Below are 55,309 nucleotides of genomic sequence, written 5' to 3'. Positions count from 1 at the left end.
AGAACGGATAAAAAGCGACCGTTGCGCCACGCGGTTGAAATCCGCAACAAAAGCTTTGAAGACCCTGCATTTATTCAATTGCTACGAAAATATAAGGTGGCGCTGGTGATTGCGGATACGGCAGGCAAATGGCCGTATAAGGAAGATATCACCGCAGACTTTACTTACTTGCGCCTGCATGGGGATGCAGAGCTCTATAGCAGTGGCTACAGTGATCAGGCGCTGGATGGTTGGGCTGCACGCATCACGGCATGGAGCAAAGGTGGGCAACCGCAAGATCCACAGCTGATTTCGCATCAGGCGCCTGCTCTCCGTAAATCGCGCGATGTGTACTGCTATTTTGATAACGATATTAAGGTGAAAGCCCCTTTTGATGCACGCAAACTGTTAAGGCGGCTTCATCTGGAGACCGGCCTGGCGGAACTCGATTGGTCGCACGCCGATGCACCGGGTGAGATAAATCCGAGCAAGGCTAGTGGCCAGAAGAAAAAGTAGCATGTACCAACACGGTTGGAATGAAAGTGTCGTTTGGTAACTATTCAGGAAAAGCTCATGCAATAGGATTGCGGGTTATGTTCGTTTAAGAACCGCGCAAAGTCATCGACGGAGAGCGGTTTGGAGAACAGGTATCCTTGCAGCATATCGGCACCTAATTCGCGGCATAGCCTGGCTTGCTCCAGAGTTTCTATCCCCTCAACAATCACTTCCAGATCCAGGCTCTTTGCCATGGCAATCAATGCTTTCAATATGCGGCTGTCGGCTTCGCTTCCAGGCACGTTTTGGACGAAGGATCGATCCACTTTTAAAATAGAGGCGGGCAACCATTTCAGATAGGACATAGACGAGTAGCCGATGCCAAAATCATCCAGCGCAATCGTGATACCTAATGTTTTCAGTTGATTCAGCAATAGGGAGGTCTTGTCAAAATCCGATACCAGCACACTTTCAGTGACCTCTATGGTGAGGCAGGCACCAGGCAGGCCTGTGCTTTCCAGGTCGCGTTGAATGTCATGGCACATACTCTCTTGTTGTAGCAGTTGCTCACTGGCATTGACCGCCAACACAAAATGCTCGTTGATCAGATGGTCCTTGTGCCACTGGGCCACCTGCCTGCATGCCAACTCCCTGTTTTGGGTATCGATGGCAGCCATAAAGCCAAGCTCTTCCACCACCTCAATAAAAGCAATAGGCGGTAACAGACCTCTCGTCGGATGGTTCCAGCGGATGAGCATTTCTGCGCCGCATATCTCCAGGGTTTGGGCATGGATGACTGGTTGGTAATATTGCACCAGCTGGTTTTGTAAGCGTTGCGAGCGTAATTCGGCTTCCATCATGAAGCGGTGCAAAATCTGGTCTTGCAGGTCTTCGCTAAAAAAATGAAAACCATTACGTCCCTGGCGCTTGACTTGATACATGGCGAGATCGGCATGTTTTAGCATGTCTTCGGCATTGAGCGCACAACGTGGATAGGTTGAAATGCCGATACTGCAGGTAATAAAGTGCTCGTTATTGTTGAGTGTAATCGGTTCGCGCACGCTTTCGAGGACACGTTGTGCTAGTGCACCCACTGAGGTTTGGGTGTCCACGTCTTGCACGACAATGGCAAACTCATCCCCACCCAAGCGGCAGACGACATCCCCATCTCTGACCACTTGTAGCAAGCGTTGCGCGATCTGCTGCAATAATTGGTCACCTGAGTCGTGACCCAGGCTGTCATTGATCAGTTTGAAGTTATCGATATCCAGATAGATCAAGCCTAATTGAGAGTTGAGTCGCTGTGCCCGTAGAATGGCGCTTTGCAAATGCTCTTCAAAAAAATAGCGATTAGATAACCCGGTCATAGGGTCATTCTCGGCCAGGTATTTGAGACGTTTGTGTGTGTCGATCAGTTTGCTGTTGAGCGCATGGCGTGCCTGGGCGTGGAGCAGTGCTTTGGTCAAGTGGCGTTCAGAGAGTTCTTTTTTCAGTAAAAAATCCTGGGCGCCGGCAAAGATACAGTTTCGCTCAATGATTTCGTTGTCCTCCATACCGGTGAGGATAACGACCGCGGCCTGTTTCTCTGCGTGCTGGGTCAGTTGATTGAGCACATCCAGGCATTCCATATCCGGCAGGCGGTAATCCAGCAGCACAATATCAAAGGTATTCTCATCAAACAGCTTCAGCGCCTTCACTGCCGTATTGGCTTGCACGATGTCTTTGACCAGGCTTGGATTTTTCAGGACCCGGATGACGGCCATCCTGTCCAGTTCGTCATCATCAACGAGTAGCAATCGCATCTTTTACTCCTTTGTGATTGGTAGTTCTACCAGGCGCCAGTAATGCTCAATTAAACCAACCACCTCCAGAAAGTCCCTGTCCATGTGCTGTTTGAACACATAGCCCGCGACATGTTGACGGTAGGCCGCGACCAGATCCTCATCTGACTTGGAGGTCGTCAACACAAACACGACGGCATATGTCAGTAAAGGATCTGTGCGCAAACTCTCCAGAAACTCCAGGCCATTCATGCGCGGCATATTCAGGTCGAGCAGGATGATATAGGGGGAAGACACCTTGCCTGCGCGTAGCAGTTCCAATGCTTCACGCCCATCCCTGGCCCGTATCACCGTATTTAGCAGGCGTAATTTGCGCAATGCACGTTCCAGTGCAATGGCATCAATGTCATCATCATCCACAATGAATAAAGTGGTTTCCCTATAGTTTTGCTTCTGCAGGATTTGCACGGATCAGCCTTTCTTCAATATTGATTGGCCAGGTAAAACGGATGGTCGTCCCACGTATACCATCAGAAACAATGCTAGTCGTGCCGCCATAGGCTTCCACAATTTTTTTCACCAGCGCCAGCCCCATGCCACTGCCCTCAACTTCATCGCGCGGACGCAAGGTTTGGAACATCAGGTATACCCGTTCCTGGTACTCGGGTGAAATGCCAGGGCCATCGTCGGTGACACTAAACTCATGGTAAGTTTTACTGGCAGCCCGCCAATCCAAACGAATACGGCCTTGAGGACGGTCATGGTGCTTGATCGCATTAGTAAACAGGTTGCGCAGGACCTGCTCCAGCGGGGTGGCAAGCGTGGTCAGGGTGGGCAGGTCGGCGGCCACTTCAAGCGTGAAGCCTTCAGGCGGTGCTTGCATCTCGAAGATGTTCTGTGCCCATTTGCCAAGCTCTACCTGGCTCACGCTGCCTTCCAACCGTCCGGCGCGTGAATAGGCCAACAAGTCATCCAATAGACGCTCCATACGGCGCAGACGGCCCCGTAACAGGCTCATATGTTGGGGAATCGCGTCGGTTTGCCCGTTGGTCAGGTCTTCTTCTATCCAGTGTGAGATCTGGAAGATGCCGCGTAATGGCGATTTCAGGTCGCGGCCAGTTCCCATGGCGCGCGGACTGAGGTCTGAAAAAAAAGAAGCACGGTGACCGGGGTGCTGGTGGCGGAAGCGTTCTGGCAGCAAAATATCAATCAGTTGCCCTAACAGTTCGGCCCGGGAGTAGCCGAAAATCCGTTCTGCTTGGGTATTCACCATCTCGATGATCCCCTTCTTATTGACCATCACCATAGCATTCGGGGCGGCCTCTACCACTTGGCGAAAGCGCTCTTCCATGCGCTTGCGTGCGGAAATATCGGTAATCGCCGAGAGCACTTTAACGCCATCATCGGTTTCAATCGGGTTGAGGCCCACTTCCACCGGGAACTCGCTGCCATCCTTGCGGCGGCCATACAGGTCGCGGCCAGTCCCCATGGCGCGCGGACTGAGATCGGAGAAAAAAGAGGCTCGGTGATGCGGATGCTGGTGACGGAAGCGTTCAGGAAGCAGGATGTCGATCAGCTGGCCTAATAGCTCTACACGTGAGTAACCAAAAATGAGTTCGGTCTGGGTGTTCACCATTTCGATGACGCCGGCTTTATTGACCATCACCATTGCAGTGGGCGCGGCTTCTACAACCTGGCGGAAAGGCAGGTTGGCACGTTCGATATCCCCAATTTCCTCACTCATGATGACAGTCCCCTTTTGGTTCCCGCAAAAAATCTGTCTGGCGAATGCTTTGTTGCTATTTTTTTAGGCTTGGATGTGGCATGGCGTGCTGCATGTATTCCCAGCACTGGCATGGTGTTCTTTTTTGAAGGATAAGTCATCATAACAAACGGCCACTGGCTGGGCAATCTGCCATTAAATAGCCTTGTTTAATAGCAGATTTCTCTCGCTAGGGAATGCCGATGATCTTAAGGTATTCTTCAAGCGTGAGTGTCAGCGTCTGCAAGGACTCATTGACTTCATCCAGATGCTGGTTGGTATTCAAGTGCAGCTTTTCCAGCAATGCCTGGTGTTTTTCCAGTGCCTGGCGATGCGCCTGCAAGGTTGCTATTTTCAGGTCTTCGTTCATGACGACTCCTTTCTAACTTTACTGTCAATCTACCGCATAGAAGATAGTACATGTGCGTCCGTTATCAGAACCTTGAATGGTGAGATTCATGATATGCCATTAAGTTTACTCCTTGCCAGCCTTACCATGGTCTTGATCCGATGGCTGAATAAAGTGAATCTTTCCTATTGTCTGTCTTCAGCCCTTTGCCTAGGCTTGCAACAGATGATCACCACTAGTGAGAAGATGCATGAAATACGGGATGGTTGTAGCGGGACTGGTTTTGCTCATCACCTTGCAGTCCGTTGCCGGACAAGTTGTGGATGAGCGTGCGCGTGAACAGCTTTCCGCTGATCAGGTGAATACTTTGAGCTCGACAGAGCAACAGACTACTGAAGATCGGAAAGGCAGTCTGCCTGAGTCGCAGTACCAGGAACAGACCGGGCCCAATACCATGGATTTATCTTCTGATTTTTCGATGTAATGCAGTCATGATGGCATAGCCATATACAATGGCTGCATGTCAGCCATGCTCATCCAACAGTTTTTACCTCATTACCCAGCGCATTTGCGTGACCAGATCGCTTCCTTGCACGCAAAGGGGCAGCTCGGGCGCTACCTGCAACAGCGCTATCCAGAGGAACATAAGGTACAGAGCGACAAGGCATTGTATGACTTTTGCATGGAGCTCAAAAACCGCTACCTGAAAAATGCGCCCATGCTGGACAAGGTGTATTTTGATAACCGGCTGACCATAGAAAAACAGACGCTAGGCTTGAATACAGCCATCTCGCGTGTACAGGGTGGCAAACTCAAGGCCAAGAAAGAAATCCGTATTTCTGCATTTTTCAAGACAGCCCCGCTGGCATTTTTGCAGATGATTGTGGTGCATGAGCTGGCACATCTCAAGGAGCGCGATCACGACAAGGCGTTTTACCAATTGTGTTTGCATATGGAGCCCAACTATATGCAATATGAATTTGATTGCCGGGTCTATCTGCTATGGCTGGCCACAGGTAAGCTCAATGCTGAAAGTGTGCGCTAACTCTTTAGTTCTTTTTACGGTTTTTGTACTTGCAGCCAGACAGCAGCGATTCTCTCGGCTTCATAATAGGCTTCGTTCATCAGTTCTTCACTAAAAATATCGGGATCAATTTCGATATAGCTGTAAGTGGCGCTCGCGCTTTTAATTTTGGGGCTAATGGCATTGATAAACGGGTCCTTCCCAGCTAGCATGGCGACGCCCGTATACAGCATTAACGTCCCACCGGGGGCCAGTCGGGTCAGTGCGGTATCCACAATATCGAGCGAAAGTTGTGCCCCTAACGCTCCGTTGCCATGTCGATAAGCGCGTTCCAGCGGGTCAACCAGGTAAGGCGGATTGGCAACGATGAGGTCAAAATGGCCGTCGATATCATTGAGCAGGTTACTGTACTGGAAGCGGACATTGCTGACCCCGTTGGCCTCGGCGTTGCTGGCTGCGATTGTCAGCGCGTTTTCGTTGATATCCACGCCCCACACTTCCGTTTCAGGCAGCATGCTGGCCAGTAGAATGGCAGCTGTTCCAGGCCCGGTGCCGATATCGACACAGCGCTTAATCGGCTTGTGCAGATCTGGCAATGCCTGATCTATCGCGCGTATAAACCGGTAAGTGTCCGGTCCCAGAAAAACAGCATCACTGGCGTCAGTAGGAAACGGCGAGTGTGCAAACAGGGTATTGTTGAGGCTGGACACGCGTATGAGTGATTGCCAGCCCTGGGCAAGTGGCCGCACGATGCCAGCCGCCTGCATCAGCTCAAATAATTCTGCATCAGGTGTGCTGGCTGCAAATGGGCGATTCCAGCCAAAAATATCCTGCAAGGAACGTGCCCAGCGATTCTCTGGCCGCTGATTAACCAGCCGATGCGTGGTCGGTGTGACGGTCACAAAATGATAATCGCGGGCCTGTAATGCATGCAGCACTTTCACCAGGGGTGCATTTATTTGTGGCTGGATCGGTGTCTTTACAGAGTTTTTCATGGAAATAACCTCTTGAAGAAAGGCGGCTTTTAGCTTAGCAGAACCTTGGTTTTTCTCTTATAAGCGTATTCCTACAATGCGCTCATGGATTGTCTGATAGGGATTTTGATCACATCTGCGTAACGTATCTGCTTTCTACTTGCAATTACACCTGCAGGCTAATCTTTGGAGGCAGAAGAAATGTCGGTCATCAGCAATGAAGTCGGAAAACGGGAAAGAACGGTCAATGACTGGTCGGCAAGGGATATGTATTTTTCACTGCTTTCGCCCTCCGGCTTCAGCAAGGGCAGGGCAGATAGTGCTGGTTTCCTCACAGCGCATCTCAAGGAAACCAGCCAGCACCTTAACAATATGCCAGCACATCCGGAACAGCTTGAAGCCTGGCTGGATGAGCACACTCAAGTGGTTGGCCGACAGTTCCAGGACTACCTGGCGGTTCGTCAAGAAGGTGGGCGGCGTTGGTACTTCAGTAGCAAGGCACATGCTTTATATTTTTTGAGAGCGGTCGCCCCGACAAAAATGGTAGATGGTGCCTGGCTTTATGGCATTACCCGGCACTGGCATGATGCGCGATTTGCCTCCTTGCTTAAAATTTATCTCGAAGAGTTAGGGAATGGCATGGAGGCGATGAACCATGTCGTCCTCTACCGCAAACTGCTTAAAGTCAATGAATGTGAAGACTCGAAAAACCTGGACGACAAGTTTTTCACGCAAGGTGCGCTACAACTGGCCTTGGCCGCCAATACTGAAACGCATGTGCCTGAAGTTATCGGTTTCAATCTTGGTTACGAGCAATTGCCCCTGCATTTGCTGATCACGGCTTATGAGCTCAAAGAGCTGAATATTGACCCTTATTACTTTACCTTGCACACCACCATTGATAATGCTCATAGCGGGCATGCACGTGCAGCAATCGAAGCGGTGTCTGAGGCCATGCCCACCTTCGGTTCTGCCCGCCGCTATATGGAACGCATCATGGCTGGCGTGAAATTGAATGACGCCGGGCTGGGCACGCTGGATATCATTAATCATTTTGACTTGCACGGTGAAGTGATACGTGTGCTACAAAACAAGGCGGATATCGGCCGATACATGCATTCCAACCGCTGTGTGATTGAGGGCAAAACCATGAACGAGTGGTTGGCAGACCCGGATCAGGTGGCCAAATTGCTGTATATCATGCAGAAAACAGGTTGGATCAAACGACACCAGGATCCGGAACAAAGCCGTTTCTGGCAAGTGATTGCTGCCGAAAAAGCGCCGATGTTCGGCGTGTTTACGGCTTATGAACGGCAGGTGATTTATGACTGGATCGCTGGCGATGTGTTGGAGATTCTGCCCAGAGTGGCCCGGTTAGGCCCTCCATGGCGGATGGCTGAACATCCCATGGCACAGCGGGAGAAACAATGCGGAAACGTCTATGATTTGCGTTCCGGGCTGCGCCTGGCGGAGCTTGATCTCCCGGATGACGATATTAACCAAGAGCAATTATCGCTGGAGCGTTACCTGCACGGGTTAGGCCCAAAACGGATGGAGTTCCTGATTGACTGGTTATCACCTGCCAAGCACCATACCGCTCTCGGCCTATGTGCAACCCGTTACTTCAAAGCCTATATGGATGCGCCCTATTCGCAATACAGTCGAACATAAGTTGGCGATAAACTGCAGTTAATCTTTACGTTGGACCAAACAAATCATCCAGCGGGTTTTTGCCGGAGGGTGCCTTGTTTGAGACACGGTTCACAGTGAATTCGTCTTCAATATTGTCACGGTAATAACTCCACTGTGCACTGGCATTCTTTAAGCTGCGCCATAGGCTTTCGCCCACGTTAAGGTGCTCCAGTGTACGGCCATCTTCAAGCTCCACTCTCAGTATGCGTTTGCTCGCATCATAGCCTATCGCACGTAATTTGCCGGAATGGATGCGGATCATGTCCATCACAGACGCCTAACCACAGCAACCTGTTTTTGTCTTGCAACCACACGATTTTCCGCCGCTCGTGAGGCCTTGTTTCTGCCAGGCTTGCAAAAATGCTTCTTTGGACATAGGTTGAATGTTGAGCGATTGCTGTAATTCGCTATTCACCACTTCTGTCTGATAATGCTCAAAGTGCGCCAGGTACTTTGCATAGGCGCGATCTGCACCACGCAGTTTCTGCCATTGTGACCATAACCATTTCTTGAGTAAAAACACGGCAATTGCCTCCGCCAAAAACAGTAGGACCATCGTTTGCACTATTGTATCCTGAAGTGTTGGTGAAATGATTGATCACTGCATGCTTCGAGAGAAGGCATCTGAGAAATGCACCATGCTGATCGATTATCTGATCTATACATTCTGTCTTTTGTTGATCCATAGAATGGGCACTGCCGTGAGGGTCTTGCTGTCCACATTTTTTGTGGATAACTTTTGGATTGTGTTGTGGGTGAGTGCTGTAAGTATATGATTCAATGCTGTAAATGGCGGTTGATTAAAATCTGTACGCTCAAATTATTTGCTGAAAATGCTTGCTGACAGCTGTTTTTTGTGTATTGCCAGCTGCCAAGAGCCGGCGTAGCATTAAGCGCATCAGTGTCGCCAATATGGGGAGCGTATGATGAAAAGACTGTTTTATATCGATTATCCGCAAGAGCATTTTGAGGGCCAGGCACACCGTTACCGTTGTGCTTTTTGCAAACAGGAAACGACCAAAATCAATGGCCGTCTGGAAGGGCACCTGCCGACGTGTGATTATCGGGTAGCGCTGGAAAAGGCTGGTTTTGAATGTAACCGTAATTCATCTGTTCCACATGAAGACAGGGCAGATGAAGTGGATTAACTTTCCACCTCCTTCAGCTGCCGAACAAACATAAAAAGATAGAAAACGTATGGTCCACTTTACGCCTTTAGAGTCGCTAGTCGGCGGTTTGCTGATCGGCTTTTCAACCTTATTGATGATACGCTGGCTGGGCAAGATTTCTGGCATCAGCGGCATTGTCGGCCAGCTTTGGTCGGCGCCTGCGAATGACCGTGCATGGCGGTTCGCTTTTGTGGTCGGCTTACTGGTCTCCCCATTGGTATATGCACTGTTTGCGCCATTGCCTGCGGTGCAGATTGTGGCCAGCACCCCCTGGTTAGTGCTGGCTGGTGTGCTGGTGGGCTTTGGTAGCCGCCTGGGCAGTGGTTGTACCAGCGGGCATGGGGTATGTGGACTGTCGCGTTTATCATTACGTTCGCTGGTGGCAACCCTGACCTTTATGGCGACAGCGATGCTCGTAGTGTGGCTGGTTCGACATGTATTTTTGATAGGGTAGGCGCAAAAAATGATTGTATTGATCGCGTTATTAGCGGGCATCATTTTTGGTTTGGGGTTGATTGTGGGTGGCATGACCAACCCGGCTAAAGTGCTGGCTTTTCTGGATATTATGGGAGATTGGGATCCCTCACTGGCATTTGTCATGCTGGGGGCTATTGCCGTCGGCTTTTTTGCCTTCAGGGCCGCCGCCAGAAAACCTGTAAGTCTGTTGGGAGTGCCGGTGCAATTGCCGGGAACCCGCCTGATTGACCGTAAGTTATTATTGGGTGCCGTGCTGTTTGGCGCCGGCTGGGGAATAGCCGGTTTCTGCCCTGGTCCTGCAGTCACCTCGGTCTTCACTGGAGGCGTCGCTGTCTGGCTATTTGTCGCCAGCATGCTGGCAGGGATGGCCCTACATACGCTGGGAGTACGTCGCGGCTGGTTGTGACAGCATTATTCTTTTTGCCATAATTTACGGTAACGCCACAGCGTGGTGCGGCCAATCCCGAGCTGCTTGGCTGCTTGCGTCAGGTTGCCCTGGCAGTCAGCCACCGCCTGCAAGATGGCTGCTTCTGACGGCGTCTGGCGTCCAGATTTTGCGGGTTCCGTGACCGCCGTCTGATGAGGAGCTGGCTGTGTTTGTAATTCTGGCGGCAAGTCTCCCACGTCTAATTGTTTGCCATCCGACATCACCAGTGCGTAATTCAACACATTGCGTAGTTCGCGCACATTGCCCGGCCAGTCGTAGGCCAGCAGTTGCTGCATCGCGGCTGCGGTCACCACAGGTAATTGTTCCCCGGTAAATTGCTGTTTCAGGAAGTGACGCAGTATCAGCGGAATATCCTGTTTACGGGCCTGTAAGCTGGGTAAGAAAATCGGCACCACACGCAAACGGAACAGCAGGTCCTGGCGGAAGCGCCCGGCCTTGACCTCTTCACGCAAGGCTTTATGGGTGGCGGCCACGATGCGGACATTGGCCTGCATGGGTTGCGTTCCACCCACTGGCAGATATTCACCGGTTTCGAGTACGCGCAAGAGTTTGGCCTGTAACTCATACGGTAACTCGGCAATTTCATCCAAAAACAGCGTGCCCCCCTCAGCGCGCCGAAACAAGCCTTGGTGATCGCGAATGGCGCCGGTGAAAGCGCCTTTGACATGCCCGAACAATTCACTTTCCAGCATGCCCGCATTGAGGGTCGCGCAGTTGATGGCGACAAAGGGTGCGCGGTGACGCGGACTCTCGCCATGAATGGCGCGTGCCACCAATTCTTTGCCGGTGCCGGAGTCGCCACGGATCAAAACAGGAATGTCCGTCGCCGCCACGCGCCGTATCATGTCAAAGATTTTATGCATTTCCGGTGCGTGACTGATCAAACCATACTTTTCCCCCAGCGATGATTGTTCCACTGATTTTGCCTGGTCGGGCTGTTGCGGAAGCAGAATTTCCAGGCCGCCAGCAAATGCGTCGCCCTCTTGCTCGTAGGCCATGGCATATTTCAACACTGCCTGCCGGGTGCCATCCACCCGATGCAACAACAATGGTACGCCTTCTACCTTGCCGGATTCGGTCAAGCCGCAGCTACGCATACATTGCTCACAACGGTTAGCGGTCAGGCAGTTTTCGCCCAGCAGTGATTGCTGTTTGAAGCCGAGCAACTTCTCTGCGCCTGGACTCCAGTAGCTGATGCGCTTGTGTGCGTCTACGGTAAACACGGCAGCGTCCGGCATGATCAAGGAGATCATGCGGGCCAGGGATTCACCTTGGGCACGGGAGAGGCCTGCATGGTGACTGAAAAAATCAGGAGTCGTCTGTTCCATTATAGGCATTGAAACGTTCCACTGTGGTATCGGTGTTCCATTGAAACACTATTTTCGGGGTAATGCAAGCAAAAAAGAGTATAACTATCTGATTTTAATAGAGTTATATTCTTAATGAAACATTGGCACTCCTTTTGCTCAAGACAAGTGTCGTTTTAAGGAGAGCCATCATGATATTTGAGCAGTTTTTTGAGCCCGATAGCAGTACTTTTACTTATCTTCTCGGTTGCGAGCACACCAGGCAGGCGGTGCTGATTGACACTGTGGAGTGCGATGTTGAGAAGTATGTGGCTGCCTTGCAAAAGCATGACCTCACCCTCGTTTATACGCTGGAGACCCACGTGCATGCCGATCATGTCACGGCGGCGGACACCTTGCGTAAACGGCTGGGTAGCAAAAGTGTGGTGCACCGTGATGCAGGTGCCATGTGTGGTGATTTGCTGGTGACTGATGGCATTCATGTGCAGGTGGGTAGCATAGACATTGAGGTGCGTTACACCCCAGGGCATACCAATGGCTGTGTCAGCTACTACGTGGGCGACCGTATTTTTACCGGCGATGCTTTGTTGATCGGGGGCTGTGGCCGTACTGACTTTCAGCAAGGCAATGCGGGGCAGTTGTATGACAGCATACACAAGCAGATTTTCAGTTTGCCGGATGAGACCTTGATTTACCCCGGTCACGATTACAACGGCAACACTGTCTCTACGGTCGGTCAGGAAAAGCTTGAAAACAAGCGCTTGGGTGGCCAGAAGTCGCGTCAGGAGTTTGTGGAAATCATGGCGAATTTAAAGCTGGCGTATCCAAAACAGATTGATGTTGCCCTGCCAGCCAACCAGGCGTGCGGCAATATTGCGGTCAAGCAATCTGCCTGATGAAACTGGCCCAGTATTTTCCGGTTCTGCGTTGGGGGCGGGATTATAAACCGCAACAAGCATTGCATGATTTGACCGCGGCTGTGATCGTCACCTTGATGCTGGTGCCGCAAGCCCTGGCGTACGCCATTCTTGCCGGTTTGCCGCCTCAGGTGGGGCTGTATGCCAGCATGTTGCCCCTGGCCGTGTATGCCCTGATGGGTACCAGTCCCACCCTGGCAGTGGGGCCCGTGGCAGTGGCCGCGTTGATGACCGCCAGTGCCATTGCCCCTTACTCGGCCATAGACCCGGCCCTTGGCATACAGGCTGCCATCATCCTCGCCTGCCTGTCAGGCATATTTCTGGGGCTGACAGGTTTTTTGCGGCTGGGCTTCCTGGCCAACTTCCTGTCGCATCCCGTGATTGCCGGTTTTATCAGTGCCGCCAGCCTGCTGATTGCCAGCAGCCAGCTCCCAGCATTGCTAGGCATCAAGGGAAGTGGTGACAATATGCTCAGTCTCTGGCAGGGCATTCTTCAGCATGCCAGCCGAGCCCATCTGCCTACAGCCATCCTTTCCGGCCTGACTATCCTGATACTGGTGGTAAGCAGGCAATATGGCGTTCGCCTGTTACAGGCCATGGGGTTAATGCCTTTTTGGGCGCAGGCAATGTGCCGCTCCGTGCCAGCCATGCTGGTGATTGTTGGCATCCTTGCCGTGCAAGGGGCGTGTACATGCATGCAAGGGGTGGCAACGGTAGGTGACATTCCGGCAGGCTTGCCTGCACTGACATTACCTGCAGGGGCATACACCATGTGGCAATCATTGCTGATGCCTGCCATCTTTATTTCCATTGTCGGCTATGTTGAATCCATTTCCGTGGCACAGAGCCTGGCCATGAAACGGCGTGAGCGTATAGATCCAGACCAGGAGCTGATCGCCCTGGGCGCGGCAAATCTGGCGGCCAGTTTCACGGCCGGTCAACCAGTCACTGGTGGTGTTTCGCGCTCGGTCGTCAATCGGGATGCGGGTGCCGAAACCCCAGCCGCCGGCCTGTTCACTGCGCTAGGCATGCTACTCGCCACCGTGTTTCTAGCTGGGTGGCTGAGTCAGCTGCCACGCTTTATTCTGGCCGCTACCATCATTGTGGCTGTCATGAGCTTGTTCGACTGGCGGATGTTTGCCGATAGCTGGCGCCGCAACCGAAGTGACTTTATTGCTTTACTCATGACATTCACCATCACGCTGCTGGTGGATGTGGAGCACGGCATCAGTGCGGGCGTGTTGATCTCGATTGCCATGCATGTATACCGTAGCAGTCGTCCACATATTGCCGTGGTGGGGCAGGTGCCCGGCACCGAACATTTCAGAAACGTTACTCGGCATGCGGTCAAAGTCTGCCCCGATGTAGTGACCTTGCGCGTGGACCAGAGTTTGTATTTTGCCAATGCGCGCTATCTCGAACAAAAAGTGTTGGAAGTCGTGGCAGACAACCCGTCCGTGAAGCATGTGATCCTCATGTGCTCAGCGGTCAATGAGGTGGATGGCAGTGCACTCGAAGTGCTGGAAGCCATCAATCAACATTTATCTGCCCTCAAAATTGGCTTTCATTTGTCCGAGGTCAAAGGGCCGGTGATGGATATGTTGCAACATTCCACACTGAGGCAGCAGCTCAATGGCAAGATTTATCTCAGCCAGTATCAGGCCTATGCAGCGCTGGCCTGTCATTAAGAAGAATATTTTGATCAACAGCAAGGAGGCAGTGATGGCAGATAACATCAATCAGTTCGAGCGATATTTAAGAGTGATCGTTGGGGGAGGCTTGTTGCTATGGACGCTGTTTTTTGAGGGGGCAGCCTGGGGCTGGCTGGGTGTTGTGCCTTTAGCGACCGGGCTAATTGGCTGGTGCCCAGTGTACTCCCTGTTTCGCAAGTAGCGCATCCGTTAATTTTTTTCCCACAACCAGCCCTGTTTGTTGCATGGGCGCCGGACTCCACCACACCCATGTGCTGCAAAATGATGACCTAAGGCCGGAGTGAAGATTTTAGAATCAATACCGACGCTTTGCCAAACCCATAAGAGGTTGTGATCAGGCTGGCAAACAGGTACACCTGGAACAGCATGGGTGGAGGTAATTCAGGATTGTCCAGCGACGGAAAAATGGACATCAGCAGGAAAAGGCTGGAATTGGTAAAGGCCCCGATGACCATGGCCCAGCGTACCGTCCAGGGCAAGCGCACGCGGGAGGCAGCAATGCCTAAAATCAACGCTGTCATGAGCAGGAAATCAATATGTGCCTGCAACAAGCGGGTGAATTTTCCGGCAAATATTGTTTTGAGTGGCGTCACGCCAAAGTTCAAGCCTACCATGCACCATGCCAGTAATAGAGCCATCAATAGCCAAAGGGCCGCGCCGCTGAGCAGCATACGATGTTCCGTGTCACTGGATTTATGATCAGTCATACAGCCTCCTATTTTCCATCATTGGATTTATTTTTTAAGCATAAAACATTGCTTTGCTCTGGCTTGATTGTGCCGGAGTCAAAACTTGACTGAAACGGAGGTTACTCACTTGCCTAGACCATGAGTTATGACTTAATCTGGGGGCAGGAAAGGAGGCAGTATGCAAACCAGGCAGCGGGAGACAGAAAGTGGTCGCCGGTTTAGTACCGAAGATATCCAGCCCTGGCATCGCAAGGCTTGGCTATGTGAAGTCATCGGCAGGGAATATGCTGAGGTTGAAATCATACCGCCTGCCGACATGCCACTCTTCAATGAAATGACGCTTTATCCCTGGCAGGATTTGCAGTTATCCGTCATCCGTTCCAATGGCATTACTATTCAGCGTGGTACGCGCGAGATCAGCCAGGCCAGCCTGGATAATTATTTTGCGGTAGTGTTGCTTGAGGGGACTTACAGCTTGCAACAGCAGGGACGGGAGGTGTTTCTGCAACCAGGAGATATGACGCTTTATGATGCCACGCGGCCGCATCGCATTTATTGTCCCCAGGCATTTTCAAAATTGATCGTTTCTATTCCTCGCTCGGTGATGCATCAGGTACAGCCAGCCGCCGGGCATTTAACGGCCATGCGTATGGATGGAAGGCAAGGCCTAGCCGCAGTCCTCTCGCCATTGATCCGTCAGGTTGCTGCACAGTTGCCACAACTTTCCGGTAACAGCTTTGCCGCCAGTGCTCCCAGTGTGGTCGATTTGCTGGGATTAAGTTTGCGTGAACTGGATGGCTCGGGGTTGGCGCAATCTGGCAGTGCTGCAGTGTCGTTGCTCAAGGTCAAGCAATGGATAGTTGATCATGTGCAGGATGGCGAGCTTAATAGCGACATCATTGCAGCAGCGACCGGTCTCAGCAGTCGCTATATTAACCAGCTGTTTGCACTGGAGGGCACGTCGCTGATGCGGTATGTCTGGCAACAACGATTGGCCTTGAGCGCGCAAAGCCTGACACGTCCGGCATGGCGTCACCGCAGTATTTCCGAGATTGCACTGGCCTGCGGCTTCAATGATTTTTCGCATTTTAGCCGCGCTTTCAAACAGCAGTTTGGCGTATCGCCGCGCATCTACCGGCAACAATCCCTGTCTTGAATGTGCAGCGCATGCCAGCATGTCGAGAGGTTTTTCGGTACTGGAACTCATCAATCGTCTTATGTATTTGTCAGTGCACTGGCCGGTCAGCGATAAAAATTTAACAGAGTTAAATCTTTTGATGAATAACAGATCACCAAGCATACATACAGTAGTGTATGTTAGTATATTTATCTTAAATGGACGCTACGGTTCCAGCTGCATCAACAATCATTCAACAAGGAACAATCCCTATGAAACTGAATATCAATGGCAAGGATACAGAACTCAATGTGAGTGATGATATGCCTATTTTGTGGGCAATCCGGGATGTGGCGGGCATGACAGGCACCAAGTTTGGCTGTGGCATGGCGCAGTGCGGCGCCTGTACGGTGCATCTGGATGGACAGGCGATCCGCTCCTGCGTGACGCCAGTCAGTGCAGCCATTGGCAAGAAAATCACTACCATAGAAGCCATGCAGGAAGATAAGGTCGGGCAGGTGGTGCAGGCAGCCTGGCAGCAGATTGATGTCGTGCAATGCGGTTACTGCCAGTCTGGGCAGATCATGTCAGCAACCTCGTTATTGAAACAGAATCCTAAACCCAGCGATGCTGATATTGATGCCGCCATGAGTGGCAATATCTGCCGTTGTGGGACTTACCAACGCATCCGGGCAGCGATTCACGAAGCCGCTGCCAAACTCGCTTAAGGAGAGACACCATGAACGATATGATCAATCTCTCTCGTCGTACCTTCATCAAAAGCACTGCGCTGGTGGCCGGTGGCCTGGTGGTGGCATTCAGTATTCCGCAAGCCAAACGTTTTATGGGTGTAGCCAATGCTGCAGAAGCCATGCCGCTGCCTGCACCCAATGCTTTCTTGCGTATAGGCGCGGATGATAGTATCACTGTATTGCTGGCCCATAGTGAAATGGGCCAGGGCGTATGGACCACCTTGCCGATGCTGATTGCCGATGAGCTGGATGCAGACTGGAACAAGGTGAAGGTGGAGCATGCCCCAGCAGCCCCGGCGTATATCCATACCGCGTATGGACTCCAGATTACAGGTGGCTCTACAACCACCTGGTCAGAGTTTGATCGTTACCGCCAGGCAGGTGCACTGACACGTGCTTTATTGATGCAGGCCGCGGCCAAACAGTGGAATGTCCCTGTGGATAGCTTGCACACTGAAAACGGTGCCGTGGTTAACGGCCAGAAAAAGTTGAGCTATGGTCAACTGGTGGAGACTGCCAGCAAGCTGCCAACGCCGACCACAGTCACCCTCAAAAAACCCGAACAATGGAAGTTTATTGGCAAAGCCACCAAGCGCCTGGATAGTGCAGAGAAAATTAATGGCAGTGCCAAGTTTGGTCAGGATATACAGTTTGAGGGCCTGAAAATCGCCATGGTGGCGCGTGCCCCTGTGTTCGGTACCAAGCTCAAAAGCGTGGACGACAGTGAAGCGCGCAAAGTACCAGGGGTGATCAAAGTGGTCAAAGTACCTACCGGGGTCGCCGTGATTGCTGAACATTACTGGGCCGCCAAACAAGGTCGCGAAGCACTCAAGTTGGAATGGGACCTGGCAGGACATGACAAACCCGATTCTGCTGTCCTGTTGAAACAATACCAGGCCCTGGCGCAACAGCCCGGCGTGCAGGCAGCCAAAGCCGGTGATGTTGCCGGTGCCAGCAAGCAGGCCAAACATACGGTGAGCGCAGAATATGTGTTGCCATACCTGTCACATGCGCCTATGGAACCATTGAATTGCGCGGTAAAAATTTCGGACCACGGCTGCGATATCTGGACCGGGACCCAGATGCAGACCACAGACCAGGCTTCTGCAGCCAAGATCCTGGGTCTCAAACCAGAACAGGTCAACATCCATACCCAATTCTTAGGCGGCGGTTTCGGTCGCCGTGCCAACCCGCGGGCGGATTTTGTGTCTGAAGCGGTGGAGGTGGCTAAAGCCGCCGGATTACCTGTGAAAACAGTATGGAGTCGTGAAGATGACATCAAAGGCGGCTTTTATCGCCCGATGTTTTTGCATCGCGCCAATGTGGCATTAGATAAGCAAGGCAAGCCGTTGGCATGGCAGCATAAGCTGGTCGGGCAATCCATTATCAAGGGCACCCCGTTTGAAGGCGTGATGATTAAAGACGGCATTGATGCGACCTCGGTGGAGGGCGTGGCAGATTCGCCATACGTCAAGGGCACGGCCAACCACCAGGTGCATCTGCATTCGGTGCCAAGTGAAGTACCAGTGTTGTGGTGGCGTTCGGTCGGGCATAGCCATTCCGGGTTTGTCATGGAAAGCCTGATCGATGAGCTGGCGCATGCCAGCAAGCAGGATCCACTGACTTACCGACGCCAGCTGCTCAAAGATCATCCGCGCCATCTGGCTGCGCTCAACCTGGCTGCCGACAAGGCCAATTGGGGTAAACCACTGCCTGCCGGGGTATCCCGCGGCATTGCTGTGCATGAATCGTTTGGCAGCTATGTGGCGGAGGTAGCCGAAGTGTCGGTGAAAGACGGCGAGGTCAAGGTGCATCGCGTCGTTGTCGCGATTGATTGCGGCCTGGCGGTCAACCCTGATGGTGTGAAAGCGCAGATGGAATCTTGTGTGGCTTTTGCCTTGGGCGCTGCCCTGAGCAGTGAAATCAGCTTCAAGGATGGTCAGGTCGTACAGTCCAACTTCCATGACTACCAGGTGTTACGCATGAAAGACATGCCCAAAGTTGAGGTGCATATTGTGCCTAGCACAGAAAAAATGGGCGGTGTTGGCGAACCTGGCGTACCGCCTCTGGCACCTGCGGTGACCAATGCCATCTTTGCTGCTACTGGCAAGCGTATCCGCCGCCTGCCAATTGGCGACCAACTGGCTTAGGTGCGATGCAATCGTCTGATTGGGAAGTGCTGCAACGTGCCAGTGAATGGCTACAACAGGGTTACCGTGCACACCTGTTCACGGTGATCCAGACTTGGGGGTCTGCACCACGGTTACCGGGGGCCATTCTTGTGGTACGTGAAGATGGCCATCTGGTGGGTTCTGTGTCGGGCGGCTGCATTGAAGATGATCTGGCTGACAAAGCCAGGCATCAGCAATTGCCCACACAACCTGCCATTCTGGAATATGGCATCAACCAGGCCGAAGCACAGCGTTTTGGCATTCCTTGTGGCGGGCAACTCAAGATTTTTGCCGAGCCGCTGGCGCATGCCACACAACTGGCACCCATGCTCGAAAGCCTCACGCAACGCCGCTTGTTAAAGCGCTCGGTGCATTTGCACACCGGCGAGGTGCGTCACACCATGGTGTTGCCTGAAGGCATGCCTTACATGGAGGATGACTGGTTTCACAGTTACTTTGGTCCGCAATGGCGCTTGCTGATTATTGGCGCCAACCAGTTGGGCTCAGTGCTGGCGGCGATGGCGCAAGCGCTGGATTTTCATGTCATGATTTGTGACCCGCGTGAAGAAATGCGTGCTGAATGGCATGTGGAAGGCGCTGACTGGCTACCCGGCATGCCTGATGATGTGGTGCTGGACATTGCGCCAGACACGCACACTGCGATTGTTGCCGTCACGCATGACCCCAAGCTGGATGATATGGCCTTGCTCGAAGCGCTGAAATCAGAGGCTTTTTATATTGGTGCACTGGGGTCGGTCAAAAACCAGGAAAAGCGCAAGCAGCGTTTGCGCAGTTTTGACCTCAGCGAGCAGGAAGTGAACCGCCTGCATGGGCCGGTCGGGTTGCGCATCGGGAGCCGTACCCCGGCTGAAATTGCGGTCTCTATCCTGGCCGAACTGATCCAGGTGCGCTCGCAATTGCAACAGGCGGGTGTCGCGCAAATGACAACGCGTGCCGTTGCCTGATTCAGCCAAAATCTGCAGGCGTATCAATGTCCTTTAAAATGCCGGGATCCTGGCATTCCAACTGCAATATGTCGGCTTGATGCGCACGTAATACCTCACGCGCGCCCTGGTCGCCTTCAATCGCCAGTAATTCAGGTATCAAGCGCGAAGCAAAGGCGACCGGATGCCCAGGTTGTCCCTGCATGACTGGCTGCACAATACTGGCCCTGGCCAGTCCGGCGGCCACCTGCCTGATGGTTTTCGCCTGAATGTATGGCATGTCCGCCAGCGCAATCACCAGGCCAGTCATGTGTGGAAAAGCAGATTGTGCAGTCAATATCCCCAGTTTCAGGCTGTCTGCCATCACCGCATGTTGCATGTGGCAAAGCACTACATGGTAACCCAGGGCGGCCAGGCTTGCAGTGAAATCGGGGTCACTCTCACGTACCACAGCAATCGCTACAGGCAAGGCAGCAATCAGCGTTTTTGCCGAATGTATTCCTATCATTTCGCCATTGGCTAACCGTTGCGTGAGCTTGTTTTGGGGGCCAAAGCGGCGTGAAAAGCCGCCTGCAAGCAGGACGCCTACGGTGGATAAGGGGACAGGGCTGGCAGCTAGCATATTTTTATCAGGATCACTGGTCAACAAAGCCTGCCACAGGCGCGTTTAAGCAGGCTGATCATTCGTTTATCCGGGAGAGTCTAAGATGGTTTCTAAACGTTTATATTACAGCCTGTTGCTGAGTTTGCTCTGTTTTCCTGCGTATGTGCTGGCAAATCTGGCAGCAGGAGATTATGAGTTCGCCGTCAACGTCAATGGGGATAAACGTCCTTACCTGGTGCACATCCCCACTCAATCGCAAGCGGGCCAGGCGTTGCCCATGGTATTGGCCTTGCATGGCGGACTGGGCAATATGCATGTACAGGCCAGCGAGCGGTTTTACCACCAAGTGTCTGCGGCAGAAAAATACGGCTATATCGTGGTGTTTCCCAACGGCTACAGCCGTTTGCCAGGTGGCAAGTTTGCCACCTGGAACGCAGGCCTTTGCTGTGGACCTGCCGTCAAGAAACAAAGTGATGATGTGGCGGTGATCCGTGCCATCATTGAGGACATGCAGCAGCGCGCCAAGGTCGATGCAAAACGTATTTTCGTGGATGGCATGTCTAACGGCGGCATGATGAGCTATCGTTTGGCTTGCGAGTTATCTGGCACAGTCAGTGCCATCGCCGCGGTGGCGGGCACTGACAATACGCAGCGTTGCCAACCTGCCAAGCCGGTGGCGGTATTACATATACACGCCAAAGATGATGACCATGTGCCATTCGAGGGCGGTAAAGGCCAGCAATCAATGGCAGATGTGAGTTTTAATTCCGTGCCTGCCACTATCCAAAAGTGGGTGGAAATCAATCAGGCTAACCAACAGGCGGAACGCATTCTGGAGGTGCCAGGTGCTTACTGCGAAATTCACCGTGGCGGCCTGGCCCCTGTGCAACTATGTGTCACAGAAACCGGCGGCCATTCCTGGCCTGGCGGCAGCAAGCCTCGCGGGGGGCAGGCCGGTTCCAGCGCCATTTCTGCCAATGATGTCATCTGGCAGTTTTTCAATGGTCAGGGCCGCTAGTCACCATAAATTAAAATGGGATGCTGTAACCTACATAGGCCAAGGGCTGGATTCTGGTTTCGGTAATCGGGCTGTCATTTTGCTCACTGCTGAGGCGTGTGACAAATGCGCCAAACAGCAAAGAATGATCTTTAAAGGCAGGCATCATGCCATTGATGCCAAGCTGCCACTCAACGCCTGAACCTGCTCGGTAAAACGGCCGGTTGGGGGTAACTTCATCGCGGCGTACACCAAAATAGTAGTCATTGAATTTCTGGCTGTTCCAGGTTACCCCAACCAGCCCGTTCAGGCGTAGTTGCGGTGAGCGGATCAGGCTCTTGATATATTGCACCTGGAACTGCTGGCCATCGCTGTTACCGCTGGCGTCAGTCGTCCATTGCGCATTAAATGTGCCATAGTCGGTTTGCCAGCGTAGCAGTGGGCCGACAAAAATTGAAAAGTCCCTGTCGTCCATGCCGCGCGTGCGGTCGCCTTTGCTGGCATCCCAACCAAACTTTGCTTCGGCCGACAAGCCAAACCGCAAACGCTGGTCCTCACTGTCCAGCAACCAGACGCCTGCCTGCAAAGCGTTGATAAAAAAACGGTCACCGTAGTTGGCATTGATGATCGGTAACACCAGCGCACGGTATTCGTCCGAGCCGGAAGTCTTTGGTAGGACACCGAGGCCAATACCATACAGGTTTTGTGACCTGGGCACCGCGGTTTCGGTTTGACGGTCTATGCGCGATTCTGCAGTGGCAGTATTGCTCTGTAACGTCAGGGCCAGGCAGGCACCTGCCAGAAGATAAGCATGATATGGGGTCATTGTGTGTATCCGTAATTATTATATGCAGCTTGCTTGAGCAGTCTATCAGGGATTTAGTTCCCACATCACTGGCATCCATTTTTTAACTGGTCAAAAACCAAAAGGATTCATCATTGTCACATCGCTGCAAACTGGAGAAATCAACATGCGATCAGCACATATTCAACTAGCCAAAACCTTGGCTTTTATGGGCGCACTGCCCTTTATTGGCGCAGTTGTCGCGCAATCACTGGGCATGGCGCATTATCACAGCGGTTACCTTGCCCTGTCATATGGTGCCGTCATTATCTCGTTTTTATGTGGCATTCACTGGGGTTTATTTTTAAGCCATGCCCACGAAATCCGGCTGAATTTGCTGGTGAGCAGTAACCTGTTAGCGGTGATTGCCTGGGCTACGCTATTTTTTGTGGTCCCGGTGACGCAATACCTGGTGCAAATTGCAGCCTTTATTGTGCTATGGCTGATTGACCGCAGACTGGTCGCCGAGGGCGTGATTGAGCGCTGGTTTTACCAGTTGCGTAAGCAAGTCACCATGTTAGTGCTGCTTTGTTTGTGCGTGATGCTGGTGTTGCAATTTTAGCGTCGGGTCAGCTTAAGGAGTGGCCTGCCGCAGTGTCAGGATTTGTTGTGCGACTTTTTCGCCTTCTGCCGGATCTATCGCCTGGATGCCTGGCTGTAGTGACTCAAGCGTCGCCAGATCTTTTTGCAGGAAGGCCACTCGTGACAAAGCCAGCAAGGCATCATAATCCCGCTGGTTTAGCTCATATGCCCGTTTTAAATCTTGTTCGGCCTGGGCATAGTGTTGCAAGCCCTCTTCTGCGAGGCCGAGAAAATACCAGGCATCGGCAGAGGCTGGTTCTTTTTTAGACCACTTGGCCGCAATTGTTTGCAGTGATGGCCAGTCAGCATTTTGATAGGGGAGGACGACTTGCATAAAGTAAGGGCGCTCTTCCAATGGCAGCGCCCAGAAGGGAACATCATTGGTTTTCAGGGAAGTGACTTCTGGTGCCTCCATGAGCTCCTTGATCCACTCCACGGGCAAGCTGTAATAAAACGCTTGATGCCCAGGACTCTTAAAAGTGGTCAGGCCAATCAAGTTGAAATTCTGGTCAAACAGTGCGCCGCCGCTAGACCCCATGTAAAAAGAGGCATTTGAGCGCACAATCAGGCTGCCATCAAAGGGATAAATGCCCTTGATCGCACCATAAGAAATCTGTGGTACGGGCGCCCCTGCCGGAAAACTCATGCTAAAGACCTCCTCCTCATATTGCAGACTTTTGCTGTCCCGCATGGGGATAGGTTTGAACGGTAAGGGATCAAACTTGAGCAGGCAGACATCCCGTTTCCAGTTGGCTTTCAAGGCAATCGGCTGATAGCCATCCCTGAACTTGGCAATATTGACGCCTTTGCTATTGGCAATCACATGACAGTTGGTGGCGACATATTCCGGACTCACAACCACGCCGGAACCTCGCCCGTTAGAGCCATCTGGCAGGTCAGTGGTCACCATGACAATTGAGTGGCCAAGCTCCAACGTATCTACAATTGTAGGTTGCGCCTGGGCATCGGCAATAGTGAATAACACGATAGGAAATAGCAGTAATGGCTTCATCAAGTGTCCCTTATTAAGCGGAAATCGGGAGCATCATGCACCCGACTTCTCGTCTGACCAACTTTGCGCGTAAATGTTTTATGCGGCAGCTATTTGTAAAGATTTTCTGACAGCTAAATAAGCGCTCGCCTACTTATTCTGTCAGACCCAACCTCTACCATATGCGGAGAAAGGAAATAAAAATGCGACATACAAAATCCTATATGGTCCCAAAGCTGGTCTGCCTGAACGTGCTGGCATTGATGATGTTCTCCTTTGAACACACTACTACTGCGAATGACCAGCCTTTAATGAAAAACGCCAAGGTTAAACAACCTGTCCCTGCTGACCAGGGTGCCTTCATGCAAGCATCTGTCACTGCATCTGCGGCTGAGCCACAGCAAGCGATCAAAGTGGACAGGCCGATGTCAGTGAAAAAAACAGCCGCGTATAAAAAACCTACGCAGCATTATTCCAGATTGAAGACCCAATCCATGTTGATTAAGGCAACATATACAGCAAACTCTGCTGTGGATTGTTGCTTCCGCGGCAATCGCACCTAAGTCTTTATTTAAACCACTACATTTAAACCTGTGCAAAAGCCTCCATCTGGAGGCTTTTTTGTTGCAGGTGTGGGAAAGAGGCAATACACTCACGGGATATTTGTCGCAACAATCATTCGAAAATATTCTATAAAGAAAAACTTATGTTCAAGTCCTTTTTTCCCGATTCCCGCTGGTTCTGGCCTTCAGTCATCGTCTGGTCTGTGATTTGCTGCGCTGTATGGTTTGAATATTCTACCGTCATGGGTACGACATTCGGCTTTACCATGTCCGAAGAACCCCCTGTCATCGGCCTGGGCCACTTTGTCACCGATTCATTCAAGCTGTTTTATGCTTATTATGCGGTGAGTGTCGCCTTGTTCGCCCTGTTCTGGTTTAAGTTCAAGCCTAGCCGCTGGCAGTGGTGGTCCATTGTCGGCTCGGCGTTTATTTTGTTCTCCACCTATTACTCGGTGCAGGTATCGGTGGCACTGAATAATTGGCGCAGACCCTTTTTTGATGCGGTACAGGCGGCGTTATCTCCCAACTCTAAAGTGACGACCACTGAGTTATATACCTTGATGTTGCAGTTTTCAGAAATCGCTTTTGTAGCGATTTTTATCTATGTGATTACCCGTTTCTTTGTCAGCCACTATATTTTCCGTTGGCGCACGGCCATGAACGACTTTTATACCAGCCAATGGCCGCAGGTGCGTCGTATTGAGGGTGCTTCCCAGCGTGTGCAGGAAGATACCATGCGTTTTGCCACCATTATGGAAGGCTTGGGCGTTTCCATGGTAGAGGCGATCATGACGCTATTTGCGTTCTTGCCTGTGCTATGGAGCCTGTCTTCTTACGTCAGCGAGTTGCCCGTCTTTGGTGCGGTACCTGCGCCCTTGTTTACTTCAGCCATTGCCTGGTCAGTGTTTGGGACGTTACTGCTCGCGGCCGTAGGGATCAAGTTGCCAGGACTGGAGTTCAGGAACCAGCGTGTAGAAGCGGCTTACCGCAAGGAGCTGGTCTACGGAGAGGATAATGCGGAGCGCGCGCAACCCGCTACCTTGAAGGCGCTGTTTGCGGATGTGCGTAAAAATTACTTCCGCCTGTACTTTCACTATATGTACTTTAATGTGGCGCGCAGCCTGTATCTGCAGGCTGACAATATCTTTGCTTACCTGATCCTGGTGCCAACCATTGCCGCCGGTAAAATCACCTTTGGTATCCTGCAGCAAATCCTGACCGCGTTTTCACAGGTCAGCAATTCGTTTCAATATTTGGTCAATTCCTGGACCACTATCGTTGAGTTGTTGTCGGTCTATAAACGGTTAACGGCTTTTGAGGCAGCTATCAAGCATGAAGCCTTGCCAGAAATAGAACACACAATGGCCTGATGAATCCTTATGCTAAAAACAGCAGTGACCAGCGTTACCTGGTCACCTGCTGCAAGTGATCAAATTTGGGCCGCTGGTCACGCATGAATTCTGACAGCGCTTCCTCAGATAGCGGTCGGCTGTAATAGTATCCCTGGCCGACATCGCAGCCACTGTGTAGCAAAAAGCGATGCTGGTATTCGGTTTCTATGCCTTCAGCCGTGACTGATTTATGCAGGCTTTTGCCGAGGTTGATCAATGCCAGCAAAATGTTGCCATTGGTGACACTTTGTTCCAGATCCTGCACAAAGGCCTTGTCGATTTTTAATTCGTCGATAGGGTAGTTTTTGAGGTAGGCCATGTTGGAATAGCCAATACCGAAATCATCAATGGCAATACATACGCCCAGCCGTTTCAACTGCTCCAGCGTGCGCGTAAACATGGCTTCATCTTTGAAGCGTGCATTTTCCGTGACTTCCAGTGTGATCAGATGTGGCGGTACACGCTCTTGCCGCAACACGCGCTGCACCGTTTCTACCAGGTTGCCACGCAAGAATTGTATGGGTGATACGTTGATGGCAATCGGTACCAGGTAGCCCCATTCCGTCTGCATGGACTTGATTTTCTGGCAGGCGGTTTGCAGAACCCATTCACCAATCGCAAGAATATGACCAGTTTCTTCCGCCACCGGGATAAACTGGTCGGGCGGGATCAAGCCTTTTTCCGGGTGTTGCCAGCGAATCAGGGCCTCCAGTGCACTGATATTGCCGTGCTGCATATTGATTTGCGGCTGGTAATACAACATCAGCTCCTGCCGTTGCAAGGCATGGCCAAGGCCATATTCAATTTCGTTGCGTTCGCCCAGTTGTTGAGCCAGCACACCGCTGAACATCTGTACCTTGTTTTTGCCGGCATTTTTGGCACTGTATAGGGCCGAGTCGGCACAGGTGAGCAGGCTATCAATTTCTTGGGCGTGGTCAGGGTAAATGCTAACGCCAACGCTACAAGTCATATTGAAAACATAGTCGCCAATTGCAATCGGTTGTGAAATGGCTTCCATCACGCGTTCCAGCAAAGGTTCGGCATCTTCAGCAGAGCGCAGCCCCGGGTAAAGCATGACAAATTCATCGCCGCCAAAGCGCACAATGGCATCCGTGGGACGAGTGCTTTGAATCAGGCGCTGGGCCACATTTTCCAGTAGCTTGTCACCGGCACGATGTCCCAGGGTATCGTTAATCAGTTTGAAGTGGTCCAGGTCGATAAAGGCAATCGCAATTTTGCGTTGCATTTTATCTGCTTCAGCAATCAGGCTGGCCAGCTTGCCGCTAAAAGCATGACGGTTAAGCAGACCGGTCAGATTATCTGTCACCGCCAGTTGGCGGATTTGCAGTTCATGGTTTTTACGTTCAGTAATATCTTCTACTGTGCCTTCGTAATAAAGGATGTTGCCGTCTGCATCATACACAGCATGTGCATTCTCCGAGATCCAGATCGCGCCGCCATCGAGACGGTAAACCTCCGATTCAAAGTTCTGTACCCGGCCTTGAGTCTTGATGGCTTCAGTAAACTCACCACGGCGTGCTTCGGAAACATACAACTGGCTGCTGATGTTATTGAGGTCGCTGATGAGGGCAGCAGGGGAGGCATAACCATACAGTTTGGCCAGGGCAGGATTGGCGTTAAGGTAGGTGCCTGACTCTGTGGTCTGGAACATGCCCAGCGTGGAGTTTTCGAACATGGAGCGGTATTTTTGCTCGGTACTAAATAACTCGTGTTCTATCCGTTTACGGCTGCTGATGTCTTGAATAATGCCTTCTAGCGCCACCGGTTGCCCAGCTGGGTCAAGCACTGCACTGCCACGTTCGGCAACCCATATCACTTCACCATCTGCGCGGATAATGCGGTACTCGAGTTCAAAACGCTCCCCTTTTTTGATGGCTTCTGCAATAGTAGCCCTTGCTTTCTGCCTGTCTTCAGGATGCGTAATATTTTCGTAGGAAATTTCTTTGTTGAGCAGTAAGTCATGTGCCGGATAGCCCGTCAGGCTATCGCAGCCCTTGCTGACATAAATCATGGTCCAGCTGTTGTCATACAGGCAGCGGTAAATCATGCCATCCAGATTGTCCAGCAGGGTATCCAGCAATCGCTGTTGCTGTGCTGTCAGTAAGGATTCCAGGATCTCGTTTTGCATGATGCCAAGAATGGTCGTCTGGCTATTCATCAGGCGTATACCCGCTCTTCAGGCTGGGTACGACCCGTCAAAACTTTTTCCCATAGGCTGCTGGCAGTGATCAGTGTCAGCATGCTGTGCTGGGCCAGATTTGCAATGGCAACGCCAGGATTGTTGCTGGCCCCTCTGAAAAAGGTATTCATGGGCTGGATCTGCTGAGTAGTCAAATAGGGAATTTCACCCAGTGCCGATACAAACACGCCGAACTTGAGGGAATGGTCTTTGTCTTCTATGACGACAATTTGCCGGTAATCGGTAAAGTAATGCGGATGTCCAAGCATGCGGGCCAGGTCAATCACCGGGATCACACCGTCGCGATAAGTATGCATGCCGGCGATAAAAGGTGCTGACTCCGGCAATGTGCGTAATTGTTCTTCATCGATGGCCTCGCGTACAAACCGCGCCTCAATGCCCAACCAGGAATCACCTACATAAAAGGTGGCATATTCCTGGCTCTCCTGTCCGGACTGTGAGAACAGACTCGGGTTGAATTTATTATGGATTACTTGCGCTTCGGCATGAATGCGCTGGTTAATTTCATCCACTTTGCCCAACGGTGTGAAGATCAGGGCGACGACCTTGTTGCGGTAGCTGTCCTGTTCGCTCTTGAATTCACGGTAACCGTAAGCTGCACGCGCACCCACCGCATAATAAGTGTTTTGGTAAACCGCAATATCAAACAGTTGGTCACCTTCTTTGAGTTTGGTGATGCCTGGCATCAGCTCAAACGTATCGCTGATGTTGAAGTCGGGGTGTGTACTCGCAATCACACTGAGCTGCTCATTCACAAATAAGGTGAAGCTGCCCTTGACGGACGTATCTGTCTTGTCGCGCGGAATCACATCCCGCAACATGGCCTGGAACTGGGGTGTGCTGTCGAAGACGATGGCGATGCCGCCAACGATGCTGTTGCCATCCAGGTGGCGGATAGGGGCGGCGTAAATATAGGTCGGTTTGTCACTGTAGAGAGGGGTTGGTTCAAACTGCGAAACAACATAATCTTGCGTGGAGCTGCAGCTACGCGTTCGACCGACCCATTCATCGGCCAATGGCTGACCAACCAAATGGGCATATTGCATATTTGATACGGCCATGACTTCGCCCTTGCGATCAAAGATGATTAGGTTGTCATAAACCGTGTACAGGCTGTTGATGTGGCGTAAGACTGCCGTCATTTTGCTTTTATCTTCATCAGCCAGGTGACTCTGTGCCAGTATTTCCCTGAATACATGTGTGAGTGCCCACCAACGTACATCATTGGCACGCTCGTACAAGTTGCGGTCCATGATTTCTACCGCCAGCTGCGCATAAAAACTGGAGTTCTCCAGCATGACGGAGACCACCGTCTGGTACAGCTCAGACACCATGTTTTCAATGATCTTCTGCGTTTTGTGACCCGTATGGCTGATCTCCGAAAGCAGGCTTTTGGAGAAGTTTTTCTGCTGCGTATTCACATAATTGCTTTGCCAGATATTACCGTTCCATACGGATTGGTTGAGTTTGCTCTGGATGTTGGCTGCCTGTTTGGGGATATTGAGCAGGCTTTCGGAAAAAATCAGCGGGCTACGCATGACTTTGCGTAGGGTGTCCGCATCAATGTTGTTGACGGTGTCGTGTATGCTCTGGTTAAACGCATGTTCTAGAGGAATCATGGCCTGGCCCAGCCAGCCCGGCCCCTGGTAGCCCTGATAGCCTTCAGACTGCTTAGTGACACACAGGTATTCCCGGCCACTGAAGCGGGTGATAAACCAATCGGTATCAGTATCTACACATAGATTGATCCCGGGGGGGATCTGATACGGATCGCTGGAAGCGATCACATTGCGCTCTTCATCAAGCAGGACGCCTATGGTCCAATCATTGGGGGAAATCAGGTTGCGGAAAATAGTATCCAGCTCGTTGACGAATTTAAAGCACAGGCAAAGGACCCCTAAAGAACGGCTGTCATCCTTGCTACGTACTTCGTGCGCATACACCAGTGATTTACGCATCCTGCCATTGATCTCGGTTTCATAAAAGCGCTCCACATAAGGTTCTGTGGATTGCTGCGCCATTTCAACAATCGGATGGTAATGGAATAACGTGGTTTGCGTATCATCCAGCTGATGTAAAAGATGGCCTTGCGCATCAAACAGCACAATATTCTCGTAAACCGTATATTTCTTCTGGTACTCTTGGAAGCGAAACTCTATCCGGTGCTGATCTCCTGCGTCCAGGCTATCCGCAGCCTGCATCTCCAGATATTCCCGTACGTCATCATCGGTGGCGAAAAAGCCAATGTCAGCCGTCCGCTCAAACAGGTTGCGGACGAGCAGGTTAATAATCTCAAATGCTTTGGAAGAAAGTTGCGCTGCGGTTTTATGCAGGGTTTCTTGAGACAGGTGGCGTAATACATCATTCGAAATCGAATTGAATGCGCTGCGGGTTTCTTCCATCTCAGACCCAGTGCCAGACAGCTGGGCCATCAGTGCCAGGCTATCCCATGCATGTTGCAGTTGGTAAATGTGGGTTCGAAAATCATTGACCTTCTTGAAGTGGTTAGCTAAATCCTCAGTTAAAGGTTGCGGGTGCATCTATTATCTCTTCTCTATACTTAATTCGTTAATGCTGGTGATTACCATAAGGCGTAGAGCAAGAATGGTTCCCGTTTTCATAGGTCAAATTGCAAAACAATGGCAAGAAAAATGCTTTTATTGCAATATGAAGGCCATAAATGCGTCTAACCTGGCGTAAAAATCGCTTATCAATCCCTGAATTGGCAGCGAACTCCCTTCTTTTTTGCAAAATTGATTTTTCTGTGCATTTTTAAGGTGCATCAATCTCCAAAATAGTGCGGAATCTGGCAAAGTCATCTTATCAACCGCGATAGCGCTTTTTAGCCTTTTTTGAGATCAGTTTCGATGATCAATACCATGATTGAAATTCACAGTGTGTCTGATGCCATTCGGGATGCGGTGGCGCCAGTGTTTTTGTTAACCGGCATAGGCTCTATCCTCGGCGTGTTGATTGGCCGCCTGGGCCGTTCGATAGATCGTGCTCGCTTTTTGACCGATGTACCGGAGGAGAAGCGCGAGCGTTTTAAGGATGAGCTGAAGATTATTGTGCGACGGACCAAATGGCTGCGGCGGGCGATTGGGCTGGCCACCTTTGCGGCATTGTGTATTTGTGTATCGATTGCGAGTATGTTCATCTCGGTGGAGACCGGCCTGCGGTTGCCGCACCTGGTGATGGTTTCCTTCATTATTTCCATGGCCTCGCTTATTCTGGGCCTGCTATGCTTTTTACGTGAGATCGTACTGGCTTCGCGCGAAGTGATCGTGCCTTTTCAGCAGCAAGAAAAGTCAGAGCGGCATTAGCGATAAAGCGCGCGTATGACGTCGGTCTGGGTGAGGATACCGACCAGCTTATTGGTGTGGTCAACGACAGGCAGCAGCTGTAAATGATGGCTGGTCATGAGCGGGATAGTATGCATGAGGTGCATATTTTCGGAGATGGTCAGGGCGGGCGTGGTCATGATCTGCCCAACGACTTCCGGTTTGTCGCTGTGCGTGGTTGGTGACCAGCGGATCAGGCGCTTGAGTGCAGGTGCCACTTCGCGGTAGCTTTCTGCCTTGGCATGGCGTACAAAGTCGGAAACACTGAGCAGGCCAATTACCAGTTGTGCCTTGTTTACCACCGGGATGGCGGGCTCTGTCTGTTTGAGAATCACTTGCCATGCCATTTCCAGCGCATCTCCAAACTCGAAAGTGGTGGTCACCGGCCGCATGATTTGCCGGCACTCAATGGCTTCCAGTTTGCGTTTGTAGGCGATGAGTTCGGTTTTCTCCAGCAGACTTTGTAGCTGTTCGGGGTTGATGTCCAGCACTTCGTGAAATTGCCCGAGCGCTGCTTGCAAATCCTCCTGCTTAAAGCCGAACTGGTAATGCATGTGCGTCGGTGTATTGGGTGTATGGTCATGATGCACGGCAGGATAACGGTAGCCGGTCAAGGTGTGGTAGAGCCAGGCCGCCAACACCAGTAATGCACTGTTTGCCAATACCGGCCACCAGACAAAGTCATAGCCCAACTGGTGAATGGCATCCCCACCCAATACGGCGGTCAATGCCACTGCACCACTGGGAGGGTGCAAACAGCGTAACGCAAACATTAGTCCAATGGCTGTGAGCATGGCCAATGCCGCCGCCAATACTAATTGGTCAGCTAGCAGTTGCGTAAAAAATACCCCAGCTAATGCGGCAACAGTGTTCCCGGCCAGGATGGCCCATGGTTGCGCCAGCGGGCTGGAAGGCAAGCAGAACAGAATCACGGCAGAAGCGCCCATGGGTGCGATCAGGAAGACCACCCCATGCCAATCGCCAGAGACGGCGGCCATAGAGATCAGGCCGGTAGACAAAATCCCTAATCCCGCCCCTGTGGCTGCCCGCGCATAATCGCGCAGGGTGCCAGTCATGCGTTGAGGCCAGTAAGGCTTCAGGAAAGACGGTAAATCTGCCATTGCGTGTCTAAAAAGCAAAAAACGCAGTGTATCACGACAGGCAATGGATTCAGTTTTCGTCAGCCACTGCCAGGCAATGGATGCCGATACAATCAGGATACAAAAACAGTGAAACTTCGAGGCAACTTTATCGCTCATATGCGCAGAAACCGCTGTTTGATAGCGGGATGCATTGACTGATACGCAAGAAAGGAAATTGTGATGCAAGCATTTTTACAATCCAGGATCACCCATTGGGTGACTGTTCCACTGGCCGTGGCAGCCTTGTTTGGCGCCGGTTATTGGGTCAAGGGCGATACGCTGGTGAATAATGCGCAGGCGACCGCGCCCGTTTCAGCAAAAACCATGACCGCTCCCAGTGCTTATATTACCTTGCCTAACTTCGCCAGTATTGCGAATAGCCAAGGGGCGGCTGTGGTCAATATCAGTGTGACGGGCACGGTGAAAACGGCAGGGATTCCGGGCGTTGATCCCAATGACCCGATGTTTGAACTGTTCCGCCGCTTCCAGCCTAATCTGCCGCAAACCGAAACACCAATGAATGGCTTGGGTTCAGGGTTTATCGTCAAGTCTGATGGCGTGGTGCTGACCAATGCCCATGTCGTCGATAAGGCGGATGTCGTCACGGTAAAACTGTCTGATAAGCGCGAGTTCCAGGCCAAAGTGGTGGGCGTAGATAAATTGACCGATGTTGCCGTGTTGAAGATTGATGCCAAGGATTTGCCAACAGTGAATATCGGCAGTACCAAAAATAGCAACGTTGGTGACTGGGTGGTGGCGATTGGCTCCCCGTTTGGCTTTGAGAATACAGTCACGGCAGGGATTATCTCGGCCAAGTCACGTGCCTTGCCAGATGAAGGCTATGTGCCATTCCTGCAAACGGATGTGGCCATCAACCCCGGTAATTCCGGGGGCCCGCTGTTTAACCTGAATGGCGAGGTGATCGGGATTAACTCGCAAATTTATAGCCGTAGCGGAGGGTATCAAGGCCTGTCGTTTGCCATCCCAATTGATGTGGCGATGAACATTGAGCAGCAATTATTGGAAACAGGTAAAGTCAGCCGTGGTCGCCTGGGTATCGGTGTGCAGGCGATCAACCAGGATTTGGCGACCTCCTTTGGGTTGAAGTCGCCGAGTGGTGCGCTGGTCAGCAACATCGAAAAAAATGGTCCGGCAGATAAGGCGGGCCTGGAACCTGGTGATGTGATTGTCAGCTTCAATGGCCAAAGCATAGACCGTTCAAGTGATTTGCCACCCATGGTGGCCAGTGTGAAACCTGGCAGCACGGTTAACATTGAGGTTTGGCGCAACAAGCAATTGAAAAAATTGTCTGTACGTGTGGCCGAAATGCAAACGGCGCAGGCTGGGCCTGCAACATTGCCGGATAGCCAGCAACCTAGTTTAGGGGTAAGTGTGCGTCCTTTGACTTCGCAAGAGTTGGCACAAACACAGCTCAAGCAGGGCTTGTTGGTTGAGGAAGTGGCTAAAGGCCCTGCTGCCGCAGCAGGCATTCAACCCGGCGATGTGATTTTGGCGGTGAATGGCGATCAGGTGAAAAGTGTGGCGCAATTGCGGGATGAGTTGTCTAAAAATGGAAAGAACGTGGCACTACTGGTGATGCGGGGTGAAAGCAAGATTTACGTCCCGGTCAAGATAGGCTGATTTTTGCGTGTGTAATCCTTAGAGCCTTGCCCCGCGATCGCGGGGCTTTTTTATGGACACTTCTAGAAATTCAAATTTCGTCGCGATACGGCGTTGCGCATACAGTGTGTTAAGCAGGCCATGCGTGAAACGCATGCTGGCAAATTTTTAATCGTGCCTTATCTGGCTTAGCAATTTGAATTTATAGAAACGCCCTGATGCGTGAATCAGCAGATTATTTTGATACGCTTCAGTTTTGATCGGTAGAATAACAATATGCAGACATTCCAGATTACGCCCATCCACAACGAAACCTTGCGAGCGGCGCTTGTCCAACGCATCAACCAGAAAACCAAACCTTTGGGTGCGCTTGGCCGCCTTGAAAGCCTGGCGATGCAGCTCGGGCTGGTGCAGCAAACTGAACATCCTGTGTTGCAGCAGCCAGCCATGCTGGTATTTGCCGGAGACCATGGCATTGTGGCTGAAGGCGTCAGTCCTTATCCGCAGGCAGTCACCGCACAAATGGTGCTCAATTTTTTAAATGGCGGCGCAGCCATCAATGTGTTTGCCCGGCAGCATGGATTTGATCTGCATGTCGTGGATAGTGGTGTGAATGCTGTACTGCAGCCACATCCAATGCTGATTGATGCCAAGTTGGGCATGGGCACAGCCAACTTCTTGCAACAGCCAGCCATGACCACTGCGCAATGTGCAGAAGCGATTCGCACCGGGGCCGAGATTGCGCGTGATGTGGTGATGCAGGGCACGAATGTACTGGCGCTGGGCGAAATGGGGATAGGCAATACCTCCAGTGCCAGTTGCCTCATGAGTGTGTTGTGTGGGCAGCCTATGCACCAGTGTGTGGGGCGCGGTACCGGGCTCAGTGACAAGGGCTTGCAACATAAACTGTCAGTCCTGACCTCAGCCTTGCAGCATCATCACGTTTCCGGTGATGATCCCTTGCAAGTACTGGCCGTATTTGGCGGCTTTGAAATTGCCATGATGGTAGGCGCTTTACTGGCTGCGGCAGAGGCCAGGGCCACACTCCTGATTGATGGGTTCATTGCAACTTCCGCTTTGCTGGTGGCAGCCAAACTCTATCCGCAAGTAGTGGATTATTGTGTGTTTGCACATTGTTCGGATGAAAGCGGGCATCGCATGATGCTGGATCATCTCAAGGCTCAACCTTTGTTGCACCTTGCCTTGCGATTAGGCGAAGGCACGGGCGCGGTGCTCGCTTATCCCTTGCTGCAGTCATCCGCCGCTTTCCTGCATGAAATGGCCAGCTTTGACAGCGCTGGCGTCAGTGGGCAAATAAAGTGAGGGTCATCAAGTCAGTGAGGATGGACCAGTGAAGCTGCAATGGCGCTATTTTCTGCTGGCCGTGGGTTTTTTCACGCGGCTGCCGGTCCCGGCGTTGCCGGATTTTCAAGAGGCTGAGCTCAATCATGCTGCCAGGTATTTTCCACTGGTTGGGTTGCTGGTTGGTTTAATGGCAGCCGTGACTTGGTGGCTGGCAAGTTGGGTCCTGCCACCTGCGTTAGCCGTATTGTGTAGTATGGCCGCCACTATTTATGTGACAGGGGCCTTTCATGAAGATGGCCTGGCCGACAGTGCGGATGGTCTGGGTGGCGGTATGGACCGCGCAAGACAACTGGAAGTCATGCAGGATTCCCGTCTAGGCAGTTATGGGGCGATTGCACTGGTAGGCGTGCTGCTATTCAAGTTCCAAGCTTTGTCCGCGCTTACCCCTGCAATCTTGCCGTTTGCCTTGATCGCTGCGCATGCCCTGAGCCGCCTGGCAGCGGTTTATATCATGGCGACTACAAGTTATGTGCGGTCTGCCGGTAAATCCAAGCCACTCGCAACGACGCTGCCACGGCAAGATCTGTGGTTAGCCAGTGCGTTTGGTTTACTGTGCTGGTTGGGCTTTGCCGCGATGCTGGGTGTGAATCACTCGGCAATGGCTGCGATTAGGTTTCTGCTTGTCACAGCGCTGCCGGTGCTGGGTATCTGGTGGTGGTGGCGTCGCCTGATTTTGCGAAACTTGCAGGGCTACACCGGCGATACGCTGGGAGCAACCCAGCAATTGACCGAGGTGGCATTTTATTTGGGCCTGCTGGCCTGGGAGCATTTCGTATGAGGCTGACACTGGTCAGGCATACCAGTTTGCAAATTAACGAGGGCATCTGTTATGGCCAAAGCGATATTGACGTTTCCATCAACTTTGCCAGTGAGCTGACGCAACTAAAGCAAAAACTGATTCATGAGCAGGTCGATGCGGTCTATAGCAGCCCGCTCCAACGCTGCAGCAAGTTGGCACATGCGCTCGGCTTTGATGACATTTTGCACGATGAGCGACTAAAAGAACTGCATTTTGGCGATTGGGAAATGCAATCCTGGAACGATATTCCACGGGAATTATTTGATGTGTGGGCGCAGAACTATGCCGAACTGGCGCCTCCCAATGGTGAAACCTTTGCAGGTTTGCAGCAGCGAGGCATCGATTTTTTGCAGGAAGTGCAGGCGCGCCATCATGGCCAGCATGTGTTGGTCGTGACCCATGGCGGGATGATACGCGCCTTGATTGCACATGTGCTGAACATGCAACTCAAAGGCCTTTTCCGCTTTCATGTGGATTACGCCAGCCTCACGCGGCTGGATCTGTCGGGAACGATTCCAAAGGTGGAGTTTGTAAATAGGTAGTTGATCAGAGGTGTATGCCAGAAGCTTAATTGGCTTCATATAAAGAAATCATTGCACTTGCCCCGTTCTAAAGATGGGCCACCACACTAATCGAATGAACATCAATGTATACGCCAAAACATTTTTCTGCTCCCAGTGATCAAGCGTTGCACGATTTAATGCGGGCATACCCGTTCGCTACCCTGGTCATCCATTCCGCCGATGGGATCAATGCACATCATCTCCCGTTATATCTGGATGGCAACAGGACATTAAGCGGTCACGTTGCCCGTGCAAACCCTTTATGGCAAGAGGCGGCAAACGCTCAGGAGGTGCTCGTGATCTTTCATGGGCCCAATGCCTATGTTTCGCCTTCGTGGTATCCCACCAAGGCCACCGGTAGGGTGGTGCCGACCTGGAACTATGTGGTGGCACATGCGCGTGGCAAATTGCGTGTGATCAATGATGTGCACTGGTTACGTTCACATCTTGAAGCGCTGACTGCCCAACACGAGGCCCCCTTTGAGCAGGCATGGCAGTTGGGCGATGCGCCTGCAGACTTTATTGCTCAATTGATGCAGTCAGTAGTGGGCATTGAGATCGAAATCACACAATTGACCGGCAAGTGGAAGGTAAGCCAGAATCAGCCGCTGGAAAATCAACAGGGTGTGATGTATGGCTTGAAAAGTACGGCTAACACGCAAGCCAGCGAAATGGCAGGGATCGTGGAAACGATTAATCGCTTAAAGACTTAATCGCCAACGTCAGTGCATCATTCAGTCTATCCCAATCCTGGGTGGATAGTAGTCCGAAGCGTAAGGCAGCTGGTGCGGCAAAATAACGCGTCCACACCCCATATTTGGCCAGCACTTGATGCAATCGCAGACTTTGAGGATGCGGCACATATTGAAATAAATCTGTGCCTCCAGTCGGAGTGAGGCCATGCTGGCTGAGCAATTGGGACAGTTGCGCTGATTGCGCTGGCAACTCAGCACGCATGTGTAGTTGCCACGCATGATCGGCCAGCGCCAGACTCGCGATATATTGGCTTGGGCCGGTCACTGACCACGGACCCAGCCTTGATTCAACTTGTGCCAGGGCTGTCGGCTCACCCAGTAAAAAACCAACCCTGAGTCCGGCCAGGCCAAAAAACTTGCCGAGTGACCGTAACACCCATAAGCCCGCTTGTCCGGTATGGCTGGCCAGGCTGTGTTGTGGCGTAGTGTCCATAAAGGCTTCGTCCACCACCAGCCAGCCACCACGCGCTGCCAATTGCGCATGCCAGTCTAAAAGCGTGTCGGTTGCATATAAATGCCCGGTGGGATTGTTTGGGTTGCACACCAGCAATACGTCCGACTGTTGCAGGATATGGTTGTCGGGTGTTTGTTCAAAAAACTGTATCTCATGCCCTGTGCGTTGCCAGGCATGGGCATGTTCCTGGTACATGGTGCGGGGCATGGCCACGCGGCAGGGCGGGCGTAAAGTGGGCAGCACTTGCAAGGCGGCTTGTGAGCCTGCGCAGGCCAACACGTGTTGGCAGCCATAATAAGCGCGGGCTGCCGCATGCAATGACTCAGTGACCGGCGGCAGGCGTTGAAACAGTGATGGCTCCAGTGCCGGAATTGGGTAATGTTGCGGATTAATGCCGGTGGAGATATCCAGCCAGTCTGCCAATGGCCTGCCGTATTGCTGCGCGGCCTGCTGTAAATTGCCGCCGTGTTCAAGCATAGGTCATCGCCCCAATGAGGACGGCAACCACCAGCCAGCTCAGCATGCCATTGCGCACCAGTTGCAACGCCCTGGGAATATCTTCAGCCGTTGCTGCCACTGTTGTGCCGAGGCGTGGCCGTTCATGCCATTCACCGAGATAGCGCGCCGCGCCGCCTAGTTGCACATTGAGTGCGCCCGCCCCTGCGGACATCACAGGGCCTGCGTTCGGGCTATCCCATAACGGCGCTTGTGTTTGCCAGGATTGCCAAGCCAGTGATGTCTGGCCGAGCAACGCGTAGGTAATGGCCGTGAGCCGTGCCGGGAGGTAGTTCAGTACATCATCCAGCCGCGCGGCGGCCCAGCCAAAATAATAATAACGTGAGGTTCTATAGCCCCACATGGCGTCTAGCGTATTCACCAAACGATAGGCGAGTGCACCGGGGCCCCCAGCCACAAAGAACCAGAAGAGGGCACCAAACACACTGTCGTTGCCGTTTTCCAGCACCGACTCGATGGTGGCGCTCACGGGTTCTATCGCCTCCACATCGCGGCTGACCATATACGAGGTGGCGCGTTGTGCCTGCGCAAATTGCCCCGCTTGCAAAGCCTGATAAACAGCCAGGCCATGCTGGCGCAAGCTACGGTGACCAATGGCAAAATACAGGCAATACATATGGAGTGCGAGCGCCAGCCAGATGGATAATTGCATGAGCAACACAACGATAAAGAGGAAAGGCAATACCAGCAGGATGACACCAACCAGCCCCCAAAGGTATTGGCTGCGTAATGGCTGCCAGGGTAAAGGGTTTAAGCGCTTTTCAAGCTGCGACACCAAGTTGCCAAACCCGACCAGTGGATGCCAGCGACGGGGTTCACCCAGCCAGGCATCCAGCAGCACCGCGCCACAGGCAAGCCCGGCGAGTGTGAGATAATCGAATGATGGATAAACAGGCAGTGAAAACATTAATGGTTCAGGGCACCACGTCGGATGCCGGTAAAAGTACGCTGGTAGCTGGATTGTGCCGCGTATTGTACCGCAGCGGGGTGGCGGTGGCGCCATTCAAGCCGCAAAACATGGCACTGAATGCCGCAGTGACTGAAGATGGCGGCGAGATTGGCCGCGCGCAGGCGGTGCAGGCGATGGCCTGCGGATTACCGCCACATACCGATATGAACCCGGTCTTGCTCAAGCCTAACTCGGATACCGGTTGCCAGGTGATTATTCAGGGAAAGGTGGTGGGCAACCAGGAAGCGAGTACTTACCACAACTACAAAAAAACAGCCATGCAGGCGGTGCTGCAATCCTTCCGACGCTTGCAGCAGCAGTATGCATGCATTGTGGTAGAAGGTGCGGGCAGCCCGGCCGAGATTAACCTGCGCGCCAACGATATTGCCAATATGGGCTTTGCCGAAGCGGTCGATTGCCCGGTGATCTTTGTGGCTGATATTGATAAAGGCGGCGTGTTTGCACACCTGGTCGGCACATTGGCCTTGTTATCCGAAAGTGAGCAGGCCAGGGTAGTGGGGTTTGTGATTAACAAATTCCGCGGTGATATTGCCCTGCTGCAACCAGGACTGGATTGGCTGGAAGATCGCACCGGGAAACCTGTGATTGGTGTGCTGCCTTATATGCATGACCTGCATCTTGAGGCTGAAGATGCGGTTGCAAACAATCGTGCTAAAAAAACCGATGTTCAGTTGACGGTGGTTGTCCCTGTATTGCCGCATATCGCCAACCACACTGACTTTGATGCCTTGCGCCTGCACCCGCAAGTAGACCTTCAGTTTGTACGCTTGAGCGAGCCTGTGCCAGCGGCTGATTTAATCATCCTGCCCGGTAGCAAAAATGTGCGTGGTGACCTGGCTGCCTTGCGTCAACATGGCTGGGAGCCCTTGATTGCTCGCCATTTACGTTACGGTGGCAAAGTACTGGGGATTTGCGGCGGCTTTCAGATGCTGGGCCAGCAGTTACATGACCCCTTGGCCATTGAAGGTGAGGCAGGCAGTAGCGCTGGCCTGGGCTGGCTGGCCATGGAAACCACACTGGAACCGCACAAGCAGCTCAAACAGGTTTCTGGCAAGCTAGCCTTTGCCGAGGCGGCGGTGCAAGGCTATGAGATTCATATGGGTATCAGCCAAGGGCCCGCTTTGCGGCACTCCGTACACCTGATAGACGGGGTGGCTGAAGGTGCATTGTCTGAAGATGGTCAGGTGGCAGGTAGTTATATCCATGGCCTGTTTGACCATCCGCAAGCTTGCGCCGCCTGGTTGCAATGGGCAGGTTTGCCTGAACAAGTGGCTTACGATTACACCCAGTTGCGCGAGCAGAGCCTGGATAAACTGGCAGACAGCGTGCTGCAGCACTTCAACTGGTCAGCACTTGCCCCTTACTTTCCCAAAGACTTTATGCCAGCTTAACCAGCAACCACCTTAATGGTCTGCTCAAACGCCTGCACCACTTGCCCGGCGCGGATTTTGGCGGTTTTTCTGCGCTCGATGGCGCCATCTACCTTGATCAGACCTTCGGCCACCATGGACTTGCCCTGGCCACCGCTATCGGCCACGCCTTCCAGTTTAAGCAAATCACAGAGTGCGATATATTCGCCTCTCAATTGAAAAGTCGTCGTTGCCATGGTGTTTCCCTTCAATGCCTGAAACAGTCATTTTAAGGCTTGTTTGTTTCTGGCGGTAAATTCACTTCCAGTGTCAGCGAGGCATTCTGGCTTTCCCACAGGGTTTCATTGAGCTGGTGATGCACCGTTACAAACAGGAAATTCAGTCCGGCTTTATGCGGTTTGAAGGTAAATTCGCCTTGCTGATTGGCGTGGATATTGGACGCCCTGACGTTTTCAACATCGTAAAGGTCTTCAATCCGGTGTTTGCTAAAGTGCTCGTTATCGGTGACTACGATAATGCGGGCGTTCGGCACCGGCTTGCCATTTTCCAATACCTGTAAGCTGAGTTCCCAGCCCAATTGCACTGCATTTGGCGAGGTCAGAGGGATGATCTCCAAGCCTTTATTCAAAGGTACGGGCTTGTATTTTTGTTGCCCTTTGAAAATATAAGTATCGGCATAGCTGTAGTAATTCATGGTGGTCGGCTTACCGCTGACCCGCTTCATATCCGCTGCAAAATACAGTTTTTTATCAGGCGTCTCCACCGCCTTATAAACAGGCCCTACACGCTGGCCGGTGCTGATACGGTAGGTGCCTTCTTCCTTCAGTTCAGGTTCCAGGTAGACAGCAGCCTTTGTTTTGGCGACAGGTTTGATTGCTGTGATGATGCCTTGCGGTGAGGTGATTGTGAAGTTAGGCGAGTCCATGGCAAAGTCGGCTTGGAACGGGAACTCGGTAAACGCAGATTCAATGGTCAGGCGGTGATGGGTGACATTGAACTGGTTAGGTTTTAAAAACGGTACATGCGCCTCGGCAGCCAGAGTGGTGATTAAAACAATAAGGGCGAGGGAAAACTTTTTCATGATATTTCTTTCTTGTTATTTAAGCTTCAACGGCAATCCTGCCGCAACAAAGCTGACGTGATCCGAAATTGCTGCCACATGCTGGTTTAAGCGGCCTTGCTCATCCTGGAACTGGCGGTTGATTTCACCGAGCGGGACAATGCCCATGCCGACCTCGTTACTCACCAGAAATACGTGCGCCTGTAGCTGTGGCAGCGCGGCCAGCAAGGCCTGTTTTTCCGCCTGCCAGTTCAGCCGTTCAGGTTTTTCACAATCTGGGCAGATGCACTGTGCCAGCCACAGGGTTAAACAATCGACAATCAGGCAGGTTTCAGGTTCGTCGTTATCCAGCAAGGTCTGCCCCAGGTTGAATGGCGCTTCTACCAGTCTCCAGTAAGGCGGGCGGCGGGTTTTGTGATGTTCCACGCGTTTGGCAAACTCATCGTCATAGACCTGCGCGGTGGCAATATACGTGACCGGCATCTCAAGCACAGAGGCCAGGCGCTCGGCGTAGGCACTTTTGCCACTGCGGGCGCCGCCTAAAATCAAATGGGTGCTCATGTGTCGCTCCTTTGCTGTTGCCAGCGTTGCATGATGGCTTGCAGTTGCGGCAGGCCTTCGCTAAATAGCGCGGGGCCAGGCTGCAAGATATCAACCGATTTGATTTCGTAAACATGCCCGTCGCGGACCGCAGGTATGGCATGCCAGCCCTCGCGTGCTTTGACTTTTTCTGGCTGAAATTTCTTGCCACACCACGAGCCTATGATGATATCCGGTTGTCTGGCCAGCACTTGTTCTGCCGTGACTGTGCGGTCACGTGCGCTATGAAAGGGGCTGAGTTCGGGGAAGCAATCTTTGCCCCCGGCGGCGGTGATCAATTCAGCCGCCCAGCGGATACTGCACATCATGGGTTCATCCCATTCTTCAAAATACACTTTGGGTTTGCGCGTCCAGGTGGCCGCTTGCTGCCGCGCAGTTGCCAGTTGTGCCTGGTAAGTGTCTACCAACTGCTGTGCCTTGCTACTGGCGCCGACCAGATCGCCGACGGTCAATATCATCTGCAAGGTATCATCCAGGCTGCGCTGGTTAAACACGTGCACTTGGCAACCGGCTTTGATTAGTGAGGCCGCGATCACAGCCTGCAAGTTAGAGAAACACAGCACCAGGTCTGGTTGCAGCGCCAGGATTTTCTCAATATTGGCACTGGTAAAGGCACTGATTTTGGGTTTTTCTTTACGCGCAATCGCAGGCCGTGTGGTGAAGCCAGAAATGCCCACAATACGGTCTTGCTCACCGAGCAGGTAGAGTACTTCGACGGTTTCAGTGGTCAGGCAAACAATGCGCTCAGGCCAGCGTTTCATGGTTGCCTCTCGTTATTTTGCCAGCCGTTTTCCATCAGCATGTCAGCCAGCGGTTTTTCTGTGGTCCAGCCTTCTTCGACCAGCATGGGTGATTTGTAAAACGTATTCACATAGCCCAGGCACAAAATCGCCACTGGTTTGGCGCCTTCTGGCATATTCAATAACTGCGCCAATTGTTGTGGGTCAAACAGGCTGACCCAGCCCATGCCTATGCCTTCTGCACGTGCAGCCAGCCACAAGTTTTGAATTGCGCAGCTGACCGAAGCAAGATCCATTTCCGGTAATGTACGACGGCCAAAAATATGTTTTTCGCGCTGGTCGCACAAGGTGGCGACCAGCACTTCGCCGCAATCGAGGATGCCTTCCACTTTAAGCCGCATAAACTCGGCCATGCGGTCCGTGTCGTCAAATTCACCAATCGCTTGCGCTGTAAATTTGCGCTCTTCATCGACCAGTTTGTGGATGGAATGGCGCAAAGTGGCATCGCTAATGCGGATAAAACGCCAAGGCTGCATGAGACCGACACTCGGCGCGTGATGGGCTGCCTGCAATAATTTTTGCAGTAACTCGGACGCAATCGGCGTCGGCAGAAAATGCCGCATATCGCGCCGCTCGGCAATCACTTTGTAAATGGCCGCTTTATCAGCCTCAGAATAAGCAAAACTCATGGCAGGAAAAATTGTGCAGCCAGTGCCGGGTTCGATGGAAAGTAAAAGTGCAAAAAGCTGGCGGTGATGCTTCCTTGTTTATAGACCGGCTCACCGGCACCGTATTTACCTTTGCCTTGTGTGATCACTGGCAAGTTGGTTTCAAAACGGCCATAGTGAAAAGTATGTGCGCCTATGGTGGTTGTATCAGCACCCGCTGCTGGAAACGTTGCATGCTGTGTGCCCAGGCCTTGCAGTTTGGGCTGAGTTTCTGCACTGCCGGGGAGCAGGCCGAACACAGGCTGACCATTCAGTGTTTCACCCAGTGCGAGCATGCCGCCGCATTCTGCCAGTATGGGGGTGCCGGTGTCTGCTGCCGCCTGCAACCCATCCCGCATGGCTGTATTGTCTTTTAATTGTTGCAGATGCAGCTCTGGGTAGCCACCAGGCAGCCAGTAGGCATCTGCGGCGGGTAATTGCGTATCGTGCAGCGGCGAGAAAAAACTGATATCTGCACCCATGGCTTGCAGCAAATCGAGGTTGGCCTGGTAGGTGAAACAGAAGGCAGCATCTTTGGCTACGGCTATGGTTTTCCCTTGCAGCAATGGCGGGATGTCTTGTTTTTCTGGTGCCGCGAAATCCACTGCCGGTGGCAATGGCAAGTCTGGCCCCAGCAGTTGCGCGGCGGCTTCTATGCGGAGGTCAATATCGGCAATTTCCTGTGCCAGGTGCAAGCCCAGGTGGCGCTCTGGCAGGCTCAGTTGGGCATCATGTTTCATGGCGCCCAGCCACGGGATGTCAGCTGGCAGCGCTTCTTTAATCATATTGGCGTGGCCATCACTGCCCACCTGGTTGGCAATGACACCTGCGCGTTTCAGGGCAGGCCGGAAACCGTACAAACCGTAGGCGACTGCTGCACAGGTCTGTGCCATGGCTTTGGCATTGAGTACCAGTGCAACCGGGATGCCAAAGTGCTCGGCAATATCCGCACAAGAAGGCTTGCCATCATACAAGCCCATGACACCTTCAAGCAGAATGACGTCATTTTCTTGGGCGGCTTGATACAATAACCGTTGCGCATCGGCTTCGCCACACATGCCAAGGTCGAGGTTATACACCGGATTGCCAGTGGCGACTTGTAAGATCATGCCGTCGATAAAATCTGGCCCGCATTTAAACGCCTGCACGCGTAAGCCGCGGTTACGGTACGCACGAGCGAGTGCAGCGGTGGTCATGGTTTTCCCCTGGCCTGAAGCCGGGGCGGCCATCAGCATGGCCGGGCAGCTTGCGGCAGTAGATTGCATTACAGGTCTATCCCAGCCTGGGCCTTGATGCCTGCACGCCAGGCGTGTTTGACGTCGATGAGTTCAGAAACGGTGTCGGCAGCATTTCTTAAGGCTTCAGATGCCCCGCGGCCGGTAATCACCACGTGCTGCATGGGCGGACGCTTTGCAATCGCGTCCAGCACCATTTGCTCGTCCAGGTAACCGTATTTGAAGGTGTAAGTCAGTTCATCCAGCACGATGAGATTGATGGCAGGGTCTTGCAGCATCTGCGCCACAATTTGCCAGCCGCGCATGGCGGTTTCGGTATCGCGCTGGCGGTCCTGGGTGTTCCAGGTAAAGCCTTCACCCAGCACATGCCAGGTCACGGCAGGGTGCTGGCGGAAAAAAGCTTCTTCGCCAGTATCCGAACGGCCTTTGATAAATTGGGCGACACCGACACGCATGCCGTGGCCCAGGGAACGTGCCACCATGCCAAAGGCAGAAGAACTTTTGCCTTTGCCGTTACCAGTGAGGATGAGTAGCAGGCCTTTTTCCTGATTGGCCTGCTCGATTTTTTCATCAATGACTGCTTTCTTGCGGATCATGCGCGCCTTGTGGCGGCTATCGCGGTCATCGGTTTCCATGATGCATTAGGCGTTTTCGCGAACAGAGCGCTTAGCCATGCCAAACACTACATGCGCGATCAGTGCCACAACGACCCAGAACGCAATCGCTTCTAATTGTTTAGGGAAATATTTGACCAGACGAGGTAAGAACTCGGCAAAAGTTGGGTCAGGGTAACGGCCCCCAAAGAAGTAGAAACCACCGCTTGAAAACAACTCGGCAATCGCGGATGCAACCACAGTTACACCAGTCAGTTTAAACAGGCTGCTGACTGCCCAGGTGGTATTGTCTGCCAGCCCGCGACCCGCCAGCCACATCGTGCCATAAGCCGGTAACAGGAAGCCATAAGCTGGAGTCACACAGAAATTGCTCACGCCGCCCCAGGTCACCGCTGCCATATCCAGGCCAGCGCACAAAGCCAGCAATGCCACGAACAGGATGGTTGAGCGCAAGTAATAGCCAGCAATAAAGAACGCTGCGTAAGACGCACTAGGTAAAAAGTCGATAGAAGCAAAGTGATGACCACGTGTGACGATAACCATCAGTGCAATGACAAATGCAATTGCCAGCGATTGAGTTGAAATTTTACTTGGCATGCCAACGACTCCAAAATTAAGATTAATTACAAGGGGTGAATTTTAGCCCAATTCGATCAGGCTTGGGCAAAATCCACCAGTTCAGGTTTATTGCATGTCGTAGTTCAGGCTCACAAAAATATTGGTGCCCATTGTGTTGTAATCTGGAGCATTTGGTGAGAATGAACTTTTTGTAGTGGCCAGCACGTAATCTTTATCTAGGATATTGTTGGCTCGCGCCAGAAGTTTCCAGTGATTATTCAGTTTATAACCGAGTGAAGCGTTGACCAGAGCATAGCCGCCTAGTTTGAAGTTGTTTTCTGCATCGTTATAGCGTTGCGAAGCAGCAGAGACCTCGGTGCCAATATCCCAGTCGCCAGATTTGTATTGCAGTTGCAGATTGCCATACCGCTGACTTCTTCTAACAAGCAAATTATCTGTGGCATCGTTGCGTGGGGACTGGATGGTTAAGTTCCCTGATAATTGCCACTGAGGGTTCAAAACGATGCTGCTTTCAGCGGTGATCCCTTTAATTTCTACCTTTCCTGAATTTGTTGGACAGAACCCTGCAAAACTACAACCTGATGTCGCAGGACCTGCATTCTGGATCAGATCGCGAACATGGTTTTCAAATACTGTCAGCTTGGCCTGAATAGAGGAGGTTTGATAACGTAGGCTTGCTTCAACGTTATCTGATTTTTCTGGTTTCAGAACTGGGTCGCCAAAACTTGGAAAATACAATTGGTTAAACGTAGGGGCCCTGAATGCCGATCCATATTGAGCAGTGATTTGCCACTCGGGTGAGATTGTGTAGCCATAACCTACACCACCGGTGACGTAGTTGCCATATTGAGTGTTGTGGTCTTCACGTGCTGAGAGTTGAATGCTGTGGGCTTCGTGATTGCCAACGAATCCCAGCATAAAGCCGTCGTTATTGCGTGTTTTATCTATACTTTGAATGCTATTAGAAAAAGTCAGGACATCTTGTTCCAGTCTATCGTAGGCAAAGGTCAATGTGCCAAACGACAGCGTATAATCATGTTGCCAGGTAATCTGAGTCTGTTCTGAGTCGAATTCGCTACGACTACTCACGCCGTTTAAGCTGAATGAGCGCTCGCGACCAACGCCATATTTCAGTGTGCTCGTCCAATGCTCAGTCAATTGATTTTTAAGTGTTGCACCATAGGCTTGTTGGTTGGTGGTGGAGTAATTGCGATAGCCATTGTCAAACTGGTTTTGTCCATCAGACTCCATAAAACGTAAACCCAGGTTATGGCCTTCGGCAAATTCGAGGTCCGCATAAGCTGTGCCACTTAGATTGCTGTAGCCATCGCGATCACGATCAATCGCTTGTGTTGGACGTTTTTTGGCGGAAATACCTCGAGTGTCATAACTGCTCATTTGGGCACCAAATTGTAATGCTTGATAGCGGCTGTCAAATCCTGCGCTACCCGTGTAAGTGTCGTAACTGCCAGCGCCTATATTGCCGTAAAAGAGTGTTGTATTTGTTTTTGTGCGACGAGTGAAAATTTGAATGACACCGCCAATGGCATCAGCGCCATATAGGCTTGAGGCAGGGCCGCGCAGAATCTCGATTCTGTCTATCAGCGCCAAAGGCAGGTTTTCAAATGCAGTCGTGCCCAGCGTGGCTGAGTTGATACGCAAGCCATCTACCAAGACAACAACTTGTTCTGCATTGGTGCCGCGTACAAAAAGACTGCTGGCTGTTCCCATGCCGCCATTCGTGGAGATTTGCAGACCAGGCTGTAATCTCAGTAAGTCCGGCAGGGAGCTACCTTTCATTCTGTCGATTTCTTCACGCGTTACTACCGTAATATCACCAGTCGCTGTTTTTGTTGAAACCGGAATTCTTGCGGCGGTAACATTGATCTCGTCTAGAGCCAGTGCGGCGTGATGAGATGCGTTTTCAGAAAAAGCTTCTTGTGCCAAAGAGATGGCAGGATATAGGGCAATGAGTCCCAAAATGATTTTTTTATTCATATCTGTTTCCGATAATGCATGCGACCCCGCATGCAGAACACTTAAATTGGAAACCGTAGATGTGTTTTAGACTAGAAGGATAATGGCACTTCATACTCAAGTGCCTTTTATTATTAGAGTCACCGTCACCCCGCGGTATTTCCATACGTTTGGTTGCTAGGCCGGTCTCCGGGCTTGCAAGTTTTGATCTATCGCCTTCCCAAGTTTGAACTCAGTGGCATGTGGATAGACCCGCACTTGCTTACCGTTGCGGGGGCAGCACAGGCATTGTGAATGACTTCACGCACCTGTTTCCCAGTTTCACCTTTGTCTGCAAGAACGCAGACGCGGGCACCTGACAACTTGGGGCATTTTAGTCTAAAGGCTGCTCATTGACTAGCAAGTGAGTCTTGCAGAGCGAGTCATACATTCTTAATTTACTTTGAAAAAATGCGCTTAGCTATTGACCACACTCGTTTTTTTAAAAGATAATGGGCTGATGGATGCCGATTTGAAAAGTCTTGAAGAGCGTGTCACCAAGTTGGTTGCTTTGTGTGGGCAGCTGCGTGACGAAAACGTGGAGTTACGTCAGGAGGTGACACGTCTGCATCAGGAGTCGCAATCACTTAAGTTGAATATGACGCAAGCGAGTGTACAGCTTGAGAGATTACTGTCGGCATTGCCTGAGGAAGGTCGTTAGTCATGGCTTCCAATCCTATCGATATCGAAATCATGGGCCGCGCGTTTAGCGTGACCTGTACCGATGAGGAGCGTGACAGTTTGTTGCAAGCTGTCGGCTACCTGGATGGTAAAATGCGTGAAATTCGCGACGCTGGCAAAATGGTCAGTGTTGAGCGTATTGCGATTATGGCGGCACTGAATATCACGCACGAGTTGCTGAATACGCGCAGTGGTGGCGTGGATGTGGGTGATGTGAAAAAACGCATTACCGACATGCAGCAGCAGATTGATGATGTGTTGTCCGGCCAGCACAAGTTATTGTAATCCGCTTCATTTCACAAATTTTTCATCGTCATTTTTACTAAATGACGTATCATAAAAATACGGTGTGCTAAGGCGTTGCCTGAGTCAAAAATTCCTTGAACTAGTCTTTGTTATAGGTTTCGGCTCATCAGGTGCTGTGAGATTGCACTAAGTTGGGTAGTCTTTTAAGACGCCCTTGGCGTGTGAACCTAATGTACCTTAGGCTGTTACCACCTGAACTTTTTGGTTCAGGATATACGGCTCAGGTAACCCCTTAGCACATCTTTTCTTTTTCAACGCAATGCGTGATACATCAGGTCGGCCAGGCTAACCACTTCCAGGCAACTTTCATCGCAGGATTCCAGAATCACAGGCGGGGCATAACCCGCTTCACTGGCCTCAAGCCAGCGTCTTGCGCACAGGCACCAGCGATCCCCCGCTTTCAGCCCGGGGAAACCATATTCTGGCACTGGCGTGGAGAGGTCGTTGCCTTGTGCCTGTGAAAAAGCGAGGAACTCATCAGTCATCTCGGCACACACGGTATGCCGGCCTAAATCTTCCGGGTGAAATCCGCAGCAGCCATCACGCGTAAAGCCGGTGAGGGGTTGCATGCTGCAAGGAATTAGAAGGGTGCCAAGAACGTTTTTTGTCATGATTGTCAGCTGTACTGTAACTTGGTTTATGATACTGGCATTTTTCAGACATAAGAAGGTTTTCACGCATGGCGCGTTACTGGTTGATGAAATCCGAGCCCTCGGATGTTTCTATTGATGATTTGGCGGGGTTTCCCAACCAGACGGTGGACTGGTATGGGGTACGAAATTACCAGGCGCGTAATTTTATGCGTGATCAGATGAAAGTCGGCGATGGTGTGCTGTTTTACCACTCTAATTGTGACGAGCCAGGCATTGTGGGGATCTGCGAAGTGAGTCAACTGGCTTACCCGGACAAGTTCCAGTTTGTAGAAGGACATAAGTATTTTGATCCAAAATCCACACCAGAAAATCCGCGCTGGGTGAATGTGGATGTCAAGCTGGTGCGTAAAACGCGATTGCTAAGTTTGAAAGAGATGCGTGAAATCCCTGAACTGGCTAATATGCGCACCTTGCAAAAAGGAAACCGTTTATCGATTACACCCGTCGATCCCAAAGAGTGGGCAGTCATCACGACGCTACTGGGTTCATGACCCTAGAAACAGTCGCGTTTCTTAACTTGCAAACGAGTGACCAGGACAGAGCGCATGAATAGACCACGAAAACGTGCCGTATTGTATATCCTGATTGCCGGGTTCCTGATTGCTTTTGTCGGCGCATTGTTATTCATCTGGATTTACTTTTCCAGCATGCGCGAGATGCACCAGACCACGCGGAAACTCTATGAATACCCTTTTGCAGTGGGAAACGCAGCCCTCGCACTGGAGGCTGATCTCTACCAGATTCGCAGTCACCTTCTGTATGTCACACTGATCCAGGCAGACCGCCAACAACTGGCAAACGCTGAGGCATTGATTGATGCATGCGAGCAACGAGCTCAGCAGAAGATTGTAACCATTGCCCGTAGTTACTCCCGTGCCCCCCAACAGGTCATGCAACTCAAACAGCAGCTTGCCTTGTTGGGAAATGTTCGTGAGCAGGTGTTGCAAAAGCTCTCCGCTGCTCGTTATGCTGAGGCTAACCAGCTGATTGAAACCGAGTGGACCGCCCGCTTTGCCAAAGTGGCAGGTCTAAACGAGATTATCCTCAAAGATGCTCATCAGCACGCAATTGAGTATGTCAATGAGAGCCAGCAGCGTCTGGAACAGCATACCAAGCGTGGTTTAAGTTATGCCGCCTTACTTCTGAGCCTCTTTCTTGGGGTGGGAGCCTTTGTTGCCTGGCGTATCTATCAATTACATATTGAGGCTGACAAGTTTGCCTTTACCGATTTTTTGACAGGCATTGCCAACAGGCGGCATTTCATCCACGAGCTTGAATCTGAAATCCGGCGCAGCCAGCGGTATGAGTTGCCGTTCTCATTTGCAATGGTAGACATTGACCATTTTAAAAAAATCAACGATCAACACGGGCATCATGCTGGCGACCTGGTGTTGCAGAACTTTTGCCTCAAGTGCGTCAACGCTTTACGTACCAGCGATATTGTCGGCCGCCTGGGTGGTGAAGAGTTCGGCATCCTCATGCCGATGACAGATCTGCATGAAGCGGCACGCGTGATTGAGCGTTTACGCGCCGAGATTGACCATAGTGTCATGACTGGTCATGGAGAGAAAATCCATTATACGGCTTCGTTTGGCCTGGTTTCTACATCTCAGCTAGGTGAGCAGCAAGGCATGGCGCATTTGATGAAAATGGCGGATGTAGCACTCTATACAGCCAAGCAGCAAGGCCGTAACCGCGTATTTATCGCACATCCTTGAGTTTTTAAATGCGTATCAAGTGTGGTGATTGAAATAGGGAATCTTTTCCTGCTGCTTTAGTCTGTTCGGAAATGTCTGCAAAAAATATTAATGCGATAAGAGGAGGGTGGCTTGCCAGTTTATTGGGAATGATGGTCACGGCATGCAGGCCAGTTGCAATATTGAATGCCATGATTCCCAAGGGGCAGATGGCGGTCGTACCGGATATTCCTTTTGGAGGCTTGCCTCGGCAAAAACTGGATATCTATCGACCTCGCTTGCTTTCCGGTAACTTACTCCCGGTAGTCGTGTTCTTTTACGGCGGCAGCTGGGACTCGGGGAGCAAGAATGACTATTTGTTTGTGGCAGAGGCACTCACCGCGCAGGGATATCTCACGGTGATCGCCGATTATCGTCTTTACCCAGAAGTGAAGTTTCCCCAACTGATGCAGGACCCGGCACTCGCATTCCAGTGGGTTAAGGAGCATATTGCTCACTATCATGGCGACCCGCAACGTGTATTCATGATGGGCCACTCTGCAGGAGCGCACTTGGCAGTGATGCTGAGTCTGAATGCAGAGTACCTGGCTGCAGTGGGCTTGCAGCCGGATGCGATTGCTGGAACGATTGGGCTGGCAGGCGCTTACGATTTTCTTCCTTTGACTTCAAATCGTTTGAAAGCCATTTTTGCCCCAGCCGAGCAAGAATGGATCTCTCAACCCATCCATTTTGCCAATGGACACAACCCGCCGTTGCTTTTGCTCACCGGCACGGCAGACGACACCGTTTGGCCCAGAAATTCAATCAATCTGGCGCATGCTGTTGAAACCAAGGGCGGCCAGGTCCAGCTTATTACCTATCAAGGATATGACCATGTGGATATGATTGCCAAACTGGCCAGGCCGTTGCGTGGAAATCAGCGTTTACTACAAGATGTGGTGAACTGGTTGCGCATGCGCGGTGGCTAGTCTGGGGTCCTGATCACTCACGCAGAGTCTGCATCTGTGTTCGGTATTGTGCAACTGGTTATTATTCTCTATTGCTCACTGTCGCCATCCCATCTCTTGTGCTAACTGGGGCTAGACCCTGTCATCATCGGTTTTAAGCTCTGAAAAAGCAACATTTCTGCGTCTGTTTCGGTGTTAGCTATTTTTGCGCATCCACTTTAAACCTCGAATGCCTCCTGGTTGTGCGTCCATAAAGGGTAGTGCACTTTTATAGTGCGATTTTGGGCTGCATCACCGCTAGAAAACTCTCTTGCTCACTCCGTTATATCCATGAAAATAAAGTTATTTTGTATTTAGCACATTGATTATTAATGATTATTTTTTATTTTGGCATTGCTTTTCCAAGCGTTTTTAACGTGCGGAAAAGCCAGCTCCATGGTTGGAATACGTCTTGCTAAAACAAGCTTGAACAGCTTTCCAACTTACTTAATGCCCATTGGGTCATTGCCCCGGGCGCCACGGATTGGAGCACAACATGACGAAGTTAATGATCGGATTATTGTTAGCGTGCTTAAGTGTACCGCTGATGGCGGAACCAGCCGATGGACTGGTTCAGGATTTGAACAGTCGTGTGTTACGCGTGCAAGTTGGCCTGAAAAACGGTCAATATGGTTTGGGCTCTGGCGTGGTGGTCGCTGAAAACCAGGTAGTAACTAACTGCCATGTGGTTGCGAATGCCAGCAGTATCAGCGTAGTGAGTGGCGGGGCGGCTTATCACGCAGTCGGCGTCAAGCCAGATTGGGAGCACGATGTCTGCATGCTGCAAATGGAAGATTTGCCTCTGACGCCAGTGACCATGAAATCTAGCCGTGAGCTTAAATATGAGCAACCTGTATTCACCATTGGCTACCCAAGTTTTGTCCCTGCACCAGTGAGCACCAGCGGTGTCGTTAAGGGCCTGTTTACCATGGATGATTCTGTCATCGTGCGTGCGACCAGTACCTTTAGGCAGGGAGCTAGTGGCGGTGGCCTGTTTGATGACAGCGGCGCATTGGTTGGTTTGATTACGCTTAAAAGCCCAGGTAAGGACGCCTATTACTACTATATGTCAGTCGATTGGATCCAAGCATTGATCAGCAAACCGGCAGGACCCATTGTAGTGAAGAGCGAACTGCCATTCTGGGGCAAACCGGCTGCCGAGTGGCCTTACTTTATGAAAGTGGTTTTTCCCTACCTGCACAAAGACTGGAAAGGCCTCAAGGTGATTGCAGAGCAATGGACTGCGAAAGAGCCACAAAACACCGAGGCCTGGTTTTACCTGGCCGCTGCAGAGTATGAAACAAAGGATTTCACCACTGCTGAACAACATCTGCACCGTGTGATCAGTATGAACGACCAGCATAGCCAGGCTTTTTACTACCTGGCGATGATTGCTGAAGCCAGTGGTAATCATGGCGAGGCAATGGCGCGAGTAGATACATTAAGCCATCTGGATACTGAAAAGGCAGAAGAGCTTAAGGTAGCCATGAAAAGCTTGCCATGAATATTTCGTAACGAGACCATCAGCTCAGGGATAATCAGTCAACTAAGTATAAGTATTGAGCAATAAAAAAGCGCCCAACCGGGCGCTTTTGCTTTAAATCACTTTTGAATTACATCTATGCGAATTTAATCCAATATTGCAATCGCTTAAGCCACTGCCATGTCGAGTTCTTCAACATGGTAGTAATGTTCATCATCCCACAAGGTAAAGTCTTGTGCGGTATATATCGCTTCCTGAAAATGATGAAAGGTTGCGATGCAATGGTTCTCTTCATCCATTACTTGATACATCGTCATGCGAACCACCTTTCCTAATCTGTTGTCTTGAGTGTTGCTGTGATGACATCATGGCATAGGTGTATGACAATGATTTTGCAGAGTAACAGGGAGGAATGACGTCAGTTTATAAATTCACTTATCACACCCGATTTAGCGGTTTATTTACGCGGGAATAATCCCTTTGTTTAAAGTTTGCCAGCGCTGGCTTTTTTGTAAAATGCCAGGGTTAGCGTATAATCCGCAACTTCTGAGGAACGCTGCGAGAGTCATTCGGCTCCCAGGCTCAGAGCATTTGCTGCAAAGCATCTTAACGGCGTTCACTTTTCACTGTGCGAGCACGGAAAAAAGGTGAACAAACGTTTCCCCGGTTCTTATGAACATTTCCTGCTCAGTTTTCATATTTTTTAAGGATTGAAACATGAATACTGTAGCTGATATCAAAGATTACGTTGTTGCTGATATGTCATTGGCTGGCTGGGGTCGCAAGGAGATTGCGATTGCCGAGACTGAAATGCCAGGCTTGATGGCGATTCGTGAAGAATATGCTGCTCAACAACCGCTCAAAGGCGCCCGTATCACTGGCTCCTTGCATATGACTATCCAGACCGCTGTACTGATTGAAACCCTGAAGGATTTGGGTGCTGAAGTGCGCTGGGCTTCCTGTAATATTTTCTCTACCCAAGACCATGCTGCGGCTGCGATTGCTGCGACCGGGACTGCCGTATTTGCCGTCAAAGGTGAATCACTGGAGGAGTACTGGGATTACACTCACCGTATTTTTGAATGGACTGACGGTGGCTACTCCA

Annotated in this window: 61 protein-coding genes and 2 riboswitches (2 of these 63 cut by a window edge); of the genes, 32 read left to right on the top strand and 29 right to left on the bottom strand. The window is 51.6% G+C overall.

All coding sequences use genetic code 11. The annotated features are described in order from the left end of the window. Positions 1-495, top strand: the 3' portion of a protein-coding gene (locus F463_RS0109370) for a DUF72 domain-containing protein (protein WP_018986823.1). The gene continues 468 nt to the left of window position 1, outside the view; the window shows 495 of its 963 coding nt (coding positions 469-963); its start codon lies off the left edge, out of view; it ends in the stop codon at positions 493-495. A 44-nt stretch (positions 496-539) separates the two neighbouring features. Here the strand turns inward: F463_RS0109370 and F463_RS0109365 are convergent, their stop codons facing one another. From F463_RS0109365 to F463_RS0109350, 4 genes are all read right to left on the bottom strand, one after another. Further along, positions 540-2,276: a putative bifunctional diguanylate cyclase/phosphodiesterase gene (locus tag F463_RS0109365; RefSeq protein ID WP_018986822.1), complete on the bottom strand. Its 1,737-nt coding sequence runs from the start codon at positions 2,274-2,276 to the stop codon at positions 540-542. Positions 2,277-2,279: 3 nt separating this feature from the next. Continuing rightward, positions 2,280-2,723, bottom strand: a complete 444-nt coding sequence (locus F463_RS0109360) for a response regulator (protein ID WP_018986821.1) — start codon at positions 2,721-2,723, stop codon at positions 2,280-2,282. Beyond that, entirely contained in the window at positions 2,695-3,999 is a 1,305-nt protein-coding gene (locus F463_RS0109355; RefSeq protein ID WP_018986820.1) for a PAS domain-containing sensor histidine kinase, read from the bottom strand. Before F463_RS0109355 ends, F463_RS0109360 begins: the two co-directional genes overlap by 29 nt. Before the next feature lie 208 nt (positions 4,000-4,207). Beyond that, positions 4,208-4,387: a hypothetical protein gene (locus F463_RS0109350; protein WP_018986819.1), complete on the bottom strand. Its 180-nt coding sequence runs from the start codon at positions 4,385-4,387 to the stop codon at positions 4,208-4,210. Between the two features lie 229 nt (positions 4,388-4,616). Between F463_RS0109350 and F463_RS0109345 the strand changes: the two genes are divergently transcribed. Together F463_RS0109345 and F463_RS0109340 are read left to right on the top strand one after the other, a co-directional pair. Further along, positions 4,617-4,850 carry a hypothetical protein gene (locus tag F463_RS0109345; RefSeq protein ID WP_154650040.1) on the top strand — a complete coding sequence of 78 codons (234 nt, stop codon included), beginning with the start codon at positions 4,617-4,619 and terminating at the stop codon, positions 4,848-4,850. A 36-nt stretch (positions 4,851-4,886) separates the two neighbouring features. After that, positions 4,887-5,411: a YgjP-like metallopeptidase domain-containing protein gene (locus F463_RS0109340; RefSeq protein ID WP_018986817.1), complete on the top strand. Its 525-nt coding sequence runs from the start codon at positions 4,887-4,889 to the stop codon at positions 5,409-5,411. A gap of 14 nt (positions 5,412-5,425) precedes the next feature. On the opposite strand, the gene F463_RS0109335 is transcribed toward F463_RS0109340, so the two are convergent. Next, positions 5,426-6,385 (bottom strand): methyltransferase, encoded by a 960-nt coding sequence (locus F463_RS0109335; protein ID WP_018986816.1) that lies wholly within the window; start codon positions 6,383-6,385, stop codon positions 5,426-5,428. Positions 6,386-6,565: 180 nt separating this feature from the next. Here F463_RS0109335 and F463_RS0109330 point away from each other — a divergent pair, with 180 nt between their 5' ends. Continuing rightward, entirely contained in the window at positions 6,566-8,035 is a 1,470-nt protein-coding gene (locus F463_RS0109330) for an iron-containing redox enzyme family protein (protein ID WP_051082067.1), read from the top strand. A 25-nt stretch (positions 8,036-8,060) separates the two neighbouring features. Here F463_RS0109330 and F463_RS0109325 read toward each other — a convergent pair whose 3' ends face one another. Further along, positions 8,061-8,324, bottom strand: a complete 264-nt coding sequence (locus F463_RS0109325; RefSeq protein WP_018986814.1) for a KTSC domain-containing protein — start codon at positions 8,322-8,324, stop codon at positions 8,061-8,063. A 9-nt stretch (positions 8,325-8,333) separates the two neighbouring features. After that, complete coding sequence (locus F463_RS0109320) at positions 8,334-8,612, bottom strand: hypothetical protein (protein ID WP_245545209.1); 279 nt, start codon at positions 8,610-8,612, stop codon at positions 8,334-8,336. 367 nt (positions 8,613-8,979) lie between these two features. Here F463_RS0109320 and F463_RS0109315 point away from each other — a divergent pair, with 367 nt between their 5' ends. From F463_RS0109315 to F463_RS0109305, 3 genes are read left to right on the top strand one after another with little or no spacing between them, the layout of a single operon-like run. Continuing rightward, complete coding sequence (locus F463_RS0109315; protein ID WP_018986812.1) at positions 8,980-9,204, top strand: hypothetical protein; 225 nt, start codon at positions 8,980-8,982, stop codon at positions 9,202-9,204. A gap of 49 nt (positions 9,205-9,253) precedes the next feature. Then, positions 9,254-9,679 (top strand): YeeE/YedE family protein, encoded by a 426-nt coding sequence (locus F463_RS0109310; RefSeq protein ID WP_018986811.1) that lies wholly within the window; start codon positions 9,254-9,256, stop codon positions 9,677-9,679. A gap of 9 nt (positions 9,680-9,688) precedes the next feature. Continuing rightward, positions 9,689-10,108, top strand: coding sequence for a DUF6691 family protein (locus F463_RS0109305; RefSeq protein WP_018986810.1), 420 nt, complete (start codon positions 9,689-9,691; stop codon positions 10,106-10,108). A gap of 5 nt (positions 10,109-10,113) precedes the next feature. On the opposite strand, the gene F463_RS0109300 is transcribed toward F463_RS0109305, so the two are convergent. Beyond that, the gene (locus F463_RS0109300; protein WP_018986809.1) at positions 10,114-11,487 is read right to left on the bottom strand and encodes a sigma-54 interaction domain-containing protein; all 1,374 of its coding nucleotides are present in this window, start codon (positions 11,485-11,487) and stop codon (positions 10,114-10,116) included. 161 nt (positions 11,488-11,648) lie between these two features. On the opposite strand from F463_RS0109300, the gene F463_RS0109295 reads away from it, so the two are divergent. From F463_RS0109295 to F463_RS14245, 3 genes are read left to right on the top strand one after another with little or no spacing between them, the layout of a single operon-like run. Beyond that, positions 11,649-12,353, top strand: a complete 705-nt coding sequence (locus F463_RS0109295; protein WP_018986808.1) for an MBL fold metallo-hydrolase — start codon at positions 11,649-11,651, stop codon at positions 12,351-12,353. Continuing rightward, positions 12,353-14,062 carry a SulP family inorganic anion transporter gene (locus F463_RS0109290; RefSeq protein ID WP_018986807.1) on the top strand — a complete coding sequence of 570 codons (1,710 nt, stop codon included), beginning with the start codon at positions 12,353-12,355 and terminating at the stop codon, positions 14,060-14,062. The genes F463_RS0109295 and F463_RS0109290 overlap by 1 nt, the downstream gene beginning before the upstream one ends. Positions 14,063-14,096: 34 nt before the next feature. After that, positions 14,097-14,267, top strand: coding sequence for a YgaP family membrane protein (locus tag F463_RS14245; RefSeq protein ID WP_081620815.1), 171 nt, complete (start codon positions 14,097-14,099; stop codon positions 14,265-14,267). 88 nt (positions 14,268-14,355) lie between these two features. Here the strand turns inward: F463_RS14245 and F463_RS0109280 are convergent, their stop codons facing one another. Further along, positions 14,356-14,793: a hypothetical protein gene (locus F463_RS0109280; protein WP_018986805.1), complete on the bottom strand. Its 438-nt coding sequence runs from the start codon at positions 14,791-14,793 to the stop codon at positions 14,356-14,358. Positions 14,794-14,953: 160 nt separating this feature from the next. Between F463_RS0109280 and F463_RS0109275 the strand changes: the two genes are divergently transcribed. The 4 genes from F463_RS0109275 (at position 14,954) to F463_RS0109260 (ending at position 19,780) form a co-directional block, all read left to right on the top strand. Further along, a complete protein-coding gene (locus F463_RS0109275; protein WP_018986804.1) occupies positions 14,954-15,931 on the top strand; it encodes an AraC-like ligand-binding domain-containing protein in 978 nt (325 codons plus the stop codon). A gap of 233 nt (positions 15,932-16,164) precedes the next feature. Next, positions 16,165-16,620: a (2Fe-2S)-binding protein gene (locus F463_RS0109270; RefSeq protein ID WP_018986803.1), complete on the top strand. Its 456-nt coding sequence runs from the start codon at positions 16,165-16,167 to the stop codon at positions 16,618-16,620. Between the two features lie 11 nt (positions 16,621-16,631). After that, entirely contained in the window at positions 16,632-18,794 is a 2,163-nt protein-coding gene (locus F463_RS0109265) for a xanthine dehydrogenase family protein molybdopterin-binding subunit (RefSeq protein WP_018986802.1), read from the top strand. A gap of 5 nt (positions 18,795-18,799) precedes the next feature. Further along, positions 18,800-19,780, top strand: a complete 981-nt coding sequence (locus F463_RS0109260) for an XdhC family protein (protein WP_018986801.1) — start codon at positions 18,800-18,802, stop codon at positions 19,778-19,780. Position 19,781: 1 nt separating this feature from the next. Here the strand turns inward: F463_RS0109260 and F463_RS0109255 are convergent, their stop codons facing one another. Beyond that, complete coding sequence (locus tag F463_RS0109255) at positions 19,782-20,405, bottom strand: nucleotidyltransferase family protein (RefSeq protein WP_245545202.1); 624 nt, start codon at positions 20,403-20,405, stop codon at positions 19,782-19,784. A gap of 61 nt (positions 20,406-20,466) precedes the next feature. Here F463_RS0109255 and F463_RS0109250 point away from each other — a divergent pair, with 61 nt between their 5' ends. Further along, entirely contained in the window at positions 20,467-21,381 is a 915-nt protein-coding gene (locus tag F463_RS0109250; protein WP_018986799.1) for a CE1 family esterase, read from the top strand. Between the two features lie 10 nt (positions 21,382-21,391). Here the strand turns inward: F463_RS0109250 and F463_RS0109245 are convergent, their stop codons facing one another. Next, positions 21,392-22,186, bottom strand: coding sequence for a MipA/OmpV family protein (locus F463_RS0109245; protein ID WP_018986798.1), 795 nt, complete (start codon positions 22,184-22,186; stop codon positions 21,392-21,394). Between the two features lie 145 nt (positions 22,187-22,331). Between F463_RS0109245 and F463_RS0109240 the strand changes: the two genes are divergently transcribed. Further along, the gene (locus F463_RS0109240; protein ID WP_018986797.1) at positions 22,332-22,766 is read left to right on the top strand and encodes a DUF3429 domain-containing protein; all 435 of its coding nucleotides are present in this window, start codon (positions 22,332-22,334) and stop codon (positions 22,764-22,766) included. Between the two features lie 12 nt (positions 22,767-22,778). Here the strand turns inward: F463_RS0109240 and F463_RS0109235 are convergent, their stop codons facing one another. Then, complete coding sequence (locus F463_RS0109235; RefSeq protein ID WP_018986796.1) at positions 22,779-23,798, bottom strand: trypsin-like peptidase domain-containing protein; 1,020 nt, start codon at positions 23,796-23,798, stop codon at positions 22,779-22,781. A 182-nt stretch (positions 23,799-23,980) separates the two neighbouring features. Between F463_RS0109235 and F463_RS0109230 the strand changes: the two genes are divergently transcribed. Then, positions 23,981-24,340 (top strand): hypothetical protein, encoded by a 360-nt coding sequence (locus F463_RS0109230; protein ID WP_026295465.1) that lies wholly within the window; start codon positions 23,981-23,983, stop codon positions 24,338-24,340. A gap of 143 nt (positions 24,341-24,483) precedes the next feature. Then, positions 24,484-25,710, top strand: coding sequence for a peptide antibiotic transporter SbmA (gene sbmA / locus F463_RS0109225; RefSeq protein ID WP_018986794.1), 1,227 nt, complete (start codon positions 24,484-24,486; stop codon positions 25,708-25,710). Between the two features lie 34 nt (positions 25,711-25,744). On the opposite strand, the gene F463_RS0109220 is transcribed toward sbmA, so the two are convergent. Both F463_RS0109220 and F463_RS0109215 read right to left on the bottom strand, forming a co-directional pair. Further along, entirely contained in the window at positions 25,745-27,910 is a 2,166-nt protein-coding gene (locus F463_RS0109220; protein ID WP_018986793.1) for a bifunctional diguanylate cyclase/phosphodiesterase, read from the bottom strand. Beyond that, positions 27,910-30,492, bottom strand: coding sequence for a chemotaxis protein CheW (locus F463_RS0109215; RefSeq protein ID WP_018986792.1), 2,583 nt, complete (start codon positions 30,490-30,492; stop codon positions 27,910-27,912). The genes F463_RS0109220 and F463_RS0109215 overlap by 1 nt, the downstream gene beginning before the upstream one ends. Before the next feature lie 339 nt (positions 30,493-30,831). Between F463_RS0109215 and F463_RS0109205 the strand changes: the two genes are divergently transcribed. Further along, positions 30,832-31,275, top strand: coding sequence for a DUF2721 domain-containing protein (locus F463_RS0109205; protein ID WP_033413350.1), 444 nt, complete (start codon positions 30,832-30,834; stop codon positions 31,273-31,275). Here F463_RS0109205 and F463_RS0109200 read toward each other — a convergent pair. After that, on the bottom strand, positions 31,272-32,414 hold the full coding sequence (locus tag F463_RS0109200; RefSeq protein ID WP_026295463.1) for an HPP family protein: 1,143 nt from the start codon (positions 32,412-32,414) through the stop codon (positions 31,272-31,274). The genes F463_RS0109205 and F463_RS0109200 overlap by 4 nt on opposite strands. 201 nt (positions 32,415-32,615) lie before the next feature. Between F463_RS0109200 and F463_RS0109195 the strand changes: the two genes are divergently transcribed. The 5 genes from F463_RS0109195 to F463_RS0109175 all read left to right on the top strand — a co-directional run bounded on the left by F463_RS0109195 (position 32,616) and on the right by F463_RS0109175 (position 37,495). Beyond that, the gene (locus F463_RS0109195; protein ID WP_018986788.1) at positions 32,616-34,076 is read left to right on the top strand and encodes a DegQ family serine endoprotease; all 1,461 of its coding nucleotides are present in this window, start codon (positions 32,616-32,618) and stop codon (positions 34,074-34,076) included. A gap of 255 nt (positions 34,077-34,331) precedes the next feature. Next, a complete protein-coding gene (gene cobT / locus F463_RS0109190; RefSeq protein WP_018986787.1) occupies positions 34,332-35,378 on the top strand; it encodes a nicotinate-nucleotide--dimethylbenzimidazole phosphoribosyltransferase in 1,047 nt (348 codons plus the stop codon). 28 nt (positions 35,379-35,406) lie between these two features. Beyond that, positions 35,407-36,198 carry an adenosylcobinamide-GDP ribazoletransferase gene (locus tag F463_RS0109185; protein WP_018986786.1) on the top strand — a complete coding sequence of 264 codons (792 nt, stop codon included), beginning with the start codon at positions 35,407-35,409 and terminating at the stop codon, positions 36,196-36,198. Further along, a complete protein-coding gene (cobC, locus tag F463_RS0109180) occupies positions 36,195-36,761 on the top strand; it encodes an alpha-ribazole phosphatase (protein WP_018986785.1) in 567 nt (188 codons plus the stop codon). The genes F463_RS0109185 and cobC overlap by 4 nt, the downstream gene beginning before the upstream one ends. A 104-nt stretch (positions 36,762-36,865) precedes the next feature. Further along, positions 36,866-37,495 (top strand): FMN-binding negative transcriptional regulator, encoded by a 630-nt coding sequence (locus tag F463_RS0109175; protein ID WP_018986784.1) that lies wholly within the window; start codon positions 36,866-36,868, stop codon positions 37,493-37,495. On the opposite strand, the gene cobD is transcribed toward F463_RS0109175, so the two are convergent. Both cobD and cbiB read right to left on the bottom strand, forming a co-directional pair. Beyond that, entirely contained in the window at positions 37,476-38,468 is a 993-nt protein-coding gene (cobD, locus tag F463_RS0109170; protein ID WP_018986783.1) for a threonine-phosphate decarboxylase CobD, read from the bottom strand. The genes F463_RS0109175 and cobD overlap by 20 nt on opposite strands. Beyond that, complete coding sequence (gene cbiB / locus F463_RS0109165; protein ID WP_018986782.1) at positions 38,461-39,414, bottom strand: adenosylcobinamide-phosphate synthase CbiB; 954 nt, start codon at positions 39,412-39,414, stop codon at positions 38,461-38,463. Before cbiB ends, cobD begins: the two co-directional genes overlap by 8 nt. Before the next feature lie 2 nt (positions 39,415-39,416). Between cbiB and F463_RS0109160 the strand changes: the two genes are divergently transcribed. Beyond that, positions 39,417-40,868, top strand: a complete 1,452-nt coding sequence (locus tag F463_RS0109160; RefSeq protein WP_018986781.1) for a cobyric acid synthase — start codon at positions 39,417-39,419, stop codon at positions 40,866-40,868. Here the strand turns inward: F463_RS0109160 and F463_RS0109155 are convergent. The 9 genes from F463_RS0109155 to F463_RS0109115 all read right to left on the bottom strand — a co-directional run bounded on the left by F463_RS0109155 (position 40,865) and on the right by F463_RS0109115 (position 48,380). Continuing rightward, complete coding sequence (locus F463_RS0109155; RefSeq protein WP_018986780.1) at positions 40,865-41,083, bottom strand: RNA-binding S4 domain-containing protein; 219 nt, start codon at positions 41,081-41,083, stop codon at positions 40,865-40,867. The two genes, F463_RS0109160 and F463_RS0109155, sit on opposite strands and share 4 nt — an antisense overlap. A gap of 32 nt (positions 41,084-41,115) precedes the next feature. Further along, complete coding sequence (locus tag F463_RS0109150; protein WP_018986779.1) at positions 41,116-41,928, bottom strand: DUF4198 domain-containing protein; 813 nt, start codon at positions 41,926-41,928, stop codon at positions 41,116-41,118. A 15-nt stretch (positions 41,929-41,943) separates the two neighbouring features. Continuing rightward, a complete protein-coding gene (gene cobU, locus F463_RS0109145) occupies positions 41,944-42,468 on the bottom strand; it encodes a bifunctional adenosylcobinamide kinase/adenosylcobinamide-phosphate guanylyltransferase (protein ID WP_018986778.1) in 525 nt (174 codons plus the stop codon). Beyond that, on the bottom strand, positions 42,465-43,268 hold the full coding sequence (locus F463_RS0109140) for a cobalamin-binding protein (RefSeq protein ID WP_018986777.1): 804 nt from the start codon (positions 43,266-43,268) through the stop codon (positions 42,465-42,467). The genes cobU and F463_RS0109140 overlap by 4 nt, the downstream gene beginning before the upstream one ends. Continuing rightward, positions 43,265-43,936, bottom strand: a complete 672-nt coding sequence (bluB, locus tag F463_RS0109135) for a 5,6-dimethylbenzimidazole synthase (protein WP_018986776.1) — start codon at positions 43,934-43,936, stop codon at positions 43,265-43,267. Before bluB ends, F463_RS0109140 begins: the two co-directional genes overlap by 4 nt. After that, positions 43,933-45,219 carry a cobyrinic acid a,c-diamide synthase CobB gene (locus tag F463_RS0109130; protein ID WP_018986775.1) on the bottom strand — a complete coding sequence of 429 codons (1,287 nt, stop codon included), beginning with the start codon at positions 45,217-45,219 and terminating at the stop codon, positions 43,933-43,935. The genes bluB and F463_RS0109130 overlap by 4 nt, the downstream gene beginning before the upstream one ends. Then, a complete protein-coding gene (cobO, locus tag F463_RS0109125) occupies positions 45,219-45,824 on the bottom strand; it encodes a cob(I)yrinic acid a,c-diamide adenosyltransferase (RefSeq protein ID WP_018986774.1) in 606 nt (201 codons plus the stop codon). Before cobO ends, F463_RS0109130 begins: the two co-directional genes overlap by 1 nt. A gap of 6 nt (positions 45,825-45,830) precedes the next feature. Continuing rightward, on the bottom strand, positions 45,831-46,400 hold the full coding sequence (locus F463_RS0109120; RefSeq protein WP_018986773.1) for a hypothetical protein: 570 nt from the start codon (positions 46,398-46,400) through the stop codon (positions 45,831-45,833). Positions 46,401-46,487: 87 nt separating this feature from the next. Then, on the bottom strand, positions 46,488-48,380 hold the full coding sequence (locus tag F463_RS0109115; RefSeq protein ID WP_018986772.1) for a TonB-dependent receptor domain-containing protein: 1,893 nt from the start codon (positions 48,378-48,380) through the stop codon (positions 46,488-46,490). Positions 48,381-48,522: 142 nt separating this feature from the next. Then, positions 48,523-48,733: riboswitch (cobalamin riboswitch) on the bottom strand. Positions 48,734-48,822: 89 nt separating this feature from the next. Here F463_RS0109115 and F463_RS0109110 point away from each other — a divergent pair. Together F463_RS0109110 and F463_RS0109105 are read left to right on the top strand one after the other, a co-directional pair. After that, positions 48,823-49,059 carry a hypothetical protein gene (locus tag F463_RS0109110; protein ID WP_018986771.1) on the top strand — a complete coding sequence of 79 codons (237 nt, stop codon included), beginning with the start codon at positions 48,823-48,825 and terminating at the stop codon, positions 49,057-49,059. 2 nt (positions 49,060-49,061) lie between these two features. After that, complete coding sequence (locus F463_RS0109105; RefSeq protein WP_018986770.1) at positions 49,062-49,364, top strand: cell division protein ZapA; 303 nt, start codon at positions 49,062-49,064, stop codon at positions 49,362-49,364. A gap of 272 nt (positions 49,365-49,636) precedes the next feature. Here F463_RS0109105 and F463_RS0109100 read toward each other — a convergent pair whose 3' ends face one another. Beyond that, positions 49,637-49,996 (bottom strand): DUF2237 family protein, encoded by a 360-nt coding sequence (locus F463_RS0109100; RefSeq protein WP_026295462.1) that lies wholly within the window; start codon positions 49,994-49,996, stop codon positions 49,637-49,639. Between the two features lie 68 nt (positions 49,997-50,064). Between F463_RS0109100 and F463_RS0109095 the strand changes: the two genes are divergently transcribed. Then, on the top strand, positions 50,065-50,529 hold the full coding sequence (locus F463_RS0109095) for an EVE domain-containing protein (RefSeq protein WP_018986768.1): 465 nt from the start codon (positions 50,065-50,067) through the stop codon (positions 50,527-50,529). Positions 50,530-50,583: 54 nt separating this feature from the next. After that, positions 50,584-51,756, top strand: coding sequence for a GGDEF domain-containing protein (locus F463_RS0109090; protein ID WP_018986767.1), 1,173 nt, complete (start codon positions 50,584-50,586; stop codon positions 51,754-51,756). A gap of 4 nt (positions 51,757-51,760) precedes the next feature. On the opposite strand, the gene F463_RS15025 is transcribed toward F463_RS0109090, so the two are convergent. After that, positions 51,761-51,928 carry an RNA-binding protein gene (locus tag F463_RS15025; RefSeq protein ID WP_018986766.1) on the bottom strand — a complete coding sequence of 56 codons (168 nt, stop codon included), beginning with the start codon at positions 51,926-51,928 and terminating at the stop codon, positions 51,761-51,763. Positions 51,929-51,944: 16 nt separating this feature from the next. On the opposite strand from F463_RS15025, the gene F463_RS0109085 reads away from it, so the two are divergent. Both F463_RS0109085 and F463_RS0109080 read left to right on the top strand, forming a co-directional pair. Then, positions 51,945-52,703: an alpha/beta hydrolase gene (locus tag F463_RS0109085; protein WP_245545200.1), complete on the top strand. Its 759-nt coding sequence runs from the start codon at positions 51,945-51,947 to the stop codon at positions 52,701-52,703. A 514-nt stretch (positions 52,704-53,217) separates the two neighbouring features. After that, complete coding sequence (locus F463_RS0109080; RefSeq protein ID WP_018986764.1) at positions 53,218-54,225, top strand: S1 family peptidase; 1,008 nt, start codon at positions 53,218-53,220, stop codon at positions 54,223-54,225. Between the two features lie 146 nt (positions 54,226-54,371). Here F463_RS0109080 and F463_RS14980 read toward each other — a convergent pair whose 3' ends face one another. Next, on the bottom strand, positions 54,372-54,521 hold the full coding sequence (locus F463_RS14980) for a hypothetical protein (RefSeq protein WP_154650038.1): 150 nt from the start codon (positions 54,519-54,521) through the stop codon (positions 54,372-54,374). A 225-nt stretch (positions 54,522-54,746) separates the two neighbouring features. Further along, positions 54,747-54,829, top strand: a riboswitch (S-adenosyl-L-homocysteine riboswitch). Between the two features lie 92 nt (positions 54,830-54,921). Here F463_RS14980 and ahcY point away from each other — a divergent pair. Next, positions 54,922-55,309, top strand: the start of a protein-coding gene (ahcY, locus tag F463_RS0109070) for an adenosylhomocysteinase (RefSeq protein WP_018986762.1). It continues 1,022 nt past the right edge of the window; 388 of the gene's 1,410 nt are visible here — the first part of the coding sequence; its start codon is at positions 54,922-54,924; the stop codon falls past the right edge of the window.

Origin of the sequence: Methylophilus methylotrophus DSM 46235 = ATCC 53528 (assembly GCF_000378225.1) — a bacterium.
GTDB lineage: Bacteria > Pseudomonadota > Gammaproteobacteria > Burkholderiales > Methylophilaceae > Methylophilus > Methylophilus methylotrophus.
This window is presented reverse-complemented; position numbering and strand designations above follow the sequence as displayed.

Coding starts and splice junctions, on each gene's coding strand:
- F463_RS0109365 (WP_018986822.1), bottom strand. CDS start 2,276: ATGCGATTGCTACTCGTTGATGATGACGAACTGGACAGGATGGCCGTC.
- F463_RS0109355 (WP_018986820.1), bottom strand. CDS start 3,999: ATGAGTGAGGAAATTGGGGATATCGAACGTGCCAACCTGCCTTTCCGC.
- F463_RS0109350 (WP_018986819.1), bottom strand. CDS start 4,387: ATGAACGAAGACCTGAAAATAGCAACCTTGCAGGCGCATCGCCAGGCA.
- F463_RS0109345 (WP_154650040.1), top strand. CDS start 4,617: ATGAAATACGGGATGGTTGTAGCGGGACTGGTTTTGCTCATCACCTTG.
- F463_RS0109340 (WP_018986817.1), top strand. CDS start 4,887: ATGTCAGCCATGCTCATCCAACAGTTTTTACCTCATTACCCAGCGCAT.
- F463_RS0109335 (WP_018986816.1), bottom strand. CDS start 6,385: ATGAAAAACTCTGTAAAGACACCGATCCAGCCACAAATAAATGCACCC.
- F463_RS0109330 (WP_051082067.1), top strand. CDS start 6,566: ATGTCGGTCATCAGCAATGAAGTCGGAAAACGGGAAAGAACGGTCAAT.
- F463_RS0109325 (WP_018986814.1), bottom strand. CDS start 8,324: ATGGACATGATCCGCATCCATTCCGGCAAATTACGTGCGATAGGCTAT.
- F463_RS0109320 (WP_245545209.1), bottom strand. CDS start 8,612: ATGGTCCTACTGTTTTTGGCGGAGGCAATTGCCGTGTTTTTACTCAAG.
- F463_RS0109315 (WP_018986812.1), top strand. CDS start 8,980: ATGATGAAAAGACTGTTTTATATCGATTATCCGCAAGAGCATTTTGAG.
- F463_RS0109310 (WP_018986811.1), top strand. CDS start 9,254: ATGGTCCACTTTACGCCTTTAGAGTCGCTAGTCGGCGGTTTGCTGATC.
- F463_RS0109305 (WP_018986810.1), top strand. CDS start 9,689: ATGATTGTATTGATCGCGTTATTAGCGGGCATCATTTTTGGTTTGGGG.
- F463_RS0109300 (WP_018986809.1), bottom strand. CDS start 11,487: ATGCCTATAATGGAACAGACGACTCCTGATTTTTTCAGTCACCATGCA.
- F463_RS0109295 (WP_018986808.1), top strand. CDS start 11,649: ATGATATTTGAGCAGTTTTTTGAGCCCGATAGCAGTACTTTTACTTAT.
- F463_RS0109290 (WP_018986807.1), top strand. CDS start 12,353: ATGAAACTGGCCCAGTATTTTCCGGTTCTGCGTTGGGGGCGGGATTAT.
- F463_RS14245 (WP_081620815.1), top strand. CDS start 14,097: ATGGCAGATAACATCAATCAGTTCGAGCGATATTTAAGAGTGATCGTT.
- F463_RS0109280 (WP_018986805.1), bottom strand. CDS start 14,793: ATGACTGATCATAAATCCAGTGACACGGAACATCGTATGCTGCTCAGC.
- F463_RS0109275 (WP_018986804.1), top strand. CDS start 14,954: ATGCAAACCAGGCAGCGGGAGACAGAAAGTGGTCGCCGGTTTAGTACC.
- F463_RS0109270 (WP_018986803.1), top strand. CDS start 16,165: ATGAAACTGAATATCAATGGCAAGGATACAGAACTCAATGTGAGTGAT.
- F463_RS0109265 (WP_018986802.1), top strand. CDS start 16,632: ATGAACGATATGATCAATCTCTCTCGTCGTACCTTCATCAAAAGCACT.
- F463_RS0109260 (WP_018986801.1), top strand. CDS start 18,800: ATGCAATCGTCTGATTGGGAAGTGCTGCAACGTGCCAGTGAATGGCTA.
- F463_RS0109250 (WP_018986799.1), top strand. CDS start 20,467: ATGGTTTCTAAACGTTTATATTACAGCCTGTTGCTGAGTTTGCTCTGT.
- F463_RS0109245 (WP_018986798.1), bottom strand. CDS start 22,186: ATGACCCCATATCATGCTTATCTTCTGGCAGGTGCCTGCCTGGCCCTG.
- F463_RS0109240 (WP_018986797.1), top strand. CDS start 22,332: ATGCGATCAGCACATATTCAACTAGCCAAAACCTTGGCTTTTATGGGC.
- F463_RS0109235 (WP_018986796.1), bottom strand. CDS start 23,798: ATGAAGCCATTACTGCTATTTCCTATCGTGTTATTCACTATTGCCGAT.
- F463_RS0109230 (WP_026295465.1), top strand. CDS start 23,981: ATGCGACATACAAAATCCTATATGGTCCCAAAGCTGGTCTGCCTGAAC.
- sbmA (WP_018986794.1), top strand. CDS start 24,484: ATGTTCAAGTCCTTTTTTCCCGATTCCCGCTGGTTCTGGCCTTCAGTC.
- F463_RS0109220 (WP_018986793.1), bottom strand. CDS start 27,910: ATGAATAGCCAGACGACCATTCTTGGCATCATGCAAAACGAGATCCTG.
- F463_RS0109215 (WP_018986792.1), bottom strand. CDS start 30,492: ATGCACCCGCAACCTTTAACTGAGGATTTAGCTAACCACTTCAAGAAG.
- F463_RS0109205 (WP_033413350.1), top strand. CDS start 30,832: ATGATTGAAATTCACAGTGTGTCTGATGCCATTCGGGATGCGGTGGCG.
- F463_RS0109200 (WP_026295463.1), bottom strand. CDS start 32,414: ATGGCAGATTTACCGTCTTTCCTGAAGCCTTACTGGCCTCAACGCATG.
- F463_RS0109195 (WP_018986788.1), top strand. CDS start 32,616: ATGCAAGCATTTTTACAATCCAGGATCACCCATTGGGTGACTGTTCCA.
- cobT (WP_018986787.1), top strand. CDS start 34,332: ATGCAGACATTCCAGATTACGCCCATCCACAACGAAACCTTGCGAGCG.
- cobC (WP_018986785.1), top strand. CDS start 36,195: ATGAGGCTGACACTGGTCAGGCATACCAGTTTGCAAATTAACGAGGGC.
- F463_RS0109175 (WP_018986784.1), top strand. CDS start 36,866: ATGTATACGCCAAAACATTTTTCTGCTCCCAGTGATCAAGCGTTGCAC.
- cobD (WP_018986783.1), bottom strand. CDS start 38,468: ATGCTTGAACACGGCGGCAATTTACAGCAGGCCGCGCAGCAATACGGC.
- cbiB (WP_018986782.1), bottom strand. CDS start 39,414: ATGTTTTCACTGCCTGTTTATCCATCATTCGATTATCTCACACTCGCC.
- F463_RS0109160 (WP_018986781.1), top strand. CDS start 39,417: ATGGTTCAGGGCACCACGTCGGATGCCGGTAAAAGTACGCTGGTAGCT.
- F463_RS0109155 (WP_018986780.1), bottom strand. CDS start 41,083: ATGGCAACGACGACTTTTCAATTGAGAGGCGAATATATCGCACTCTGT.
- F463_RS0109150 (WP_018986779.1), bottom strand. CDS start 41,928: ATGAAAAAGTTTTCCCTCGCCCTTATTGTTTTAATCACCACTCTGGCT.
- cobU (WP_018986778.1), bottom strand. CDS start 42,468: ATGAGCACCCATTTGATTTTAGGCGGCGCCCGCAGTGGCAAAAGTGCC.
- F463_RS0109140 (WP_018986777.1), bottom strand. CDS start 43,268: ATGAAACGCTGGCCTGAGCGCATTGTTTGCCTGACCACTGAAACCGTC.
- bluB (WP_018986776.1), bottom strand. CDS start 43,936: ATGAGTTTTGCTTATTCTGAGGCTGATAAAGCGGCCATTTACAAAGTG.
- F463_RS0109130 (WP_018986775.1), bottom strand. CDS start 45,219: ATGCAATCTACTGCCGCAAGCTGCCCGGCCATGCTGATGGCCGCCCCG.
- cobO (WP_018986774.1), bottom strand. CDS start 45,824: ATGGAAACCGATGACCGCGATAGCCGCCACAAGGCGCGCATGATCCGC.
- F463_RS0109120 (WP_018986773.1), bottom strand. CDS start 46,400: ATGCCAAGTAAAATTTCAACTCAATCGCTGGCAATTGCATTTGTCATT.
- F463_RS0109115 (WP_018986772.1), bottom strand. CDS start 48,380: ATGAATAAAAAAATCATTTTGGGACTCATTGCCCTATATCCTGCCATC.
- F463_RS0109105 (WP_018986770.1), top strand. CDS start 49,062: ATGGCTTCCAATCCTATCGATATCGAAATCATGGGCCGCGCGTTTAGC.
- F463_RS0109100 (WP_026295462.1), bottom strand. CDS start 49,996: ATGACAAAAAACGTTCTTGGCACCCTTCTAATTCCTTGCAGCATGCAA.
- F463_RS0109095 (WP_018986768.1), top strand. CDS start 50,065: ATGGCGCGTTACTGGTTGATGAAATCCGAGCCCTCGGATGTTTCTATT.
- F463_RS0109090 (WP_018986767.1), top strand. CDS start 50,584: ATGAATAGACCACGAAAACGTGCCGTATTGTATATCCTGATTGCCGGG.
- F463_RS15025 (WP_018986766.1), bottom strand. CDS start 51,928: ATGGCATTCAATATTGCAACTGGCCTGCATGCCGTGACCATCATTCCC.
- F463_RS0109085 (WP_245545200.1), top strand. CDS start 51,945: ATGGCGGTCGTACCGGATATTCCTTTTGGAGGCTTGCCTCGGCAAAAA.
- F463_RS0109080 (WP_018986764.1), top strand. CDS start 53,218: ATGACGAAGTTAATGATCGGATTATTGTTAGCGTGCTTAAGTGTACCG.
- F463_RS14980 (WP_154650038.1), bottom strand. CDS start 54,521: ATGACGATGTATCAAGTAATGGATGAAGAGAACCATTGCATCGCAACC.